The 57,136-nt window shown below is 72.8% G+C and carries 46 protein-coding genes (1 of these 46 running past the window's edge); 25 read left to right on the forward strand and 21 right to left on the reverse strand.

Features of this window, described 5'->3' with window-relative positions; all coding sequences use genetic code 11:
- Positions 1–434, reverse strand: the 5' end (the start) of a protein-coding gene (locus ACFYT9_RS00800; RefSeq protein ID WP_389160071.1) for a hypothetical protein. It extends 1,057 nt beyond the left edge of the window; only the first 434 of its 1,491 coding nucleotides appear in the window; the start codon lies at positions 432–434; its stop codon lies off the left edge, out of view.
- A 194-nt stretch (positions 435–628) separates the two neighbouring features.
- On the opposite strand from ACFYT9_RS00800, the gene ACFYT9_RS00805 reads away from it, so the two are divergent.
- The 6 genes from ACFYT9_RS00805 to ACFYT9_RS00830 all read left to right on the forward strand — a co-directional run bounded on the left by ACFYT9_RS00805 (position 629) and on the right by ACFYT9_RS00830 (position 7,750).
- Complete coding sequence (locus tag ACFYT9_RS00805; RefSeq protein WP_389160072.1) at positions 629–1,684, forward strand: ABC transporter substrate-binding protein; 1,056 nt, start codon at positions 629–631, stop codon at positions 1,682–1,684.
- Positions 1,685–1,688: 4 nt separating this feature from the next.
- Positions 1,689–2,609: a siderophore-interacting protein gene (locus tag ACFYT9_RS00810; protein WP_389160074.1), complete on the forward strand. Its 921-nt coding sequence runs from the start codon at positions 1,689–1,691 to the stop codon at positions 2,607–2,609.
- Between the two features lie 138 nt (positions 2,610–2,747).
- Positions 2,748–4,187: a pyridoxal phosphate-dependent decarboxylase family protein gene (locus ACFYT9_RS00815; protein WP_387271713.1), complete on the forward strand. Its 1,440-nt coding sequence runs from the start codon at positions 2,748–2,750 to the stop codon at positions 4,185–4,187.
- Positions 4,174–5,457 carry a lysine N(6)-hydroxylase/L-ornithine N(5)-oxygenase family protein gene (locus tag ACFYT9_RS00820; RefSeq protein ID WP_389160076.1) on the forward strand — a complete coding sequence of 428 codons (1,284 nt, stop codon included), beginning with the start codon at positions 4,174–4,176 and terminating at the stop codon, positions 5,455–5,457. Before ACFYT9_RS00815 ends, ACFYT9_RS00820 begins: the two co-directional genes overlap by 14 nt.
- The gene (locus ACFYT9_RS00825) at positions 5,454–5,984 is read left to right on the forward strand and encodes a GNAT family N-acetyltransferase (protein WP_376599372.1); all 531 of its coding nucleotides are present in this window, start codon (positions 5,454–5,456) and stop codon (positions 5,982–5,984) included. Before ACFYT9_RS00820 ends, ACFYT9_RS00825 begins: the two co-directional genes overlap by 4 nt.
- Positions 5,981–7,750: an IucA/IucC family protein gene (locus tag ACFYT9_RS00830; protein ID WP_389160078.1), complete on the forward strand. Its 1,770-nt coding sequence runs from the start codon at positions 5,981–5,983 to the stop codon at positions 7,748–7,750. Before ACFYT9_RS00825 ends, ACFYT9_RS00830 begins: the two co-directional genes overlap by 4 nt.
- Before the next feature lie 110 nt (positions 7,751–7,860).
- Here ACFYT9_RS00830 and ACFYT9_RS00835 read toward each other — a convergent pair whose 3' ends face one another.
- The 4 genes from ACFYT9_RS00835 to ACFYT9_RS00850 are packed head-to-tail and all read right to left on the reverse strand — an operon-like array spanning position 7,861 to position 13,521.
- Positions 7,861–9,021 (reverse strand): acyl-CoA dehydrogenase family protein, encoded by a 1,161-nt coding sequence (locus ACFYT9_RS00835; RefSeq protein ID WP_387271707.1) that lies wholly within the window; start codon positions 9,019–9,021, stop codon positions 7,861–7,863.
- A gap of 8 nt (positions 9,022–9,029) precedes the next feature.
- Positions 9,030–9,971 carry a hydroxymethylglutaryl-CoA lyase gene (locus ACFYT9_RS00840; RefSeq protein ID WP_389160080.1) on the reverse strand — a complete coding sequence of 314 codons (942 nt, stop codon included), beginning with the start codon at positions 9,969–9,971 and terminating at the stop codon, positions 9,030–9,032.
- A complete protein-coding gene (locus tag ACFYT9_RS00845; protein WP_389160600.1) occupies positions 9,968–11,893 on the reverse strand; it encodes a biotin carboxylase N-terminal domain-containing protein in 1,926 nt (641 codons plus the stop codon). The genes ACFYT9_RS00840 and ACFYT9_RS00845 overlap by 4 nt, the downstream gene beginning before the upstream one ends.
- A 20-nt stretch (positions 11,894–11,913) precedes the next feature.
- Positions 11,914–13,521: a carboxyl transferase domain-containing protein gene (locus ACFYT9_RS00850; protein ID WP_387271703.1), complete on the reverse strand. Its 1,608-nt coding sequence runs from the start codon at positions 13,519–13,521 to the stop codon at positions 11,914–11,916.
- Between the two features lie 87 nt (positions 13,522–13,608).
- Here ACFYT9_RS00850 and ACFYT9_RS00855 point away from each other — a divergent pair, with 87 nt between their 5' ends.
- Both ACFYT9_RS00855 and ACFYT9_RS00860 read left to right on the forward strand, forming a co-directional pair.
- A complete protein-coding gene (locus ACFYT9_RS00855; RefSeq protein ID WP_387271701.1) occupies positions 13,609–14,208 on the forward strand; it encodes a TetR/AcrR family transcriptional regulator in 600 nt (199 codons plus the stop codon).
- Between the two features lie 136 nt (positions 14,209–14,344).
- Positions 14,345–15,127, forward strand: coding sequence for a phosphatase (locus tag ACFYT9_RS00860; protein WP_376601649.1), 783 nt, complete (start codon positions 14,345–14,347; stop codon positions 15,125–15,127).
- On the opposite strand, the gene ACFYT9_RS00865 is transcribed toward ACFYT9_RS00860, so the two are convergent.
- From ACFYT9_RS00865 to ACFYT9_RS00880, 4 genes are all read right to left on the reverse strand, one after another.
- Positions 15,116–16,066: a cation diffusion facilitator family transporter gene (locus ACFYT9_RS00865; RefSeq protein WP_389160083.1), complete on the reverse strand. Its 951-nt coding sequence runs from the start codon at positions 16,064–16,066 to the stop codon at positions 15,116–15,118. The genes ACFYT9_RS00860 and ACFYT9_RS00865 overlap by 12 nt on opposite strands.
- Before the next feature lie 21 nt (positions 16,067–16,087).
- On the reverse strand, positions 16,088–16,960 hold the full coding sequence (locus ACFYT9_RS00870) for an acyl-CoA thioesterase (RefSeq protein WP_387271697.1): 873 nt from the start codon (positions 16,958–16,960) through the stop codon (positions 16,088–16,090).
- Positions 16,961–18,118 carry an acyl-CoA dehydrogenase family protein gene (locus ACFYT9_RS00875; RefSeq protein WP_376250650.1) on the reverse strand — a complete coding sequence of 386 codons (1,158 nt, stop codon included), beginning with the start codon at positions 18,116–18,118 and terminating at the stop codon, positions 16,961–16,963.
- 76 nt (positions 18,119–18,194) lie between these two features.
- Entirely contained in the window at positions 18,195–19,517 is a 1,323-nt protein-coding gene (locus ACFYT9_RS00880; protein ID WP_389160085.1) for a helix-turn-helix domain-containing protein, read from the reverse strand.
- Between the two features lie 164 nt (positions 19,518–19,681).
- On the opposite strand from ACFYT9_RS00880, the gene ACFYT9_RS00885 reads away from it, so the two are divergent.
- Complete coding sequence (locus tag ACFYT9_RS00885) at positions 19,682–20,287, forward strand: hypothetical protein (RefSeq protein WP_389160086.1); 606 nt, start codon at positions 19,682–19,684, stop codon at positions 20,285–20,287.
- 8 nt (positions 20,288–20,295) lie between these two features.
- Here the strand turns inward: ACFYT9_RS00885 and ACFYT9_RS00890 are convergent, their stop codons facing one another.
- On the reverse strand, positions 20,296–21,738 hold the full coding sequence (locus ACFYT9_RS00890; RefSeq protein ID WP_389160088.1) for a PucR family transcriptional regulator ligand-binding domain-containing protein: 1,443 nt from the start codon (positions 21,736–21,738) through the stop codon (positions 20,296–20,298).
- A gap of 162 nt (positions 21,739–21,900) precedes the next feature.
- Here ACFYT9_RS00890 and ACFYT9_RS00895 point away from each other — a divergent pair, with 162 nt between their 5' ends.
- The 3 genes from ACFYT9_RS00895 (at position 21,901) to ACFYT9_RS00905 (ending at position 26,330) form a co-directional block, all read left to right on the forward strand.
- Entirely contained in the window at positions 21,901–23,397 is a 1,497-nt protein-coding gene (locus tag ACFYT9_RS00895) for a sodium:solute symporter (protein WP_389160090.1), read from the forward strand.
- A gap of 71 nt (positions 23,398–23,468) precedes the next feature.
- A complete protein-coding gene (speB, locus tag ACFYT9_RS00900) occupies positions 23,469–24,434 on the forward strand; it encodes an agmatinase (protein WP_189847489.1) in 966 nt (321 codons plus the stop codon).
- A 213-nt stretch (positions 24,435–24,647) separates the two neighbouring features.
- Positions 24,648–26,330, forward strand: coding sequence for a thiamine pyrophosphate-binding protein (locus ACFYT9_RS00905; protein WP_389160092.1), 1,683 nt, complete (start codon positions 24,648–24,650; stop codon positions 26,328–26,330).
- A gap of 23 nt (positions 26,331–26,353) precedes the next feature.
- Here ACFYT9_RS00905 and ACFYT9_RS00910 read toward each other — a convergent pair whose 3' ends face one another.
- Complete coding sequence (locus ACFYT9_RS00910; protein WP_389160094.1) at positions 26,354–26,725, reverse strand: hypothetical protein; 372 nt, start codon at positions 26,723–26,725, stop codon at positions 26,354–26,356.
- Positions 26,726–26,882: 157 nt separating this feature from the next.
- Here ACFYT9_RS00910 and ACFYT9_RS00915 point away from each other — a divergent pair, with 157 nt between their 5' ends.
- The 4 genes from ACFYT9_RS00915 (at position 26,883) to ACFYT9_RS00930 (ending at position 33,307) form a co-directional block, all read left to right on the forward strand.
- Positions 26,883–30,617, forward strand: a complete 3,735-nt coding sequence (locus tag ACFYT9_RS00915; RefSeq protein WP_389160096.1) for an ABC transporter ATP-binding protein — start codon at positions 26,883–26,885, stop codon at positions 30,615–30,617.
- Between the two features lie 49 nt (positions 30,618–30,666).
- Positions 30,667–31,104: a hypothetical protein gene (locus ACFYT9_RS00920; RefSeq protein WP_387271680.1), complete on the forward strand. Its 438-nt coding sequence runs from the start codon at positions 30,667–30,669 to the stop codon at positions 31,102–31,104.
- A gap of 278 nt (positions 31,105–31,382) precedes the next feature.
- Positions 31,383–31,772, forward strand: coding sequence for a hypothetical protein (locus tag ACFYT9_RS00925; protein WP_387271678.1), 390 nt, complete (start codon positions 31,383–31,385; stop codon positions 31,770–31,772).
- 86 nt (positions 31,773–31,858) lie between these two features.
- Entirely contained in the window at positions 31,859–33,307 is a 1,449-nt protein-coding gene (locus tag ACFYT9_RS00930; RefSeq protein WP_387271676.1) for an aminopeptidase, read from the forward strand.
- Between the two features lie 44 nt (positions 33,308–33,351).
- On the opposite strand, the gene ACFYT9_RS00935 is transcribed toward ACFYT9_RS00930, so the two are convergent.
- Complete coding sequence (locus ACFYT9_RS00935) at positions 33,352–35,184, reverse strand: glycoside hydrolase family 3 protein (RefSeq protein WP_389160099.1); 1,833 nt, start codon at positions 35,182–35,184, stop codon at positions 33,352–33,354.
- A gap of 206 nt (positions 35,185–35,390) precedes the next feature.
- On the reverse strand, positions 35,391–36,302 hold the full coding sequence (locus ACFYT9_RS00940) for a LysR family transcriptional regulator (RefSeq protein ID WP_389160602.1): 912 nt from the start codon (positions 36,300–36,302) through the stop codon (positions 35,391–35,393).
- 137 nt (positions 36,303–36,439) lie between these two features.
- On the opposite strand from ACFYT9_RS00940, the gene ACFYT9_RS00945 reads away from it, so the two are divergent.
- Complete coding sequence (locus ACFYT9_RS00945; protein WP_389160100.1) at positions 36,440–37,498, forward strand: EamA family transporter; 1,059 nt, start codon at positions 36,440–36,442, stop codon at positions 37,496–37,498.
- A complete protein-coding gene (locus ACFYT9_RS00950) occupies positions 37,495–38,061 on the forward strand; it encodes an AAA family ATPase (protein ID WP_389160102.1) in 567 nt (188 codons plus the stop codon). Before ACFYT9_RS00945 ends, ACFYT9_RS00950 begins: the two co-directional genes overlap by 4 nt.
- A 162-nt stretch (positions 38,062–38,223) precedes the next feature.
- On the opposite strand, the gene ACFYT9_RS00955 is transcribed toward ACFYT9_RS00950, so the two are convergent.
- Entirely contained in the window at positions 38,224–39,270 is a 1,047-nt protein-coding gene (locus tag ACFYT9_RS00955) for a LacI family DNA-binding transcriptional regulator (RefSeq protein ID WP_376602453.1), read from the reverse strand.
- A 152-nt stretch (positions 39,271–39,422) separates the two neighbouring features.
- Here ACFYT9_RS00955 and ACFYT9_RS00960 point away from each other — a divergent pair, with 152 nt between their 5' ends.
- The 3 genes from ACFYT9_RS00960 to ACFYT9_RS00970 are packed head-to-tail and all read left to right on the forward strand — an operon-like array spanning position 39,423 to position 42,525.
- Positions 39,423–40,574 (forward strand): Gfo/Idh/MocA family protein, encoded by a 1,152-nt coding sequence (locus ACFYT9_RS00960; protein ID WP_389160104.1) that lies wholly within the window; start codon positions 39,423–39,425, stop codon positions 40,572–40,574.
- A complete protein-coding gene (locus ACFYT9_RS00965; protein WP_389160106.1) occupies positions 40,571–41,725 on the forward strand; it encodes a dihydrodipicolinate synthase family protein in 1,155 nt (384 codons plus the stop codon). Before ACFYT9_RS00960 ends, ACFYT9_RS00965 begins: the two co-directional genes overlap by 4 nt.
- A 26-nt stretch (positions 41,726–41,751) precedes the next feature.
- Entirely contained in the window at positions 41,752–42,525 is a 774-nt protein-coding gene (locus tag ACFYT9_RS00970) for a sugar phosphate isomerase/epimerase family protein (protein WP_389160603.1), read from the forward strand.
- Positions 42,526–42,912: 387 nt separating this feature from the next.
- Here the strand turns inward: ACFYT9_RS00970 and ACFYT9_RS00975 are convergent, their stop codons facing one another.
- Together ACFYT9_RS00975 and ACFYT9_RS00980 are read right to left on the reverse strand one after the other, a co-directional pair.
- Entirely contained in the window at positions 42,913–43,380 is a 468-nt protein-coding gene (locus ACFYT9_RS00975) for a DUF937 domain-containing protein (protein ID WP_389160108.1), read from the reverse strand.
- Positions 43,381–43,598: 218 nt separating this feature from the next.
- Entirely contained in the window at positions 43,599–44,348 is a 750-nt protein-coding gene (locus ACFYT9_RS00980; RefSeq protein WP_389160110.1) for a hypothetical protein, read from the reverse strand.
- A gap of 109 nt (positions 44,349–44,457) precedes the next feature.
- Between ACFYT9_RS00980 and ACFYT9_RS00985 the strand changes: the two genes are divergently transcribed.
- Together ACFYT9_RS00985 and ACFYT9_RS00990 are read left to right on the forward strand one after the other, a co-directional pair.
- A complete protein-coding gene (locus ACFYT9_RS00985; RefSeq protein WP_389160112.1) occupies positions 44,458–46,707 on the forward strand; it encodes an ATP-dependent RecD-like DNA helicase in 2,250 nt (749 codons plus the stop codon).
- Between the two features lie 178 nt (positions 46,708–46,885).
- Positions 46,886–48,175, forward strand: coding sequence for a citrate synthase (locus tag ACFYT9_RS00990; protein ID WP_360317718.1), 1,290 nt, complete (start codon positions 46,886–46,888; stop codon positions 48,173–48,175).
- 450 nt (positions 48,176–48,625) lie between these two features.
- Here ACFYT9_RS00990 and ACFYT9_RS00995 read toward each other — a convergent pair whose 3' ends face one another.
- The 3 genes from ACFYT9_RS00995 to ACFYT9_RS01005 form a co-directional block, all read right to left on the reverse strand.
- On the reverse strand, positions 48,626–50,830 hold the full coding sequence (locus ACFYT9_RS00995) for a heavy metal translocating P-type ATPase (protein WP_389160114.1): 2,205 nt from the start codon (positions 50,828–50,830) through the stop codon (positions 48,626–48,628).
- 73 nt (positions 50,831–50,903) lie between these two features.
- Entirely contained in the window at positions 50,904–51,128 is a 225-nt protein-coding gene (locus ACFYT9_RS01000; RefSeq protein ID WP_376602482.1) for a heavy-metal-associated domain-containing protein, read from the reverse strand.
- Between the two features lie 46 nt (positions 51,129–51,174).
- The gene (locus tag ACFYT9_RS01005) at positions 51,175–52,122 is read right to left on the reverse strand and encodes a PrsW family intramembrane metalloprotease (RefSeq protein ID WP_389160116.1); all 948 of its coding nucleotides are present in this window, start codon (positions 52,120–52,122) and stop codon (positions 51,175–51,177) included.
- Between the two features lie 64 nt (positions 52,123–52,186).
- Here ACFYT9_RS01005 and ACFYT9_RS01010 point away from each other — a divergent pair, with 64 nt between their 5' ends.
- Positions 52,187–53,395, forward strand: a complete 1,209-nt coding sequence (locus tag ACFYT9_RS01010; protein WP_389160118.1) for a cation:proton antiporter — start codon at positions 52,187–52,189, stop codon at positions 53,393–53,395.
- On the opposite strand, the gene ACFYT9_RS01015 is transcribed toward ACFYT9_RS01010, so the two are convergent.
- Positions 53,373–54,071, reverse strand: a complete 699-nt coding sequence (locus tag ACFYT9_RS01015) for a TetR/AcrR family transcriptional regulator (protein WP_389160119.1) — start codon at positions 54,069–54,071, stop codon at positions 53,373–53,375. The two genes, ACFYT9_RS01010 and ACFYT9_RS01015, sit on opposite strands and share 23 nt — an antisense overlap.
- Positions 54,072–54,236: 165 nt before the next feature.
- On the opposite strand from ACFYT9_RS01015, the gene ACFYT9_RS01020 reads away from it, so the two are divergent.
- Positions 54,237–56,495, forward strand: a complete 2,259-nt coding sequence (locus ACFYT9_RS01020) for an MMPL family transporter (protein ID WP_389160121.1) — start codon at positions 54,237–54,239, stop codon at positions 56,493–56,495.
- A gap of 267 nt (positions 56,496–56,762) precedes the next feature.
- Here ACFYT9_RS01020 and ACFYT9_RS01025 read toward each other — a convergent pair whose 3' ends face one another.
- Positions 56,763–56,960, reverse strand: a complete 198-nt coding sequence (locus ACFYT9_RS01025; RefSeq protein WP_376602477.1) for a helix-turn-helix transcriptional regulator — start codon at positions 56,958–56,960, stop codon at positions 56,763–56,765.
- Positions 56,961–57,136: the final 176 nt, after the last annotated feature.

Consider the following 57,136-nt stretch of genomic DNA (forward strand, 5'->3'; position numbering starts at 1 on the left):
CACCACAGGTTGGGCATCACGCGCGGGCCGTAGAAGACGGTGACCCACAGCCCGGCGAAGAGGGCGCCCGCGACGGCGAGCACCCGGACGGGCAGCAGCGGCCGCCACACCCACAGCGCGCCGAGGAGCGCCGCCCCGGAGAGCAGCGCCAGATAGACGCGGATCGCGGTGGTGGAGGCGGTGAACGCGGCGACGGGCGCGACGAGATAGGTGACGCCCCGGGCCCGGGGAGCGCTGAAGAACGCGGGCGGGGCGTTGCCGCCGACCTGGCTGACGTACACGGCCTCGTCCCAGCCGAGCCCCGTCCCCGGAACGGCGAGGGCGAGCTGGGCGAGGGTGAAGACGGCCGCGACGGCGGCCAGGAGCCACCCGCCGCTCCGCGCCCGAGCGGGGGCCGGGGGGTGCGGACCGGTTCTCGCCTCGGAGGTGGTCACCCCGTCAACCCTGAGGCGGGCGACGGGCGGGCGCGCGGCGGCGCGCCGCGCCCGCGGGGTGTCGCACCTCGTCAGGAGTAGCGCGCGTCACACCGTGCGGACGGGGTCGGCCGCTGTGGAGCGGAACAAGGTTAGGCTAACCTACCTTCGACTTGCCCCGGCCGAACCCGGCTCGTACCGAAAGCGACTTCGCCATGCCCAGCAACGCCCGAGCCACCTCCCTCACCCGCCGCGGCATCCTCGCCGCGGGCGGCGCCCTCGGGCTCGGCGCCGTGCTCGCCGCCTGCGGCGACGGCGACAAGACGAAGGACTCCGGTGCTTCCTCCTCCGCTTCCGCCAAGTCCGGCTCCTGGGAGTTCAAGGACGACCGCGGCCAGACCGTGAAGACCAAGACGGTCCCGAAGAACATCGTCGCCTTCACCGGCATGGCCGCCGCCCTCAAGGACTTCGGCGTCGAGGTCGCCGGCGTCTTCGGCCCGACCTACGTCGAGGACCCGAAGACCAAGGAGCGCAAGCCCGACGTCCAGGCCGGCGACCTCGACATCGCCAAGGTGAAGGTCATCGGCAACGTCTGGGGCGAGTTCAACATCGAGGAGTACCTCAAGCTCCAGCCCGAGGTCCTCATCACCGACATGTGGGAGAAGGACGCCCTCTGGTACGTGCCGGAGGAGCAGAAGGCCAAGATCCTCAAGATCGCCCCCAGTGTCGCCCTGTGGGCCTCCGGCAAGTCGATGCCGTCCGTCCTCCAGCGCCACGCCGACCTGGCCGCCTCGCTCGGCGCCGACGTGAACAGCGAGCAGGTCAAGAAGGACAAGGCCCGCTTCGAGGCCGCCGCCGAGCGGCTGCGCAAGGTCGCCCAGAGCAAGAAGGACATCAAGATCCTCATCGGCTCCGGCGCCCCGGACACCTTCTACGTCTCCACCCCGGTCCGCCCGACCGACACGCTCTACTTCCAGGAGCTGGGCCTCAACATCGTCGTCCCCGGGAAGCTCGACCCCTCGGGCTGGTTCGAGCTCCTCAGCTGGGAGAACGTCGACGCCTACAAGGCCGACGTGATCCTGCTCGACAACCGCACCGGCACCCTCCAGCCGGAGCAGCTGAAGGCCAAGCCGACCTGGGCCGCGCTGCCCGCCGTCAAGGCCGGCCAGGTCTTCCCGCGCGTGACCGAGCCCGTCTACTCCTACGCCAAGTGCGCCCCGCTCCTGGAGGACCTGGCGACCGCCCTGGAGAACGCGAAGAAGGTGTCCTGACCCGATGACGAACGCCGAGACCGCCCCGTTCCAGTTCTTCTCCCTCCAGGTCGACCGGACGCGGCGGCTCGGCCCGTCGCTGGTCCGCGTCACCTTCACGGGGGACGACCTCAAGGGCTTCGCCGCCGGCGGGCGCGACCAGTCGCTCTCGCTCTTCCTGCCGCACCCCGGCCAGGACGCCCCGGTCCTCCCGCCGCTCGACGACCCGGACATGTACGCGATCCTCGGCGCCTGGCGGGCTATGCCCGACGACGTCCGGGCCGTGATGCGCTCGTACACCGTCCGGGAGCAGCGCACGGAGCCGGTGGACGAGATGGACATCGACTTCGCCGTCCACGAGGACGGCGGGCCCGCCTGCCGCTGGGCGCAGCACGCGAAGCCCGGTGACCGGGTGGTCGTGCTCGGCCCGGCGGTCGCCGACAACACCGCCGTCCGCTTCCGGCTGCCGGAGGGCGCCGACTCGGTGTTGATCTGGGCGGACGAGACGGCGCTGCCCGCCGCGTCCGCGATCCTGGAGTGGCTGCCGGCGAGGACCCGTGCCCGGGTCTTCCTCGAAGTGCCGTACTCCGGCGACCGGATGGAGCTCGCGACGGAGGCGGACGCCTCCGTGACCTGGCTGATCCGGGAGGAGGGCGCGCCGACCGGCCTGGAGGCGATCGCGGGGGCGGAGCTGCCCGGGGAGTCGCCGTACGTGTGGATCGCGGGCGAGTCCGGCGCGGTGAAGGCGCTGCGGCGGCACTTCGTGCGCGAGCGCGGTCTCGACCGGCGCCGGGTGACGTTCGTCGGCTACTGGCGCAAGGGCCTCTCGGAGGACGCCCTGCGCGAGGTGCCCGACGAGACGACGCAGGACGCGGCGCAGGACGAGACGGCGCAGCACGTGGCGCAGGGCGAGACGGCGCAGGACGCGGCGAACGTCCAGTCGTAGTAGTCCATTTCACACCGACGGCCCCCCGACCTTCACAGGGCGGGGGGCCGTTGGCGTGAAACATTAGGTTAGGCTAACCTCACTTCCGCAATTCCTGGTTGCGCACCCCCGCGTCCTCATCCCCGAAAGGGCCCCCACATGCGTTCGCACCTGCTCAACGACACGACGGCGGAGAGCTACCGACGCTCCGTCACCGAAGGAGTCGAGCGGGTGGCGAGGAAACTCGCCACGACCCGCGGCCCGTTCACCGGCGTCACCCCCGCCGAACTGGCCCCGGTCATCGACGCCGTGGACCTCGACCGCCCCCTCGGCGACGCCACCGCCGCGCTCGACGAGCTGGAGGACGTCTACCTCCGCGACGCGGTCTACTTCCACCACCCGCGCTACCTCGGCCACCTCAACTGCCCGGTCGTCATCCCCGCCGTCCTCGGCGAGGCCGTCCTCTCGGCGGTCAACTCCTCGCTCGACACCTGGGACCAGTCCGCCGGCGGCACCCTCATCGAGCGCAAGCTCATCGACTGGACCACCGCCCGCATCGGCCTCGGCCCCCTCGCCGACGGCGTCTTCACCAGCGGCGGCTCCCAGTCCAACCTCCAGGCGCTGCTGCTCGCCCGCGAGGAGGCCGGCACCGCCGACCTGTCGAAGCTCCGGATCTTCTCCTCCGAGTGCAGCCACTTCTCCGTCCAGAAGTCGGCCGGCCTCCTCGGACTCGGCCGCGAGGCGGTCGTCTCGATCCCGGTCGACAAGAACAAGCGCATGCAGTCCGTCGTCCTCGCCGCCGAGCTGGAGGCCTGCCGCGCCGAGGGCCTCGTCCCGATGGCGATCGTCGCCACCGCCGGCACCACCGACTTCGGCTCGATCGACCCGCTGCCCGAGATCGCCGCCCTCGCCGCCGAGTACGGCGCCTGGATGCACGTCGACGCGGCCTACGGCTGCGGCCTGCTCGCCTCCCTGAAGCGCCGCCACCTCCTCGACGGCATCGAGCACGCCGACTCGGTCACCGTCGACTACCACAAGTCCTTCTTCCAGCCGGTCAGTTCCTCCGCCCTGCTGGTCCGCGACCGGGCCACCCTCCGCCACGCCACCTACCACGCGGACTACCTCAACCCCGCGCGTACCGTCGCCGAGCGGATCCCCAACCAGGTGGACAAGTCGCTCCAGACCACCCGCCGCTTCGACGCCCTCAAGCTCTGGATGACCCTGCGGGTGATGGGCGCCGACGGCATCGGCGAGCTCTTCGACGAGGTCTGCGACCTGGCCTCCGCGGGATTCGACCTGATCGCCGCCGACCCCCGCTACGACGTGGTCGTCGAGCCGCAGCTCTCCACCCTCGTCTACCGCTACATCCCCGAGGCCGTCACCTCCCCCGAGGAGATCGACCGGGCCAACCTCCACGCCCGCAAGGCCCTCTTCGCCTCGGGCGAGGCCGTCGTCGCCGGCACCAAGGTCGACGGCCGCCAGTACCTCAAGTTCACCTTGCTCAACCCCGAGACCACGGTGTCCGACATCGCCGCCGTCCTCGATCTGATAGCCGGCCACGCCGAGCAGTACCTGGGAGAGAACCTTGTCCACGCCTGAGATCGCTGAGATCCACGACTTCATCGGGATCGGGCTCGGTCCGTTCAACCTCGGACTCGCCTGCCTGACCGAACCCATCGAGGAACTGAACGGCCTCTTCCTGGAGTCCAAGCCGGACTTCGAGTGGCACTCGGGCATGTTCCTCGAAGGCGCCCACCTCCAGACGCCGTTCATGTCGGACCTGGTCACCCTCGCCGACCCGACCTCGCCGTACTCCTTCCTCAGCTACCTGAAGGAGAAGGGCCGGCTGTACTCGTTCTACATCCGCGAGAACTTCTACCCGCTGCGCGCCGAGTACAACGACTACTGCCGGTGGGCCGCCGACAAGCTCACCTCGATCCGCTTCTCCACCACCGTCGCCTCCGTCTCCCACGACGAGGCCGAGGGCCTGTACCTCGTCACCACCACGACCGGCGAGACCCTCCGCTCCCGCCGGATCGTCCTCGGCACCGGCACCCCGCCGTATGTCCCCGACTCCTGCGCGGAGCTCGGCGGCGACCTGATCCACAACTCGCGCTACGTGCAGAACAAGGAAGCACTCCAGCGCAAGAAGTCGATCACGATCGTCGGCAGCGGCCAGTCCGCCGCCGAGATCTACCACGACCTCCTCTCGGAGATCGACGTCCACGGCTACAAGCTCAACTGGGTGACCCGCTCCCCGCGCTTCTTCCCGCTGGAGTACACCAAGCTCACCCTGGAGATGACCTCCCCCGAGTACGTGGACTACTTCCACGCGCTCCCCGAGAAGACCCGCTACCGCCTGGAGTCCCAGCAGAAGGGCCTCTTCAAGGGCATCAACGGCGAGCTCATCGACGCCATCTTCGACCTGCTCTACCAGAAGAACTTCGCCGGCCCGGTCCCCACCCGCCTGCTCACCAACTCCGCGCTGCACAGCGCCTCGTACGACGAGGCGAGCGGCACCTACACCCTCGGCTTCCGCCAGGAGGAGCAGGAGAAGGAGTACGAGATCGAGACCGAGGGCCTGATCCTCGCGACCGGCTACAAGTACGCCGTCCCCGCCTTCCTGGAGCCGCTCCGCGACCGCCTGCGCTTCGACGGGCAGGGCCGCTTCGACCTGGCCCGCAACTACGCGGTCGACACCACGGGCCGCGAGGTCTTCCTCCAGAACGCCGGTGTCCACACCCACTCGATCACCTCGCCCGACCTGGGCATGGGGGCGTACCGCAACGCCTACATCATCGGGGCGATGCTGGGGTCCGAGTACTACCCCGTCGAGAAGACCATCGCGTTCCAGGAGTTCGCCGTATGACCGTCCGCTTCCGCCCGCTCGACCCCGTCCAGGACGCGGAGCTGCTCCACGCCTGGGTCACCCACCCCAAGGCCGCGTTCTGGATGATGCAGGACGCGACCGTCGAGGACGTCGAGCGCGAGTACACGGCCTTCGCCGCCAACCCCCACCACCAGGCGTTCATCGGTCTGGTGGACGGGATACCCGCGATCCTCATGGAGCGGTACGACCCGGCCCACCTGGAGCTCGTCGGCCTGTACGACCCGCTCCCCGGCGACGTCGGCATGCACTTCCTCGTCGCCCCCACCGACACCCCGGTGCACGGCTTCACCCGCAAGGTGATCACCGAGGTCATGCGCGAGCTGTTCGCCGACCCGGCGACCGCCCGCGTGGTCGTCGAGCCCGACGTCGCCAACAAGGCCGTCCACGCCCTCAACGAGGCCGTCGGCTTCGTCCCCGAGCGCGAGATCAGGAAGCCCGAGAAGATGGCGCTGCTCAGCTTCTGCACCCGGCAGCAGTTCGAGTCCGCCGTGGGAGCCGCCGTATGAACCCCGTCGCCCACCTCACGCCCGACCTCTGGGCCGACGCCAACCGCGCGCTGATCCGCAAGGGCCTCGCCGAGTTCGCCCACGAGCGGCTGCTCAACCCGCAGGAGCTGGGCGAGTCCCGCTACCGGGTGCTCAGCGACGACGGCGCCACCGAGTACCGCTTCACCGCGGACCGCTTCGCCCTCGACCACTGGCAGGTCTACCCCGAGTCCATCAGCCGCCACCGCGGCGACGAGCAGCTGCCGCTCGACGCCCTCCAGTTCATCACCGAACTGCGCGGCGCGCTCGGCCTCAGCGACGAGATCCTGCCGGTCTACCTGGAGGAGATCTCCTCCACCCTGGCCGGCACCGCCTACAAGGCGACCAAGCCGCGGGTGACCGCAGCCGAGCTGGCCCGCGCGGACTTCCAGGCGATCGAGACCGGGATGACCGAGGGCCACCCCTGCTTCGTCGCCAACAACGGGCGCCTCGGCTTCGGCGTCGACGAGTACCGCGCCTACGCCCCCGAGGCGGCCGCCCCGATCCACCTGGTGTGGCTGGCCGCCCGCCGCGACCGGGCCGCCTTCACCGCCGGCGCGGGCATCGAGTACGACGCCTTCATCCGCGCCGAGCTCGGTGACGCGGCCGTCGACCGCTTCGCCGGCGTCCTCGCCGACCTCGGCCTGGACCTCGCCGACTACCTCCTCATGCCCGCCCACCCCTGGCAGTGGTGGAACAAGCTGTCGGTGACCTTCGCCGCCGAGGTGGCACAGCGGCGCCTGGTGTACCTGGGCGAGGGCGACGACGCCTACCTGGCGCAGCAGTCGATCCGTACCTTCTTCAACACCGCCGACCCGGCCAAGCACTACGTGAAGACCGCCCTGTCGGTCCTCAACATGGGCTTCATGCGCGGCCTCTCGGCGGCCTACATGGAGGCCACGCCGGCCATCAACGACTGGCTGGCGCAGCTGATCGACGCGGACGACGTCCTGAAGGCGGCCCGCTTCTCGATCATCCGCGAGCGGGCGGCGGTCGGCTACCGGCACCTGGAGTACGAGGCCGCGACGGACCGCTACTCGCCGTACCGCAAGATGCTGGCGGCGCTCTGGCGCGAGTCGCCGGTGGAGCGGCTCGCCGAGGGCGAGCGGCTCGCGACGATGGCCTCGCTCGTCCACGTCGACCACGCGGGCGCGTCCTTCGCCGGCGCGCTGATCAGGGAGTCGGGCCTGGCGCCCGAGGCGTGGCTGCGCGGCTACCTCGACGCGTACCTGCTGCCGGTCCTGCACTGCTTCTACGCCTACGACCTGGTCTACATGCCGCACGGCGAGAACGTGATCCTGGTCCTGGACGAGCGGGGCGCGGTCGACCGGGCGATCTTCAAGGACATCGCCGAGGAGATCTGCGTGATGGACCCGGACGCGGTCCTCCCGCCGGCGGTGGAGCGGATCCGCGCCGACGTCCCCGAGGACATGAAGCTGCTCTCGGTCTTCACCGACGTCTTCGACTGCTTCCTGCGCTTCATGGGGGCGACCCTGGCGGCGGAGGGCACGGTCGGCGAGGACGTCTTCTGGCGGACGGTCGCCGAGTGCGTGAAGGGCTACCAGGACTCCAAGCCGGAGCTGGCGGACCGCTTCGCGCAGTACGACATGTTCGCGGAGACCTTCGCGCTCTCCGCGCTCAACCGCCTCCAGCTGCGCAACAACAAGCAGATGGTGGACCTGGCGGACCCGTCGGCGGCGCTCCAGCTCGTCGGCGACCTGGTGAACCCGATCGCGCGGTTCGCCTGACCCGGACCGGTGCGAGCCCCGGCGGAGTACGGTCCTCCGCCGGGGCTCGCATCTTTATGACGGGCGGTCGGTCAGCCGCCGGGGCCCGCATCTTTATGACGGGCGGTCGGTCAGCCGCCGAGGCCCAGCTCGCGGGCGATCAGCATGCGCTGGACCTCGCTGGTGCCCTCGCCGATCTCCAGGATCTTCGAGTCGCGCCACATGCGGGCCACCGGGTACTCGTTCATGAAGCCGTAGCCGCCGTGGACCTGGGTGGCCTCGCGGGCGTTGTCGACGGCGACCGTGGAGGAGTACAGCTTGGCGATCGCCGCCTCCTTCTTGAAGGGCTCGCCCTGGACCAGGCGGGAGGCGGCGTCGCGCCAGCCGATGCGAGCCATGTGGGCCCGCGTCTCCATGTCGGCGATCTTGAACTGGATGGCCTGGTTGTCGGCGATCGGCCGGCCGAAGGCGTGACGTTCCCGCGCGTACTTCACGGACTCGTCGACACAGCCCTGCGCGAGGCCCGTGGCGAGTGCCGCGATGGCGACGCGGCCCTCGTCCAGGATGCGGAGGAACTGGGCGTAGCCGCGGCCCTCCTCGCCGAGCAGGTTCTCCACCGGCACCCGGACGTCGTCGAAGGAGAGCTCGCGGGTGTCCGAGGCGTTCCAGCCGACCTTCGAGTAGGGCGCGGCGACGGTGAATCCGGGGGTGCCGGACGGGACGATGATCGAGGAGATCAGCGGGCGGCCGTCCGGCTTGCGGCCGGTGACCGCGGTGACCGTCACCAGACCCGTGATGTCCGTGCCGGAGTTGGTGATGAAGCACTTCGAGCCGTTGACGACCCAGTGGTCGCCGTCCCGGACGGCGGTCGTGCGGGTGCCGCCCGCGTCCGAGCCCGCGCCCGGCTCGGTCAGGCCGAAGGCGCCCAGCACCTCGCCGGAGCACAGCTTCGGCAGCCACTGGCGCTTCTGCTCCTCGGTGCCGAAGCGGTAGACCGGCATGGCGCCGAGCGAGACGCCCGCCTCCAGCGTGATGGCCACCGAGGAGTCGACCCGGGCCAGCTCCTCCAGGGCGATGCCGAGGGCGAGGTAGTCGCCGCCCATGCCGCCGTACTCCTCGGGGAAGGGCAGGCCGAACAGGCCCATGCGGCCCATCTCGGCGACGATCTCGTACGGGAACTCGTGCCGCTCGTAGTAGTCGCCGATCTTCGGCGCCACCACGTCGTGGGCGAACTGCTCGACGGTGCGGCGCAGTTCCTCGTGCTCGTCGGTGAGCCGGTGGTCGAGGGACATGGGTTTCGTCACTCCTTGTGGGAGAGGGCGCGGACGGTACGGGAGGGGCTCGGCCGCCCCAGTTGTTCGGCCATCCACACGCTCGTGGCGGTGAGGGCGGCCAGGTCGACCCCGGTCTCGATGCCGAGGCCGTCGAGCATCCACACCAGGTCCTCGGTGGCGAGGTTGCCGGTGGCGGACTTGGCGTACGGGCAGCCGCCGAGGCCGCCCGCGGAGGCGTCCACCGTGGTCACGCCCTGCCGCAGCGCGGCGAGCGTGTTGGCGAGCGCCTGCCCGTAGGTGTCGTGGAAGTGCACGGCGATCCGGGAGACCGGCACGCCGGCCGCGGTCAGCTCGCCGAGGAGCGTCCGCACGTGCCCCGGGGTGGCCACGCCGATGGTGTCGCCGAGGCTCAGCTCCTCGCAGCCCATGTCGGCCAGCGCCTTGGTGACGCGGACGGTCTGCTCGACGGGGACCGCGCCCTCCCAGGGGTCGCCGAAGCACATCGAGAGGTAGCCGCGGACCTTCAGGCCCGCCTCCGTCGCCCGCACGACGACCGGCTCGAACATGGCGAGGGCCTCGTCGACGGTCCGGTTGAGGTTGGCCTTGGCGAACGACTCGGTGGCGGAGGCGAAGACGGCGACCTCGCGGGCGCCGAGGGCGAGCGCCCGGTCGAGCCCGCGCTCGTTCGGCACGAGGACGGGCAGGCGGACGGGGACGTCCCGGACGAGCGGGAAGAGCGCCTCGGCGTCGGCCAGCTGGGGCACCCACCTGGGGTGCACGAAGCTGGTCGCCTCGACGGTGGAGAGCCCGGCGGCGGCGAGCCGGCGGATGAACTCCGCCTTCACCTCGGTCGGGACGGCCGTCCTCTCGTTCTGCAGCCCGTCCCGGGGCCCGACCTCGTGGATCCGGACCCGGGCGGGCAGCTCCGGGTCGGGGAAGGCCATGGGGAGCGTGGCGGGGAGCGTCATTCCGGGTCCTCCTCGCGGGGGGTGACCACGGCCAGGACCTGGTCCATGGCGACGGTGGTGCCGGGCGTGACGTCCAGCTCGGTGACGGTGCCGGCGTGCGGGGCGGAGATGACGTGCTCCATCTTCATCGCCTCCACCACCAGCAGGCTCTGACCCGCCTCCACCTCGTCCCCGACCGCCACCTTCACGACGGTGACGGTGCCGGGCATCGGCGCGGCGAGCGTGTCCGCGCCGCCGTGCCGGGCCCCGGAGAGCGCCGCGGCGACCGGGTCGTGGTCCATGACGTGCCAGGAGGCGCCGTCCCGGCCGAGCCAGGCGCCGGCCCGGTGGAAGGTGTGGGTGACGCCGTCGACGGTGACGGTGACCGAACGGTCCGTCACACGGGCGCCGCCGGGCGCCCCGACCGTGACGGCTTCGAGCCCCGGCGCCCGGAGCGGGAAGGCGAGCGGCTTCGGCGTACCGCCGAGGCGCCAGCCGCTCGGCACGTCGAACGGGTCCGTCCAGCCGGCCCGCGGCTCGGGGGCCAGCGCGGCCCGGCGCACGGCGGCCGCCGCCGCGTACACCTCCTCCGGCACCGACCCGTCGACCAGCGACTCCGCGTCCCGCTCCACCAGGCCCGTGTCCATGGCGCCCGACACCACGTCCGGGTGGGCGAGCAGGTTCCGCAGGAAGCCCGCGTTGGTGGGGACGCCGAGGGTGACGAGGTCGGCGAGGGCGGCGCGGAGCTTGCGGAGCGCGGTGGGCCGGTCGGCCGCGTGGACGATGACCTTCGACAGCATCGGGTCGTAGAGCGAGGAGACCTCGGTGCCTTCGAGGAGGCCGGAGTCGGTGCGCACGCCGTCCCCGGACGGCTCGTTCAGCGCCAGCACCGTGCCGCCCGACGGCAGGAAGCCGCGGGCCGGGTCCTCGGCGCAGATCCGCGCCTCGACCGCCCAGCCGTCGAGCCGGACGTCCTCCTGGCCGAAGGCCAGCGGTTCGCCGGCCGCGACCCGCAGCTGCCACTCCACCAGGTCCAGGCCCGTGACGAGCTCGGTCACCGGGTGCTCGACCTGGAGACGGGTGTTCATCTCCATGAAGTAGTACTGGGAGGGGTCGCCGCCCGGCACGATGAACTCGACCGTGCCCGCGCCGACATAGCCGCAGGACCGGGCCGCCTCCACGGCCGCCGCGCCCATCGCCGCCCGGGTCGCCTCGTCCAGGAGGACGCTCGGCGCCTCCTCGATGATCTTCTGGTGGCGGCGCTGGAGCGAGCACTCGCGCTCGCCCAGGTGCACCACGTTCCCGTGGGTGTCGGCCAGGACCTGGATCTCGATGTGCCGGGGCCGGTCGATCCACCGCTCCACGAGCAGGGTGTCGTCCCCGAAGGAGGCCCGCGCCTCCCGGCGGGCCGCCGCGATCTCCTCCTCCAGGACCGCCAGGTCCCGGACGAGCCGCATGCCCTTGCCGCCGCCGCCCGCGCTGGGCTTCAGCAGCACCGGCGCGCCCATCTCCCGCGCGGCCTCGGCCACCCGGGGGTCGGCGTCTCCGGGGACGACCGGCACGCCGGCCTTCCTCACGGTGTCCTTCGCCCGGATCTTGTCGCCCATCAGGGCGATCGCCTCGGCGGACGGCCCGATGAAGACGAGCCCCGCCTCCGCGCAGGCGCGGGCGAAGGCCGCGTTCTCCGCGAGGAAGCCGTAGCCGGGGTGGACGGCCTGCGCGCCGGTGCGGCGGGCCGCGTCCAGGAGCGCGGGGACGGAGAGGTACGACTCCGAGGCCGGCGCGGGCCCGATGCGTACCGCCGTGTCCGCCTCCCGCACGTGCCGGGCGTCGGCGTCGGCGTCGCTGTACACGGCCACCGAGCGGACGCCGAGCGCCCGCAGGGTGCGGATGACGCGGACCGCGATCTCGCCCCGGTTGGCGACGAGGACGGTGTCGAACATCTGCTGCATCGTCGTGGTCCTCACATCCGGAAGACGCCGAACTGGGGGTCACCCAGGGGCGCGTTGGCACAGGCGGTCAGCGCGAGACCCAGCACCTGGCGGGTCTCCAGCGGGTCGATCACGCCGTCGTCCCAGAGGCGGGCGGTCGCGTAGTAGGCGCTGCCCTGGGTCTCGTACTGCTCGCGGATCGGCGCCTTGAACGCCTCTTCCTCGTCGGCGCTCCAGGCGTCCCCGAGCTGGTCGCGCTTGACGGTGGCGAGGACCGAGGCGGCCTGCTCGCCGCCCATGACGGAGATCTTGGCGTTCGGCCACATCCACAGGAAGCGGGGGGAGTAGGCCCGGCCGCACATCGAGTAGTTGCCCGCGCCGAAGGAGCCGCCGACGACGACCGTCAGCTTCGGCACGCGCGTGGTGGCGACCGCCGTGACCATCTTGGCGCCGTGCTTGGCGATGCCGCCGTGCTCGTACGCCTTGCCGACCATGAAGCCGGTGATGTTCTGGAGGAAGACCAGCGGGATCCCGCGCTGGTCGCACAGCTCGATGAAGTGCGCGCCCTTCTGGGCGGACTCGGCGAACAGGATGCCGTTGTTGGCGACGATGCCGACCGGGTGGCCGTGGATCCGGGCGAAGCCGGTGATCAGGGTCTGCCCGTACTCGGACTTGAACTCCTGGAAGCGGGAGCCGTCCACCACCCGGGCGATCACCTCGCGCACGTCGTACGGGGTGCGGGAGTCCACCGGCACGGCGCCGTACAGGCCGTACGGGTCGACCTTCGGCTCCTCGGCCGGCTCGACCGACCAGGGGAGCGGGCCCCGCTCGGGGAGGGTCGCCACGATGTTCCGCACGATCCGCAGCGCGTGCGCGTCGTCCTCCGCGAGGTGGTCGGTGACGCCGGAGACGCGGGAGTGGACCTCGCCGCCGCCCAGCTCCTCCGCCGTGACGACCTCGCCGGTCGCCGCCTTCACCAGCGGCGGCCCGCCGAGGAAGATCGTCCCCTGGTTCCGGACGATCACCGCCTCGTCGCTCATCGCCGGCACGTACGCGCCGCCGGCCGTGCAGGAGCCCATGACGGCCGCGATCTGCGGGATGCCGGCGCCGGACATCCGGGCCTGGTTGTAGAAGATCCGGCCGAAGTGCTCGCGGTCCGGGAAGACCTCGTCCTGCATCGGCAGGAACGCGCCGCCCGAGTCGACCAGGTAGAGGCAGGGGAGACGATTCTCCAGCGCCACCTCCTGGGCCCGCAGGTGCTTCTTCACCGTCATCGGGTAGTAGGTGCCGCCCTTGACGGTGGCGTCGTTGGCGACGATCACGCACTCGCGGCCGCTCACCCGCCCGATGCCCGCGACGACGCCAGCGGCCGGGGCCTGGCCGCCGTACATGCCGTGCGCGGCGAGCGGCGCCAGCTCCAGGAACGGCGAGCCCGGGTCGAGGAGGGTGTCCACCCGGTCGCGCGGCAGCAGCTTCCCGCGCGCGGTGTGCCGGGCCCGGGACTTCTCACCGCCTCCGAGCGCGGCCTCGGCGAGCTTGGCGCGCAGGGTCGCGGCCAGCTCGTGGTGCGCCGCCTCGTTGGCCCGCCAGGCCGGCGAGGCGGGGTCCGCCGCACTCGACAGCACAGGTGCCTGCTGCATCGACCGATCTCCCTTGTTCGGTTAATGAGCGTTAACGTACGCGTCCCAGGTTAACGACCGCTAACCGGGTTGTCTAGAATCGAATCCATGACCACGAGCCCGACCCGGATGGACGCGCCCACCCGCCGCGAGCAGATCCTCAAAGAGGCCGCCCGCCTCTTCGCCGAGCGCGGGTTCCACGGCGTGGGCGTCGACGAGATAGGAGCCGCCGTCGGCATCAGCGGCCCCGGGCTCTACCGCCACTTCCCCGGCAAGGACGCGATGCTCGCGGAGCTGCTGGTCGGGATCAGCGAACGGCTGCTCGACGGCGGCCGGCTGCGGGCGACCGAGTCGGACGGCGACCCGGCGGCCCTGCTCGCCTCCCTCATCGACGGTCACATCGACTTCGCCCTCGACGACCGGCCGCTCATCACCCTCCACGACCGGGAGCTCGACCGGCTCAAGGACGAGGACCGCAAGCGGGTCCGGCAGCTCCAGCGGCAGTACGTCGAGCTGTGGGTGGACGTCGTCCGCGCCCTCCACCCGGCGGCGGGCGAGCCGGAGGTCCGGGCGGCGGTCCACGCGGTCTTCGGCCTGCTCAACTCCACCCCCCACCTGCGCACCCCGCTCTCCCGCGAAGCCCTGGAGCGGCTCCTGAGGAACCTGGCCCACGGCGCGCTGCGCGCACTGGACACCCCGGCCCCCTGAGGCGCCGCCCCCGGCTCTCCGAGGCGCCGCCCCGGCGGGACGGCGCAGGCCCGGCGGCGGCGCGGGCCCCTGCGCGGACGTGGCGCGTCCTGAGACACCGCCCCGGTGGGCGCGGGGGCGCGGCAGAATGAGGCGCATGCCGATACTCAGCCGTGACGCCCTCGTCGAGCACCTCCTCCGCAGCCGGATCGCGGGGGACGTCGCCACGCCCCGTGAGAACAACCTGGCCCACTACCGGAAGCTCGCCAACGGCGACCGGCACTACTGGCTCGGCCTGGAGCTCGGCGACCGGTGGACGGACGAGCAGGACGTGCTCGCGGTGATGGCGGAGCGCTGCGGCGTCGTCGACGACCCCGCGCACCGGGCCGGGCAGGACACCATCGACCCCGAGCTGACCGTGGACGCCCTGGACCGGATGGCGGCCCGGCTCAAGGAGGCCGCCGCGGGCCGGCAGCGGGTGCTGTTCGCGACCGGGCACCCGGGCGCGCTGATCGACGCGCACAGCCGGGTCGCCGCCGCGCTGCGGGCGCAGGGCTGCGACATCGTGCGGATCCCGGGCGGGCTGACCGCCGACGAGGGGTACGTGGTGCAGTTCGCCGACGTCGCCGTCTTCGAGCGCGGCGCCAGCCTCTGGCACACCCACTCGCCCGAGCCGATGAACGCGATCCTCGACGGCCTCGCCCTGCTCGGCGAGGCCGCGCCGGACCTCGTCGTCGCCGACCACGGCTGGGCCGGCCGCGCCGCGCAGCGCGGGATCGACTCCGTCGGCTACGCGGACTGCAACGACCCGGCGCTCTTCCTCGCCGAGGCCGAGGGCACGATGAAGGTGACCGTTCCGCTCGACGACCACGTCATCGACCCCCGCTTCTACGAGCCGCTGACCGCGTACGTGCTCAACGCGGCCGGTCTACTGGGCTGATCCGGCCGGTCCCGGCGTCGGGTCCAGATAGACCCGGCGCACCGAGGGGAAGCGGGCCCGCAGCCGGGCCTCCGCCTGTTCGCAGGCCCGCTCGACCTCGGCGGCCGTCGCCACGTCCCGGAAGTCGACCTTCGCGGCGATCAGCACCTCGCCGGGCCCCTGGATCAGGGTGATCAGGTCCAGGACGTCCACCACGTGCGTCACGCCGAGCAGCTCCTCGCGCACCTCGGCGCGCATGGGGCGCGGCAGCGGGCGGCCGATGAGGAGCTGGGCGTTGGCGTGGCCCAGCGTCCAGGCCACGTACACGAGGAGGCAGCCGATCAGGATCGAGGCGACGCCGTCCCAGACGCCGGAGCCGGTGATCTGGCCGCCGAGGAGGCCGCCCGCGGCGAGCATCAGGCCGGCGAGCGCGGCCGCGTCCTCCAGGACGACCGCCTTCACGGTGGTGTCCGGCGTCTGCCGCAGGTATTCGGCGAACGGCGCCCGCATCCGTTCCGCCTCCGCCTTGACCTGCTTGACGCCGGTCCGCAGGGAGAAGCTCTCCAGGACGAAGGCGACGGCGAGGACGATGTAGGAGACGAGGGGGTCGCCGAGCTCCTCGCCGTGGGTGAGGGTGTGGATGCCGTCGTAGAACGAGAAGACCGCGCCGCCGACGAAGGTGGCGACGGCGGCGAGCATCGCCCAGACGTACCGCTCGCCCGCGTGCCCGACGGGATGGTCCTCGTCGGCGGGCTTCTCGCTCCGCTTGAGCGCGGTGAGCAGCATGACCTCGGTGACCGTGTCGGCGACCGAGTGGGCGGCCTCCGACATCATCGCGCTCGATCCGCTGATGACGCCGGCGACGGCCTTGGCGACCGCGATCCCCAGGTTCGCGCCCGCCGCCACGAGCACCGTGAAGGTGCTTTCGCTGTTGTCGGCCCTGACATCCGCATCCGTCATGACATCGGACGGTATGTCCGGTCAGTGGCGCGGGACGCGAACGACACCCTCCTGGATGACGGAGATCGCCAGCCGCCCGTCCCGGGTCCAGATCTTCGCCTGGCCGAGGCCGCGCCCGCCGGAGGAGGACGGCGACTCCTGGTCGTAGAGGAGCCATTCGTCGGCCCGGAAGGGCCGGTGGAACCACATGGCGTGGTCGAGGGAGGCGCCGACCACGTCGCCGACGGCCCAGCCGCCGCGCCCGTGGGCGAGCAGCACCGAGTCGAGGAGCGTCATGTCGGAGACGTAGGTGGCGAGGACGACATGGAGCAGGGGGTCGTCGGCGAGCTTGCCGTTGGTGCGGAACCAGACCTGCGAGCGCGGCTCGCGCGGCTCGCCGACGGAGCCCCAGGGCGGGACGTCGGCGTACCGCAGGTCGACGGCGGCGCGGGCCTCGACGAGCCGCCGGGCCACGCCCTCCGGCAGGTGGCGGGGCAGCATCTCCTCGGCGGTCGGCAGCGACTCCGGGTCGGGCGCGGCCGGCATGGCGTCCTGGTGGTCGAGCCCCTCCTCGTACGCCTGGAAGGAGGCGGAGAGGTGGAAGATCGGCTGCCCGTGCTGGATCGCGACGACCCGCCGGGTGGTGAAGGAGCGGCCGTCGCGGATGCGGTCGACCTCGTAGACGATCGGCGCGCCCGGGTCGCCCGGCACGAGGAAGTACGCGTGCAGGGAGTGGGCGAGACGGTCCGGGGGGACGGTCCGGCCCGCGGCCACCAGCGCCTGGGCGGCCACCTGGCCGCCGAAGACGCGGGGGACGATCGCGGACCTGGACCGTCCCCGGAAGATGTCCTGCTCGATCCGCTCCAGGTCGAGCAGAGCGAGCAGGTCATCCAGTGCGGAAGGCGCTTCGGGCACTTACAGGCCCATGCTCTTCGCGATGATCGACTTCATGATCTCGCTGGTGCCGCCGTAGATGCGGTTGACGCGGTTGTCGGCGTACAGGCGGGCGATCGGGTACTCGTTCATGTAGCCGTAGCCGCCGTGCAGCTGGAGGCAGCGGTCGATGACGCGGTGGGCGACCTCGGTGCAGAAGAGCTTGGCGGAGGCGGCCTCGGCCGGGGTCAGCTCGCCCGCGTCCAGGGCCTCTAGGGCGCGGTCGGCGACGGCCTCGGCGGCGTCGACCTCGGCCTGGCAGGCGGCCAGCTCGAACTTGGTGTTCTGGAAGTGGGCGACCGGCTTGCCGAAGACGACGCGGTCCTGCACGTACTGCTGGGCGAAGCGGACCGCGGCCTTGGCCTGGGCGTAGGCGCCGAAGGCGATGCCCCAGCGCTCGGAGGCGAGGTTGTGGCCGAGGTAGGAGAAGCCCTTGCCCTCCTCGCCGAGCAGGTCCTCGACGGGGACCTTGACGTCGACGAAGGCCAGCTCGGCGGTGTCGGAGGTCTTCAGGCCGAGCTTGTCGAGCTTGCGGCCGATGGAGTAGCCCTCGGACTTGGTGTCGACGGCGAAGAGCGAGATGCCGAAGCGGCGGTCCTCCGCGGAGGGGGCGGAGGTGCGGGCGCAGACGATCACGCGGTCGGCGTGGACGCCGCCGGTGATGAAGGTCTTGGCGCCGTTGAGGACGTAGTGGGTGCCGTCCTCGGAGAGCTTGGCGGTGGTCTTCATGCCCGCGACGTCGGAGCCGGTGCCCGGCTCGGTCATCGCGAGGGCCCACATCTCCTCGCCGGAGACGAACTTCGGCAGGTAGCGCTTCTTCTGGTCGCCGGTGGCGAGCATCTTGATGTACGGCAGGGCGAGCAGCACGTGCACGCCGGAGCCGCCGAACTGCACACCGGCGCGGGAGGTCTCCTCGTAGAGGACGGCCTCGAACTTGTGGGTGTCGAGGCCGGCGCCGCCGAACTCCTCCGGCACGTTGATGCCGAAGATGCCCAGCTCGCCGAGCTTGTAGTAGAAGTCGCGCGGCGCCTGGCCGGCGGCGAACCACTCGTCGTAGACGGGGACGACCTCGGCCTCGATGAAGGCCCGGATGGTCTCCCGGAACGCCTCGTGGTCCTCGTTGAATACGGTACGGCGCACGGTGCGACTCCTCCGGTGTGCGGGCCCAGTTGGCTAAGCGCTTGCTCAGTCTGTCGTCAACGAAGTTACCCAGCGGTCACCCGCCCTGTCCAGACTCCCCGCCTGTGATCCAGGCCCGCTCCACGGAGTCGTACCCGTACAGGGGCCGTCCCTTCGCCCCGCTCGTCCGAAAGGGGCGGCCGTCCTCGTCCCCGATCCGGACCGTCCCGCGCCGTCCCTCCGAGCTCCATTCCAGCTCCAGGTACCAGCGGCAGTCGCAGGTCGCCGTCGCCGCCGAGACCAGCAGCTCCTCCGGCTCGGTGAGGCTGACCGCGTAGGGGAAGGAGACCGCCGGGAGCGTCCGGCCCTCCTGACCGGAGGCGTCGTACCCGTCGAGCGCCCGGGCCACCGGCCGCGGCCGGTCCAGGTCCACCTCGAAGCGGCGCGGCGTCACCGCCCCGCCGCATCCGTCGTCCATCCGGTACCCCGCCCACGGCAGCGGCGCGTCCCGCTCCACCACCCGCACGTGCAGCGCCTGGAGCACCACGGCCGCCGCGCCCTTCCCCTGCACCGACACCCGCACCAGCGTCTCCCCGCCGTGCACGGCCCCCCGCGCCGTCGCCCAGCTCCGGGCGTCGGCCGCCTCGGGCGGGGGAGGGGGCGTCCGCTCCATGAGGTAGGTGTGCCCGCACCCGTTCTTCCACAGGTGCGAGGAGACGGTCCACGTCAGCGGCGGGGGCACCGGCGGCTCGGCGGCCCGCTCCCGGGCCTTCCCGGGCAGGAGTACGGCTCCGAGCGTCATCGCCCCCACGACCGCGAGCGCCCCGCCGACCACGGCCGGCCACCCCCACCGCCGCCGCCGCCGCTCGGACGGGAGGCCCGGCACGCGCGCGTGCACGGGTGCCAGCTCGGGCCCGTGCGCGGCCTCCCGCCCGGACACGGCCTCCGGGACGGACACAGACTCCGGGACGGGCGCGGGCTCCGAACCGGACACGGCCTCCCGGGCGGGCGCGGGACCGGACCGCGCTTCGGGCTCCGGTGTGGTCCTCGGGGCCGGGCTGGAGTCCGGGCGAGGGGCCGGCGCGGGTTCCCGCGCGGCCGCCGGCGCGGGCCCGGGGTCCCGTCCCGGCGCCGGCGTCGAGACCGGGGCGGCCTCCGGCGCCGGAGGGCGGCGGGTGCGGTCCGCGCGGGTCCAGGCGGCCTCCAGGGACCGCCGCTCCTCCTCGTCCGCCCCGCAGAGCGAGGCGAGGCGGTCGACCACGCCGAACTCCTCCGGGACGGTCGCGCCGGAGCAGTAGCGGTGGAGGGTGGACGCGCTGACGTTCAGGCGCCGGCCCAGCGCCTCGTAACTCCGCCCGTCCCGCGCCTTCAGCGCGCGCACGAACCGTGCGAACTCCTCGACAGCGGCGTCCTTCGGCATTCCATCCCCCTCGACCCTGCGTCCCACGCCTTCACGTCCTTGCACGTCAGCGGGGGTGGAATGGTTCCGGGACGGGGGACGGGCGCGTCACCGTTGCATGCGGCGGGCGGTGGCCCGAGGCTGATGGAGCACTGACCGAACGACCCGACGGGGGATCCACCACCATGAACAAGTTCCGTGCCGCACTCGCCGCCACCGCCACCGCCGCCCTGGGCCTCGCCGCACTCGCCGCCGGCCCGGCGCAGGCCGCCGCCCAGCCCGCCTTCCTCGCCGCCTCCCAGCTGCCGAAGTCGTCCACGCCGTGGACCGCCACCCAGATCTTCAACGGCGTCCCGGAGAACGGCGGCGCCCTCTGCGCCCCGTACAAGATCCCGGCGCAGAACTCCCGCTACCGCGAGTTCAGCACCGAGCTCGACACCAACGGCGTCCAGATCACCAACGTCGCCCGCACCGAGGCCGACGCCGTGAAGCTGGTCGACACCCTCCGCAAGTCCCTCGCCGGCTGCGGCTCCCTCCTGGAGAAGCAGAACCCGGGCCTGAAGGCCGTCAGCGCCTTCCACGGCAAGCTCGCCGTCGAGGAGGGCGCCTGGGTCTACAGCCTGGACACCGCCGACCCGCAGATCGGCAGCACCGACATCCACCTCTTCTCGGTGGGCCGCGACGGCAAGACCGTCACCTTCGTCCGCTGGGGCCAGATGGGCGACTTCAAGGACGCCCCGCTGACCGCCTTCCGCACCACGACGAAGACCGCCGTCAACAAGCTGTACTGACCCGGTCCTCACCGCAGCGCGAACCACAGCTCCATCCGCGCGTCCGCGTCGTCCAGGTCGCGGTCGAGGAGGACCGCGCAGCGGGCGATCCGCTGCCGGACCGTGTTGCGGTGGACGCCCAGCGCGGCGGCCGTGCGGTCCCAGCTGCCGTGCAGGGACAGCCAGGTGCGCAGCGTCTCCGCCTGCGGCTCGCTGAGGGGAGCGAGCAGCACGCGCGCGTGGGCGGCGGCCTCCTCCGGGTCCACCAGACCCGCCAGGCCGTTCGCCCGGTGCCGTACCAGCGGGGTCCGGGTCGCCTCCGCGCGGCGCAGCGCCCGCGCGGCCTGGGCGTCCGCCGCCGGGAGGGCGTCCGGGGCGGCGGGGGCGCTCACGCCGAGCGTCCAGCCCGGCTGGACGGTCGCCGCCGCCCCCGGCGGCAGCAGGAGCCGTACCGTCGGGCCGGCCTCCACCAGGTCCGTGCCCAGCGCCGCCGCCAGGCCGGCCGCCGCGAACGGGGTGCCGTCGCCGCCCCGGGCGTGCGCCACCGTCCACGGGCCGGGGGAGAGCGCGGCGGCCGTCTCCGCCGCCGGGGCGCCGAGCAGCAGCCGCGTCAGGGCCGCGTCCCGCCCCGACACCTCGGTGGCCCGGTGCGGGGCCGTGAGCAGGGACAGCAGTACCACCGCCACCCCGGCGACCGTGTGGTCGCCGGGGTCGCGGCGTTCCGTCGCCACCCCCAGGGTCAGCCCGTCGCCGCCGCCGAGCGCGTACGCCGCGAGCTTCAGTCCGCCGCCCTCCCCGCTCGCCGACGCCGGGCCGCCCGGCCGGGGCCCGACCACCCCGGCGAGCTCCGCCAGCGCCCGCGCCGCCTCGGGACCGAGCTCCCGGCCGGCCGCCGCCGACTCCGAGCCGTCCGCGCCGAACAGCACCGCCCGGCCGCCCAGCCGGGAGGCCAGGGCGCCCAGCACCGCCGGGACCGGCGCCGGCCGGGCCGCGGCCGTGGCGAGCGACTGCTGGGCCTCCGTCACCCGGCGCAGCTCGTGCAGCCGCGCCTCCGCCATCAGCCGCCACAGCGCCCGCGCCACCGCCGTGAAGGGCGTCCGGGGCGGCACCTCGATCAGCGGCAGCCCGTGCCGGGCGCACGCCTCGACCAGCTCCGCCGGCACCGTGTCGTAGACGGGCGTCACGCCGAAGCCGAGCGCCGCCGCCCCCGCCTCCACCACCCGCTCCACGTACCGCGCCGGATCCGTCAGCTGCACGCCCGCCGTCATCAGCAGCTCACCGCCGAGCAGGTACGGGTACGGGTCGGCCATCTCCGAGGTGTGCACCCAGTGCAGCGCCACGTCCTGCGGACCGGCGAGCAGCCGCAGCCCCAGCTCCCGGCGGGCGAGCAGCGCCGCCAGGGTGACCCGGGGGACGGGCGGGGTGGCGGCGGGCTCGCGTGTCGCACTCATGGTCATGGATCCTTCGTACATCCCCCGCCCCTACAGTGGAGGAAACGTACACTTCATCGTCGCTTTCCGGCCACCTACTGTCGAGGGATCCAGGAGCCGCGGGTACGGGCGGATGTCCCCGCGACCAGCTCCCGGTCACATTCCCCGCACGACACGCCACCGAGGTGCGCGAAGGAGGGCCCCATGGCCGTCGACTACACAGTGATCGTCCTGTATCTGGCCGGCATGCTCGCGATGGGCTGGTGGGGCATGCGCCGCGCCAAGTCCAAGAGCGAGTTCCTGGTCGCGGGACGGCGCCTCGGACCGTGGATGTACTCCGGCACCATGGCCGCGATCGTCCTCGGCGGCGCCTCCACCATCGGCGGCGTCGGCCTCGGCTACAAGTACGGGCTCTCCGGCGCCTGGATGGTCGTCACGATCGGCCTCGGCCTGCTCGCCCTGAGCGTCTTCTTCTCCGCCCGCATCGCCCGGCTGAAGGTCTACACCGTCTCCGAGATGCTGGACCTCCGCTACGGCGGCCGCGCGGGCATGATCTCCGGCCTCGTCATGTGGGCGTACACCCTCATGCTCGCCGTCACCTCGACGATCGCCTACGCCACCATCTTCGACGTCCTCTTCGACCTGCCCCGCACGCTTGCGATCGTCCTCGGCGGCACCATCGTCGTCGCCTACTCGACGCTCGGCGGCATGTGGTCGATCACCATCACCGACATGGTGCAGTTCGTCGTCAAGACCATCGGCGTGCTGCTCCTGCTGCTGCCGATCGCCGTCGTCAAGGCCGGCGGTTTCGCCGAGATGAAGGCCCAGCTGCCCACCGCGTACTTCGAGCCCCTCGGCATCGGCGGCGAGACGATCTTCACCTACGTGCTGATCTACACCTTCGGCATGCTCATCGGGCAGGACATCTGGCAGCGGGTCTTCACCGCCCGCACCGACAAGACCGCCAAGTGGGGCGGCACCGTCGCCGGCACCTACTGCCTGGTGTACGCGATCGCCGGCGCCGTCATCGGCACCGCCGCCAAGGTCATGTACCCGAACCTGCCCTCCGCCGACGACGCCTTCGCCACCATCGTCAAGGACGAGCTGCCCATGGGCGTCCGCGGCCTGGTCCTCGCCGCCGCGCTCGCCGCCGTCATGTCGACCTCCTCCGGCGCCCTCATCGCCTGCGCCACCGTCGCCAACAACGACATCTGGTCCCGGCTGCGCGGCCTCACCAAGACGCCCGAGCAGCAGGACGACCATGACGAGGTGAAGGGCAACCGCGTCTTCATCCTCATCATGGGCGTCGGCGTCATCCTGATCGCGATCGCCCTCAACGACGTCGTCCAGGCCCTCACCGTCGCCTACAACCTCCTCGTCGGCGGCCTCCTCGTGCCGATCCTCGGCGGACTGCTGTGGAAGCGCGGCACCGTCCAGGGCGCCCTCGCGGCCATCGCCGCCGGCGGCGTCACCGTCGTCGCCCTGATGGCGGCGTACGGGATCCTCGCGAACCAGCCCATCTACTACGGCCTGCTCGCCTCCCTCGCCGCCTACGTGATCGTCTCCCTGGCCACCCGGCCCACCGACGCGGCGATCCTCGCCAACTGGCGGGCCCGCCTGGCCGGCCAGGGCGGCGAGGCCCCCGAGAAGCCCGGCGGGAGCTCCGCCGGCACCACCGAGCCGGTCACGGCCGGCGCCTGACGCTTCCGGGCGGCCATGACCGGGCCGCCCGGCACACCCCACCCCACCGTCCCACCAGGAGGACACCGACCATGAGCAGCGACCAGAACACCCCGCGCGGCCCGATCGACTCGTCCCGCGTCCCGCGGTACGCCGGTCCCGCGACGTTCGCCCGCCTGCCGCGGCTCGACGAGGTCGGCACCGCCGACATCGCCGTGGTCGGCGTCCCCTTCGACTCCGGCGTCTCCTACCGCCCCGGCGCCCGCTTCGGCGGCAACGCGATCCGCGAGGCCTCCCGCCTGCTCCGCCCGTACAACCCGGCGCAGGACGCCTCCCCCTTCGCCCTCGCGCAGGTCGCCGACGGCGGCGACATCGCCGTCAACCCGTTCAACATCAACGAGGCCGTCGAGACCATCGAGGCCGCCGCCGACGAGCTCCTCGGCACCGGCGCCCGCATGATGACCCTCGGCGGCGACCACACCATCGCCCTCCCGCTGCTCCGCTCGGTCGCCAAGAAGCACGGCCCCGTCGCCCTGCTCCACTTCGACGCCCACCTGGACACCTGGGACACCTACTTCGGCGCCGAGTACACCCACGGCACCCCGTTCCGCCGCGCCGTCGAGGAGGGCATCCTCGACACCGAGGCCCTCTCCCACGTCGGTACCCGCGGCCCGCTCTACGGCAAGCAGGACCTCACCGACGACGAGAAGATGGGCTTCGGCATCGTCACCTCCGCGGACATCTACCGCCGTGGCGCCGACGAGGTCGCCGACCAGCTGCGCCAGCGCATCGGCGACCGCCCGCTCTACATCTCCATCGACATCGACTGCCTCGACCCGGCCCACGCCCCCGGCACCGGCACCCCCGAGGCGGGCGGCATGACCTCCCGCGAGCTCCTGGAGATCCTCCGCGGCCTCTCCTCCTGCAACCTGGTCTCCGCCGACGTCGTCGAGGTCGCCCCGGCCTACGACCACGCCGAGATCACCGCGGTCGCCGCCTCCCACACGGCCTACGAACTGACCACGATCATGAGCCGCCAGATCGCGGCGAGCCGATAATTCCCGGGGGTGGCCCGCCCCCCCCGGCCGGGGCCCCCCCCCCCCCCCCCCCCCCCCCCCCCCCCGGGCGCCCCCCACCCCCCCCCCCCCCCACCCCCAGCACGAACTTGCCCCCCCAGCGGGGGGCGCGCCTATATGCCCGGGGGGGGCCCGCCCCGCCGGGGCGGGCCACCCCTCGCGCACGAACGACCACGACGCCCAGGGGACCCCGACATGACCCACGACCACGACCTGGTCCTGCGACCGACCGCCGCCCAGACCGAGGCCGCGCTGAACCCGCCCGCCGGGCGGACCGGCGGCGACCTCGTCATCGAGACCCTCACCGGCCTCGGCGCCACGACGGTCTTCGGTCTCCCCGGCCAGCACGCCCTCGGCATGTTCGACGCCCTGCGCCGCTCCTCGCTGACCTACGTCGGCCTCCGCGTCGAGAACAACGCGGGCTTCGCCGCCGACGCCTACGGCCGCGTCACCGGCGAGGCCGCCCCGCTGCTGCTCTCCACCGGACCCGGCGCCCTCATGTCGCTCGCCGCGCTCCAGGAGGCCGCCGCCGCCTCCGCTCCGGTCCTCGCCATCGGCAGCCAGATCCCCGCCGCCGGACTCGGCGGCGGCCGGCACGGCTACCTCCACGAGCTCCGCGACCAGCAGGCCAGCTTCCGGGACGTCGTGAAGTCCGTCCACACGGTCCGTACGCACTCCCAGATCCCGTCCGCGATCGCCGCGGCCTGGGAGTCGGCGCTCACCGCCCCGTACGGCCCGGTCTGGGTCGAGATCCCGCAGGACGTGCTCCTCGCGGAGACCACCCTGCCGGTGGTCACGGCCATGGACGCCACCCCCGAGGACGTCGTCCCGCGCCCCGAGCTGACCGCCGTCGCCGCGCACCTGCTGACGACCGCCGAGCGCCCGGCGATCATCGCCGGCGGCGGCGTCGTCCGCTCCGACGCCTCCGGCAAGCTCCTCGCGCTCGCCGAGCGCCTCGACGCGCCGGTGGTCACCACCTTCGGCGGCAAGGGCGCCTTCCCGTGGGAGCACCCGCTCTCCCTCCAGTCCTGGCTGGAGGACCGGCACACCACCGACTTCCTGGAGGACGCCGACGTCCTCCTCGTCGTCGGCTCGGGCCTCGGCGAGCTGTCCTCGAACTACCACACCTTCGCCCCGCGCGGCCGGGTGATCCAGATCGAGGCGGACGCGGGCAAGCTGGAGTCCAACCACCCGGCGCTCGGCATCCACGCCGACGCGCGCCTCGCCCTCCAGGCGCTCCTGGAGACGGCCGGGGAGCGCACCGACGCCACCGCCCCCGCCCGGGTCCGTACGGTCCTGGACAAGGTCGCCGACCGGCTGGCCGCGCAGGACCTGGACCTGGAGCGGCGGATCGTCGCCTCGGTCCGCGAGGCGCTGCCGTCCCGGGCGCCGAGCTTCTGGGACATGACGATCCTCGCCTACTGGGCGTGGTCCGCCTTCGACGCCCGGCACCCCAACACGATGCACTCCGCGCAGGGCGCCGGCGGCCTCGGCTACGGCTTCCCGGCCGCGCTCGGCGCGGCCGCCGCCGACCCGACGACCCCGGTCCTCGCGGTCTCCGGCGACGGCGGCGCGATGTACTCGATCGCGGAGCTGGCGACGGCCAGGCAGTACGGCTTCGACGTCACCTGGCTGATCGTCGACGACGGCGGCTACGGCATCCTGCGCGAGTACATGACGGACGCCTTCGGCGAGGCCACCGGCACGGAGCTGGCCCGCCCCGACTTCGTCGCCCTCGCCGAGTCCTTCGGAGTCCCCGCCGTCCGCACCACCCCCGACGCCCTGACCGCCGACCTCTCCAAGGCCCTGGCCACCCCCGGCCCCTCGGTCGTCGTCCTCCCGGCCCTCCTGAAGATGTTCGAACCGACCCACCTCTGAGCCGGCAGGCCTCCGGCCGGGTCTCAGCCGGTCAGGGACTCCCACGCCTTGCGGTACGCGGCGAACCGGTCCTCGTAGCCCTGGGCGAACACCGCCGCCTGCGGGGTCACGTTGTTCTTGGACTCGCGGCGCGGGGGGATCGACCTCGCTATGTCGTCCATGATCACGGCGGCCGCGTCGGCGGCCGCCCCACCCCGCTCCCGCGCCGCGAGCAACTGGTGCCCGACATCCCGCAGCAGCCCCCGGCAGACGTTGTACGGGTTGTCCGCCGCCGCCGTCACCAGCGTCGCCGGCACCGACGCGATCCGCCCCGTCCCCGCGAGCGACCGCATCGCGACCAGCGCCCCGTACAGCTGCCCCCAGCGGTACGGCATCCCGTCCTCGACCCGCCCCACGGGCGTCCCCTTCCTGTCGCGCGGCCACGTCCCACCGGTTCCTACCCCGGAGGGGGTGGTCCTAGGACTTCCGTCCCGTCTTTGTTGCGGCGGGATGAAATGGCACGTCGGGCACGTTGTGGCCTTCCGGTAGACCAGGACGGACGGGAGGCGCCACGTGGCGGTGGTGGGGCAGCAACGGCAACAGGGGTGGGCGCGGCGGCTGTGGTCGTACGCCTGGCGGTACAAGACGGACGTCGTGCTGGCGCTCGGCTCGTCGCTCGCCGGCATGGCGCTGCTCGCGCTGGTGCCGCTCATCACCAAGGTGATCATCGACGACGTGATCGGCACCGGTTCGCGGTCGCTCACCGTCTGGACCGGGCTGCTGCTCGGCGCCGCCGTGCTCGTCTACGTCCTGACCTACATCCGCCGCTACTACGGCGGCCGGCTCGCGCTCGACGTGCAGCGGGACCTCCGCGACGACATGTACGGGACGATCCTGCGGCTCGACGGGCGGCGGCAGGACGAGCTGTCCACCGGGCAGGTCGTCGGGCGCGCCACCAGCGACCTCCAGCTCATCCAGGGCCTGCTCTTCATGCTCCCGATGACGATCGGGAACATCCTCCTCTTCGTCATCTCGCTGGCCGTCATGGCCTGGCTGTCGATCCCGCTGACCCTCGTCGCCCTCGCCGTCGCCCCCGCCCTGTGGTGGATCGCCAAGCGGAGCCGGACCCGGCTCCACCCGGCCACCTGGGCCGCCCAGCAGGAGGCCGCGGGGGTCGCCGGCGTCGTCGACGGCGCCGTCACCGGCGTCCGGGTCGTGAAGGGCTTCGGCCAGGAGGACCAGGAGACCGGGAAGATCCGGGACGCGGGGCGGAAGCTGTTCGCCGCGCGGCTGCGGACGATCCGGCTGAACTCCCGCTACACCCCCGCCCTCCAGGCCGTCCCCGCCCTCGGCCAGGTCGCCGTCCTCGCGCTCGGCGGCTGGCTCGCCTACAAGGGCCAGATCACCCTCGGCACCTTCGTCGCCTTCTCCGCCTACCTGGCCTCCCTGGTCGGCCCGGTCCGGATGCTCGCCATGGTCCTCACCGTCGGCCAGCAGGCACGCGCGGGCGTGGACCGGGTCGTCGAGCTGATCGACACCGAGCCGGCCCTCGCGGACGGCACCAAGGAACTGCCGGCCGACGCCCCCGCCACCGTCGAGTTCGACGGCGTCACCTTCGCGTACGGCGACGGCAAGCGTGTCCTCGACGGCTTCTCGCTGGAGCTGCGGGCCGGCGAGACCGTCGCCCTCGTCGGCTCCTCCGGCTCGGGCAAGTCCACCGTCTCGCTCCTCCTGCCCCGCTTCTACGACGTGGACCGGGGCGCCGTCCTCGTCGGCGGCCACGACGTGCGCGAGCTGACCCTGGAGTCGCTGCGGGCCGCCATCGGCCTCGTCCCGGAGGACTCCTTCCTCTTCTCCGACACCGTCCGCGCCAACATCGCGTACGGCGTCCCCGACGCCACCGACGAGCAGATCGAGGCCGCCGCCCGGGCCGCCCGCGCCGACGGCTTCATCGCCGAGCTGCCCGAGGGCTACGCCACCAAGGTCGGCGAGCACGGCCTCACCCTCTCCGGCGGCCAGCGCCAGCGCGTCGCGCTGGCCCGCGCGATCCTCACCGACCCCCGCCTCCTCGTCCTCGACGACGCCACCTCCGCCGTGGACGCCAAGGTCGAGCACGAGATCCACGAGGCCCTGAAGGCCGTCATGGCGGGCCGGACCACCCTGCTCATCGCCCACCGCCGCTCCACCCTCGGCCTCGCCGACCGGATCGCCGTCCTCGACGGCGGCCGGCTGGCCGACCTCGGCACCCACGCGGAGCTGGAGAAGCGCTCCGCGCTCTACCGCCGTCTCCTCACCGACCCCGACGAGCTCGGCGGCGTCTCGCCCGGACACGTCCTGAAGACCGGCCCCGCCCCCCGGGAGGACGACCCGCTGCGGGCCGAGCTGGACGCCGAGTTCGACGCCGAGCGGGGCATCACCCCCGCCCTGTGGGTACGGGACGAGACCGCCGACCGCACGGCCGAGGCGGCCGGAGCCACCCCCGAGCTGCTCGCCGCCGTCGCCGCCCTCCCGCCCGCCGCCGACACCCCCGAGGTGGACGAGTCCCGCGCCGTGGAGCCGGAGACCGGCTACGGGCTCCGCCGGCTGCTGCGCGGCTTCGGCGCGCCCCTCCTCATCAGCCTCGGCCTGGTCGCCCTCGACGCGGGCGCCGGGCTGCTCCTGCCGGTGCTCATCCGGCACGGCATCGACGAGGGCGTGAACCGGCTGGCGATCGGCGCCGTCTGGGCCGCCTCCGCGCTCGCCCTGGTCACCGTCCTCGTCCAGTGGGTCGCGCAGACCGCCGAGACCCGGATGACCGGCCGCACCGGCGAGCGGGTCCTCTACGCGCTCCGCCTGAAGATCTTCGCCCAGCTCCAGAGGCTCGGCCTGGACTACTACGAGCGCGAGCTCACCGGCCGGATCATGACCCGGATGACGACGGACGTCGACGCGATGTCCACCTTCCTCCAGACCGGCCTGGTCACCGCCTTCGTCTCGGTCGTCACCTTCTTCGGGATCATGGTGGCGCTGGTGGTCCTCGACCTCCAGCTGGCCCTGGTCGTCTTCGCGACCCTGCCGGTCCTCGCCGTCGCCACCTACTACTTCCGCCGCTCCAGCGTGAAGGCGTACGAGCTGGCCCGCGAGCGGATCAGCGTCGTCAACGCCGACCTCCAGGAGTCCGTCGCCGGCCTGCGGATCGTGCAGGCGTTCGGGCGGGAGCGGGCGGGCGCCGCGCGGTTCGCGGAGCGCGGCGAGGCCTACCGGGACGCGCGCGTGCGCGGCCAGTGGCTGATCTCGGTCTACTTCCCCTTCGTCACCCTGCTCTCCTCGGGAGCCGCCGCGGCCGTCATGATCGTCGGCGCCAACCGGATCGAGGCCGGCACCCTCACCACCGGCGCCCTCGTCGCCTACCTCCTCTACATCGACCTCTTCTTCGCCCCCGTCCAGCAGCTCTCCCAGGTCTTCGACGGCTACCAGCAGGCCGCCGTCTCCCTCGGCCGCATGCGGGAACTCCTCCAGGAGCCGACCTCCACGGCCCCGGCCGAGGAACCCCGCGAGGTGCTGTCGCTGAGCGGCGAGATCGCCTTCGAGTCCGTCTCCTTCGCGTACGGCACAGAGGAGGCCGCGCTGACCGGGATCGACCTGCGGATCCCCGCCGGGCAGACGGTCGCGTTCGTCGGCGAGACCGGCGCCGGCAAGTCCACCCTGGTCAAGCTGGTCGCCCGGTTCTACGACCCGACCTCGGGCCGGGTCACCGCGGACGGCGCCGACCTGCGCGACCTGGACCTCACCTCGTACCGGCACCGGCTCGGCGTCGTCCCCCAGGAGGCGTACCTCTTCGCCGGGACGGTCCGGGACGCCATCGCCTACGGGCGGCCCGGCGCCACCGACGCCGAGGTGGAGGCGGCGGCCCGCGCGGCCGGCGCGCACGACATGATCGCCACCCTCGACGGCGGCTACCTCCACGAGGTCGCCGAGCGCGGCCGGAACCTCTCGGCCGGCCAGCGGCAGCTCATCGCCCTCGCCCGGGCCGAGCTGGTCGACCCGGACGTCCTCCTCCTCGACGAGGCCACCGCCGCCCTGGACCTGGCCACCGAGGCCCAGGTGAACGCCGCCACCGAGCGGCTCTCCGGCCGCCGTACGACGCTGATCGTCGCCCACCGGCTCACCACGGCCGCCCGCGCCGACCGGGTGGTCGTCATGGACCACGGCCGGGTCGCCGAGGACGGCAGCCACGACGAGCTCCTCGCCCGGGACGGCCGGTACGCGGCCCTGTGGCGCACCTTCATCGGCGAGGCGGAGCCGGAGGAGGAACCGGCCGCGATCTGAGTACGGGGGCTCATGACGGGGCCGGGGCGGCCGGGGTTGGATCGGTGTCATGAACGACACCGGCGGCCCGAACGCCCCCGCCCCGGCCCCCGCGCCCGCCACCGAGCGCCCGGACGCGCCCCCCGTCCCCGACGCTCCCGCCCCGGACACGGCCCCGGTGCCCGCCGCGACCCCCTACCTGGAAGCCCGGGCGCTGCGCCGCGCCGCGCTCTGGGCCGGGCTGCTGTTCCTGCCCGCGACGCTCCTCGGCGTGATGCTCGTCCTCTCCACCGAGGCGGGCACGGCGTGCGTGATGCGCGGGACCTGCCGGGAGATCCCCGGCTGGCTGTACGCGACCACCCTGGCCGTCGCGGGCGGCGCCTGGCTGCGGGCGCTCACCGTCCCGGACGGGGCCCCGCCCACCCGGGCCCGCCGGGCCGCCCTGTGGACGCTGATCGCCGCGGAGTCGATCTTCCTCTGCCTGGTCATGGGCTACTTCCTGCCGTGACCGCGACCGCCGGGGGCAACCGTACGGACGTCCCGGGCGTCGTAAGCCTGTACGGGCGAACGGACGGCGGGGGAGGAGCGGGCATGTCCGGAGACACAGGGGACCGACGGCGGGCGGCACACGCACAGGCGCCCCTCGGCAGACCCCGCGCCGCCGCGCCCGCGCCCACCGCTGTACCCGCGCCCACCGTTGTACCCACGCCCGTACCCGCCGCCCGCGCGTCCCGGAGAGGCCTCCGGGGTCCGCTCGCCGCGCTCCGGCGGAGCCTCGCGCACGCCGTGGCACGCGCGCGCGTGCACCCCGTCGCGTACGGTCTCGTCCTCGTCCTCGCCGCCGGTCTCCTGACGCTCGCCGGGCCCGGCGCGGGCACCGCCGACGCCGTATCCGTCTGCCACGGACGGCCCGCCCGCACGGTCGCCTTCGCCACCGGCGAGCTCCGCCTCTACCGCACCCGCCACTACGCCTGCGCGCTCGTCCTCGCCAAGCGGCCCGGCGCGCCGCGCCCCATGAAGGTCACCCTCCAGCCGCGCGGCGGCCGGGCCGCGGTCGTCACCGGACGCTGGGGCCGGCAGGCCGGTCCGGTCACCGTGCACGCGCTCAACCGCTGCGTCCGCGCCACCGCGACCGTCTCCGGGCGCTCCACCGCCACCGGCTGGATCCTGTGCTGATGCAGAGGTAAGGCTCAACCGGGTCTGGCGGCCCGGACGTTCACCCCGCTAGGTTCACGGCACCGTTGTGAATCATGGGAGGGTGCATGCGTAAGTCGCTGAGACTGATGCTGTCGCTTTCGGTGCTCATAGGCATCGTGGGCTCCACCGGCGTGGCCACCGCCACCGCCGCCGGTACGGAGTCCGCCGGCACCGTCGCCGACGCGCCGGGCTCGGACATCAAGGACCGCCTCCTGGCGATCCCCGGGATGAGCCTGATCGAGGAGAAGCCGTACGCCGGCTACCGCTTCCTCGTCCTGAACTACGAGCAGCCGATCGACCACAAGCGGCCCTGGGCCGGAACGTTCCAGCAGCGGATCTCGGTGCTCCACAAGGGCACCGACCGCCCCACCGTCTTCCGCACCAGCGGCTACGGCCTGAGCACCACCCCGAGCCGGGCGGAGCCGACCCGGATCATCGACGGCAACCAGATCTCCATGGAGTACCGCTTCTTCACGCCGTCCCGTCCGGCGCCCGCCGACTGGTCCAAGCTCGACATCTGGCAGGCCGCCACCGACCAGCACCGGATCTTCACCGCCCTGAAGAAGGTCTACGGCGAGAACTGGCTCTCCACCGGCGGCTCCAAGGGCGGCATGACCGCCACCTACTACGAGCGCTTCTACCCGCGCGACATGGACGGCGTCGTCGCCTACGTGGCCCCCAACGACGTCGTGAACAAGGAGGACTCGGCCTACGACCGGTTCTTCGCGAACGTCGGCACCAAGGAGTGCCGCGACCGCCTGAACACCATGCAGCGCGAGGCCCTGCTGCGCCGCGGCCCGCTCCAGGAGAAGTTCAAGGCGTGGGTCGCGACCGAGGGCGCCACCTTCAACACGGTCGGCTCGCTCGACAAGGCGTGGGAGGCGACCGTCCTCGACTTCGTCTGGGGCTTCTGGCAGTACTACGGCGAGGACGTCTGCGACACGATCCCGGACGCGAGGACCGCGAGCGACGACACCGTCTACGAGACGATCGACGCCTACGCCGGCTGGGGCGCCTACACCGACCAGGGCCTGGAGTACTACACGCCGTACTACTACCAGGCGGCCACCGAGCTCGGCTCGCCCAGCATCAAGCAGCCCCACCTGCGCGGCCTGACCCGCTACGGCTACCAGCCCGCCTCGAACTTCGTGCCCCGCGAGATCCCCATGAGGTTCAAGCCGTGGGTCATGCGGGACGTCGACGACTGGGTCCGGAAGAACGCGAACCGGATGCTCTTCGTCAACGGCGAGAACGACCCGTGGAGTGCCGAGCCCTTCCGCCTCGGCAAGGGCGCCCGGGACAGCTACGTCTTCACCGCGCCGGGTGCCAACCACGGCGCGAACGTCGCCGGACTCGCCGACGCCGAGCGCGAGAAGGCCACCGCCCGCATCCTCGCCTGGGCCGGCGTGGACGCCCCGGCGGTCGAGGCGGCCCGGCCGCTGGCGCGCTTCGACGCCCGCCTGGACAAGCCGGTGGACGAGGACGTGACGAGGGAGCACGGCCTGCGGCCGTAGCCCCCGGTGGGGTGCGGCCCCGCGAGGGAGCCGCACCCCGCCCGTCAGTAGGAGAGGCCGAACCCGACCGGGTAGAGCGTCTCCGCCGGGTCGTCGGCGCTCCGCACCGGCACGGGCAGCCGCCCGCGCGGCTTCGCCCGCCCGGCCAGCACCCATACGGCGGCGCGGAGTTCCACGTCGGTCCAGGAGTAGGCGGCGAGGGTGGCCCGCTGCCCGGAGATCCGGGCCACGTCGTACGGGTTGCGGATCGCGACCGTCACCACCGGCACCCCGGTCGCCACCAGCCGCGCCACGAGCGTCCGCTGCGGGCTGGTCGCGGTGACGTTGTACGTGCCCACGACGACCACGTCCTGTCCGGCCGCGGCCGCCACCGCCTCCTCGATCCGGTCCGCCGTCGGGGTGATCCCGGTGGACAGCACGGTGGGCGTGAAACCCAGTTCGCGCAGGGCCCCGCCGAGGGTGGTGGTCGGCGGTCCCGTCGTACCGGACGGGGAGGCGGGGTCGGCGCCGACGACCAGGACCCTCCCGTGCGTGGCCGCGCGCAGCGGCAGGAAGCCGTCCTCGTTGACCAGCAGGGTGGTGGTCCGCTCGGCGATCCGGTCGGCCTCGGCGAGGTGCCGGGCGGTGCCGACGGTCGCGGCCACCTCCCGCCGGCTCGTGTACGGGTCCGTGAGGAGGCCCCGCCGGGCCTTCAGGCGAAGGATCCGCAGAACCGATTCGTCGAGCCGCTCCTCGGTCAGCTCCCCGCCGCGCACGGCCGCGAGCACCGCGTTCCAGGCCACGTCGAGCTTCGGCGGGTTGAGCAGCTGGTCCACCCCGGCCTTCAGGGCGAGCACCGGCACCCGGTCGTCGCCGTACTTGGTGCGGACGCCCTGCATGTCGAGGGCGTCGGTGACCACGACCCCGTCGTAGCCGAGCTGCTCGCGGAGCACACCGGTGAGGATCGGGTGCGAGAGCGTCGCCGGGTCCTCCGACGGGTCGAGCGCCGGGACGACGAGGTGGGCGGTCATGATGGAGTCGATGCCGGCGGCGATCGCGGCGCGGAACGGCGGGGCGTCGAGCTCGGCCCACTGCTCGCGGGTGTGGGTGATGACCGGCAGGCCGTAGTGGCTGTCCACGGCGGTGTCGCCGTGGCCGGGGAAGTGCTTGGCGGTGGCGGCGACCCCGGCCCCCTGGTAGCCGCGGATCTGGGCGGTGACCAGGGCGGAGACCGCGCGCGGGTCGGAGCCGAGGGAGCGGACGCCGATGACCGGGTTGGCCGGGTTGACGTTGACGTCGGCGACGGGGGCGTAGTTCTGCCGGATGCCCATGGCGGCGAGTTCGGCGCCGGCGATCCCGGCCGCCCTGCGGGTGTCCGCCGGGGAGCCGCCCGCTCCGAGCGCCATCGCGCCGGGCAGCAGCGTGGCGGGCTCGCCGACCCGGCAGACGACGCCGTGCTCCTGGTCGGTGGAGATGAGCACGGGGACCCGGGTGGACCCGGACAGCGCGGCGGTCTGGATGCCGTTGGAGAGTGCCGCGATCTGTTGCGGGTCGCGGGTGTTGTGGGCCCAGGCGAAGTAGATGACCCCGCCGACGTGGTAGCGCTCGATCAGCTCGGCGGCCGTGCGGACCCCGAGCTCCCGGAGGTTGGCGTCCACGTCGGCCTGGTCGGGGGCGGTGGCCGAGTGTCCGTACACCCGGGAGACGAAGACCTGGCCGACCTTCTCCTCCAGCGACATCCGGTCGACGATCCGGCGGAGCCACCGCTCGGTCCTGGCGTCGGGGGCGTGGGCGGCGGAGTGTGCGGCGGCGGGGGTGACGGCCCCGGTGGCGGCCGCGGCGGCCGCGGCGGCGGTGACGGCGAGCAGGGTGCGGCGGGTGGGGGCGGGGTGGGGCACTGGTGCTCCTTCCGGCCGTGCAGGGTGACAGCGAGGGGCGGCAGCGAGGGGTGAAAGAAACTGCCAAGATGAACGGATAGTCTGAAAGTAACTACCAGGTCAAGGATTCACGCACGAATCGCCGAAGAAGAGGGAGCCGGGAAGAGGGGCGAAGGGGAGGAGGGGAAGCGGGGCGAAGGGTGAAGGGGAGGGGGTGCCGCCCCGGCTCAGGCCGCCGACGCGATCGACGGCCACAGCTCCTGGAGCGTACGGACCGTCTCCCGGATCGCCGGGCGGCGCGCCGCGCCCGTCCGCCACAGTGCGTGCAGTCGGCGCGTCGGCGCCGGGTCGAGCCGCAGCGGCGCCACCTCCGGCGGCAGCCCGCCGCGCCCGAGCCGGGGGACGAGCGCGATGCCGAGGCCGGCCGCGACCAGCGCGACCTGCGTGTGGTTCTCCTCCGCCTGATGGACGATCAGCGGCTCCACCCCGGTCGCCCGCAGTGTCCGCTCCAGCCAGTCGTGGCACACCGTCCCCGGCGGCTGCGAGATCCACCGCTCGTCCGCGAGCTCCTCCCGCCGCACCGACCGCCGGCCCGCCAGCGGATGGTCCCGGTGCACCAGGATGTCGCAGCCGTCGTCGCCGATCACCGCCTGCTCCACCCCGGGCGGCGCCGGCAGCGGGGCGATGTCCCAGTCGTGGGCCACCGCCAGGTCGAGCACCCCGCGGGCCACGAGGTCCACCGAGAGGTGCGGGTCCACCTCGGTCAGCCGGGCGTCCAGGCCGGGATGGCGGACGGTCAGGTCCGCGAGCACCCGGGGCATCAGACCGCGCGCCGCGCTCGGGAAGCAGCCGATCGACAGCCGCCCGGCCGGCAGCCCCCGCCGCTCCTCCAGGCGCACCTCCGCCTCCTCCACCAGTGCCAGCAACTCGCGCGCGGTGGAAGCGAGTTGACGCGCCTCGTCGGTGAGGCGGACGCCCCGGCCGCTCCGTTCGAGCAGGGTCGTACGGGTCTCCCGCTCCAGCTTCGCGATCTGCTGCGACACCGCCGACGGGGTGTAGCCGAGCGCCGCCGCGGCCGCGCCCACGCTGCCGTGGACGGAGACGGCGTGCAGGGCGCGCAGACGGCCGAGATCGAGCACGGGAACCTCCGGCGGACGGTACGGGCCGGCCGCCTCGACGGACTGCCCGATGGACCTGTGGATGTAGCAGTGCTTCATCCAACCATGAAGAGACCTGTGCTGGTGCTACACGGTCCCGGGCGGTCATGCTCGCCTGCATGCGCCCCGCACACATCGCCCTCGCCGCGCTCGTCGCCGCGGTCTGGGGGGTCAACTTCGTCGTCATCGAGATCGGCCTCGACCACTTCCCGCCGCTGCTCTTCTCCGCGCTCCGCTTCCTCGTCGCCGCCCTGCCCGCGGTCTTCCTCGTCGGCCGCCCGAAGGTCGCCTGGAAGTGGATCATCGCTGTCGGACTCGCCCTGGGCGTCGCCAAGTTCGGCCTCCTCTTCCTCGGCATGGACCTCGGAGCCCCCGCCGGGCTCTCCTCCCTCGTGCTCCAGGTGCAGGCCGTCTTCACCGCCCTCCTCGCCTTCGCCGTCCTCGGCGAGCGCCCCGCCCGGCGAGCCGTCCTCGGCATGGCGGTCGCCCTCGCGGGCATCGGCGTCGCCGCCGTCGACGAGGGCACCTCGGGGCCGGTCACCGGCTTCGTCCTGGTCATCGCCGCGGCCGCCGCCTGGGGTGTCTCCAACGTCTGCACCCGCAGGGCCGCCCCGCCCGACGCGCTCAACTGGATGGTCTGGGTCAGCACCGTCCCCGTCCTGCCGCTGCTCGGCCTCTCCCTCCTCGTGGAGGGCCCCGAGCGGGACCTGGCCGCGCTGCGCGCCCTGGACTGGACCGGCGTGGGCGTCATCGTCTACGTCGCCTGGGTCGCCACCGTCTTCGGCTTCGGCGCCTGGGGCTGGCTGCTCCGCCGCCACCCCGCCTCCTCCGTCGCCCCCTTCTCGCTCCTCGTCCCCGTCTTCGGCATGTCCTCCGCCGCGCTCTTCCTCGGCGAGTCGGTGAGCCCGCTGCGCTGGGTGGCGGCGGCGCTGCTCGTCGGCGGCGTGGCGCTGACCTCCCTGGCGGCGCGGAAGCCGGCGCCTCCGGAGCCGGACCCGAAACCGCTGGTGCGCCGGGCGCCCGCCCCCGTATCGTCCGTGGCTCCGCCTGTGGCTCCGTCCGCAGCTCAGCCCATGGCTTCGTCCGCGGCTCAGCCCGCGACTTCGTGCGCGGTTTCGCCTGCGGCTCAGCCCCTGGCTCAGCCCGTTGCTCCGCCCCGCGAGGAAAGGCCCGTATGACCTTCGAGCACCTCACCGTCGACACCGCCGTCCCCGCGCCCGGCGCGCTGCTCCTCGCCGGCATCCCCGGCAGCGGCAAGTCGACGGTGTCGGCCGCGCTCGCCGCCCGGTTCGCGCGCGCCGCGCACATCGAGGTCGACCACCTCCAGGAGCTGATCGTCAGCGGCGGCCGATGGCCGACCCCGGAGGGCGACCCGGAGGCGGACCGCCAGATCCTGCTGCGCGCCCGGGGCGCCTGCCTCCTCGCGGGCAGCTTCGCCGCCGCCGGCTTCCTGCCGGTCCTGGACGACGTGGTGGTACGCCGCTCCCACCTGGACTTCTACCGGAGCGCGTTGGCGGCGGTCCCGCTCCACGTGGTGATTCTCGCCCCCGGCCCGGAGCGGGCCCGGGAGCGCAACGACGCCCGCCACAAGCGCCTCACCACCGACTGGTCCTTCCTGGACGAGGCCATGCGGGCCGAACTCTCCGGCCAGGGCGTCTGGATCGACAACGCCGACCGGACGGTCGAGGAGACCGTCGACGCGGTCCTCGCGGCGACGGGCCTGGATCCCGCCGCCGGATAGCTCGGTCCCCGGCGCGCGGGAACCCGTCGGTCTTCACGACGATCTCGCGGCCTTCGAGGGGGAGGGCCTGATCCTCGCCGAAGGGGATCTTCTCCTGCTCGGTGCAGGTGCAGGTGCCGGTGCGGGTGGGGTTGGTGGACGCTCGTCGCCACGCCAGCCGGATCACCCCCGCGGCGCCGCCGTCGAGTCCCGTACGACCAGCTCGCCCGGGACCGCCTCCGTGCCGTCCGCCGGAGCCTCCTCCGTGCCCATCGCCAGCCGCCCGGCGCGCACCCCCGACTCGTGGAGCGGGAGGCGTACGGTCGTCAGAGCCGGCACCGCGTCGACCGAGAACGGGAGGTCGTCGAAGCCGGCCACCGAGACGTCGCCGGGGATCGAAAGGCCCCGTTCCCGCAGGGCGGCGCAGACGCCCAGCGCCACCGTGTCGTTGGCGGCGACGATCGCCGTGAGCTCCGGGTCGCGGGCCAGGAGCTCCGCGACGGCCGCGTGGCCGGCGGCCCGGTCGTACGGGCCGTGGACGGTCGGCCCCTCGGCGACGCCCGCCGCCGCGAGGGCCTCCCGGTGGCCCTCCAGGCGGTGCCGGGTGGTGGTGCGGTCGGCGGGGCCCGCGACGTAACCGATCCGGGTGTGACCGAGGTCGAGCAGGTGGCCGGTGAGCCGGCGGCCCCCGGCGCGGTTGTCGAAGACCAGCGCGGCGGTGTGCGCGTCCCCGGGCACCGGCGGCCGCCCGCACAGCACGACCCGCGTCCCCGCCTCGGCCATCCGGGACAGCTTGGCGGCGGTCGCCGCCAGGTGCTCCGGGTCCTCCAGCGAGCCGCCCATGAGGATCACGGCGGCGGCGCGCTGCCGCTGGAGCAGCGTGAGATAGGTCAGCTCGCGCTCGGGGGAGCCGCCGGTGTTGCAGACGACGGCCAGCTTCTCGCCGCCCGCCCGGCCCGACCCGCCCTCGCCGATCGCGCTCTGCGCCGCGCTCGCCATGATCCCGAAGAAGGGGTCGGCGATGTCGTTGACCAGCACCCCGACCAGATCCGAGGTGGCGGCGGCGAGCGAGCTGGCGGGCCCGTTGAGGACGTAGTCCAGCTCCTCGACCGCCTTCAGGACCCGTTCCCGCGTCGACGCGGCCACCGGGTAGTTGCCGTTCAGGACCCGGGAGACGGTCGCGGGGGAGACCCGGGCGCGGGCGGCCACGTCCGACAGCGTGACGGTCATCGCGTGCGTACCTCCAGGGCCTTGTCCGGCGTGATGTCGGCAGGCTAGCGTCATCCGTGACAGAAAGCGCTTTCTATCGTCGCGCCGAAAGCGCTTTCTGTCGTCTTTCCACGCCAGAACGCGGGCGCAGGCCCGTCGGGGAGGAACATTTCATGACACGCAGGACAGTCCGCATCGCCATGAACGGCGTCACCGGACGCATGGGCTACCGCCAGCACCTCGTCCGCTCGATCCTCGCCCTCCGCGAGCAGGGCGGCCTCGACCTCGGCGACGGCCAGGTCATCTGGCCCGAGCCGGTGCTGGTCGGCCGCCGTGAGCACGCCCTGCGCGCCCTCGCCGAGAAGCACGGCCTCACCGAGTGGTCCACCGACCTCGACGCCGTCCTCGCCGACGACACCGTCGACGTCTACTTCGACGCCCAGGTCACCTCCGCCCGCGCCGACGCCCTCACCAGGGCGATCGAGGCCGGCAAGCACATCTACACCGAGAAGCCCACCGCCGCCGACTTCGCGGGCGCCCTCGACCTCGCCCGGCTCGCCGCAGGCAAGGGGGTCAAGCACGGCGTCGTCCAGGACAAGCTCTTCCTCCCCGGCCTGCTGAAGCTCAAGCGGCTCATCGACGGCGGCTTCTTCGGCGAGATCCTGTCCGTGCGCGGCGAGTTCGGCTACTGGGTCTTCGAGGGCGACTGGCAGGAGGCCCAGCGCCCCAGCTGGAACTACCGCTCCGAGGACGGCGGCGGCATCGTCGTCGACATGTTCCCGCACTGGGAGTACGTGCTCCACGAGCTCTTCGGCCGGGTCACCGCCGTCTCCGCCGAGATCGCCACCCACGTCCCCCGCCGCTGGGACGAGGAGGGCAAGCCGTACGACGCCACCGCCGACGACGCCGCCTACGGCACCTTCCACCTGGAGGGCGGCGCCATCGCCCAGATCAACTCCTCCTGGGCGGTCCGCGTCAACCGCGACGAGCTCGTCGAGTTCCAGGTCGACGGCACCGAGGGCTCCGCCGTCGCCGGGCTGCGCAACTGCCGCGTCCAGCACCGCGGGCTCACCCCCAAGCCGGTCTGGAACCCCGACATCCCCGCCACCTACTCCTTCCGCGACCAGTGGCAGGAGGTCCCCGACAACGCCGAGTTCGACAACGGCTTCAAGGCCCAGTGGGAGCGCTTCCTCCGCCACGTCGTCCTCGACGAGCCCTACCACTGGGACCTGCTCGCCGGCGCCCGCGGCGTCCAGCTCGCCGAGCTCGGCCTGAGGTCCGCCGCCGAGGGACGCCGCCTCGACGTCCCGGAGGTCTCGCTGTGACCCTCCACCTCCCCCTCCCGGGCGGCGGCACGCGCGCGTACGAGCCCCGCGCCGAACCGCTCGCGCCCGGCGCGGCCGGCCCGCTCACCTCCCGTACGGTCTTCTCCGCCGCCCACGTCGTCGCCGACCCGTACGCCGACACCACCCCCGACGGCCCCGCCGCCGTCGACTGGGACGCCACCCTCGCCTTCCGCCGCCACCTGTGGTCCCACGGCCTCGGCGTCGCGGAGGCCATGGACACCGCCCAGCGCGGCATGGGCCTCGACTGGGCGGGCGCGGCCGAACTGATCCGCCGCAGCGCCGCCGAGGCCAGGGCCACCGGCGGCCTGATCGCCTGCGGAGTCGGCACCGACCAGCTCACCGGCCCCGCCTCCCTGCCGGAGATCCGGGCCGCGTACGAGGAGCAGCTCGCCGTCGTCGAGGAGTCCGGCGCCCAGGCGATCCTCATGGCCTCCCGCGCGCTGGCCGCCGCGGCCGCCGGCCCGGAGGACTACCTCGACCTCTACGGCCACCTGCTGCGCCAGGCCGCCGAGCCGGTGATCCTCCACTGGCTCGGCCCGATGTTCGACCCGGCCCTTGAGGGCTACTGGGGCTCCGCCGACCTCGACGCGGCCACCGAGACCTTCCTGGAGGTCATCGCCGCCCACCCCGACAAGGTCGACGGCGTCAAGATCTCCCTCCTCGACGCGGGCCGCGAGGTCGCGCTCCGCCGCCGCCTCCCCGAGGGCGTCCGCTGCTACACCGGCGACGACTTCCACTACCCGGAGCTGATCGCGGGCGACGACCAGGGGTTCAGCCACGCCCTGCTCGGCATCTTCGACCCGCTCGGCCCGCTGGCGGCGGAGGCGGTCAGGACCCTCGACACCGGCGACACGGCGGGCTTCCGCAAGCTCCTCGACCCGACCGTCGCCCTCTCGCGGCACCTCTTCGAGCCGCCGACCCGCTACTACAAGACGGGTGTCGTCCTCCTCGCCTGGCTCGCGGGCCACCAGGAGCACTTCACCATGGTCGGCGGGCTCCACTCGGCCCGCTCCCTGCCGCACCTGGCCCGCGCCTACGAGCTCGCCGACGGCCTCGGCCTCTTCCCGGACCCTGCACGCGCCGAGGCCCGGATGCGCGCCCTCCTCACCGTCCACGGAGTCCCGCAGTGAACCTCGACCGCCTCAGCGTCAACCAGATGACGGTGAAACAGCTCCCGCTGCCCGCCCTCGTGGAGGAGTGCGTCCGGCTCGGCGTCACCGGCGTCGGCCTGTGGCGCGACCCGGTGAAGGAGTACGGGACCGAGGCGGCGGCCGCGCTGGTGCGGGACGCCGGGCTCGCCGTGACCACCCTCTGCCGCGGCGGCTTCTTCACCAGCGACGGCTGGGAGGCCGACAACCGGGCCGCCATCGACGAGGCGGTGGCGCTCGGCACCGACACCCTCGTCCTGGTCTCCGGCGGACTGCCCGCCGGCAGCCGCGACCTGCCCGGGGCACGCGCGCGCATAGCGGACGCGATCGGCACGCTCGCCCCCTACGCGGGCGCGCGCGGGGTCCGCCTCGCCATCGAGCCCCTCCACCCCATGTACGCCTCCGACCGCTGCGCGATCTCCACCCTGGACCAGGCCCTGGACATCGCGGAGCGCTTCCCGGCCGAGCAGGTCGGCGTCACCGTCGACACCTACCACCTCTGGTGGGACGAGCGCGCCCCGGCGGCGGTGGAGCGCGCGGGCGCGGCGGGCCGCATCCACTCCTTCCAGCTCGCCGACTGGACCACCCCCCTCCCGGAGGGCGTCCTCGACGGGCGCGGCCAGCTGGGCACCGGCGCGATCGACCTCGCCTGGTGGGCCGCGTTGCTGGAACGCGTCGGCTACACCGGACCGGTGGAGGTCGAGCTCTTCAACGCCGGACTGTGGGCGCGGGACGGGGTCGAGGTGCTGGAGGAGACCGTGGACGCGTTTTTGAAGGTCTGAGCCGCGGCCCGGATCATGGGTCCCGGATCCCGGATGCATGAGGTCGGATCCCGGATGCATGAGGTCGGATCCCGGATCCCGGATCCCGGATCCATGACGTCAGATCCTGGATCTTGGATCCAGGAGGTCGGATCCAGGATCCGCAAGCCTGGATCCGACCTCATGGATCCAAGATCCATACGCCAGGATCGTGGATCCAGGATCGTGGATCCAGGATCCTCCCGACTGGATCCGACATGTTGGATCCAAGATCCACACACGCTTGGACCCAAGATCCAAGATCCAAGATCCAAGATCCAAGATCCAAGATCCTGGATCCATTGGGCCACGCCCCCGCGTGCGCGGCGGGGGCTCTCCCGGCCCGGCCCCGTGTGCGGCGGGGCCGGGCTACTTCTTCCCGCCGCCCAGCAGGTCGCCCAGACCCCCGCCGCCCTTCCGGGCCGTGGCGCGCCGGGTCAGGACCGCGAGGACCACGGGGACCAGGAGGTCCACCGCGCGGTTCACGGTGGCCGGGGGGAGGCCGGTGCGCTTGGCGACGGCGTTGGCGGCGGGTCTCGCCAGCTTGGCGAGGACGCCGGCCATCAGGCCGCCCGCCGCGAGGCCTCCGAAGGAGGCGACGCCCTGGAGCGGCGGCTCCTCGGAGGTGACCTCGTCGACGGCGGCCTTGACCTCGTCCGCGCTGCCGGGTTCCGCCGCCGCCTGCCGCAGCTCGCCCGACAGCTCCGCGACCGAGCCGTCGACGAGCGCACGCGCGCCGGCCGTGTCGGTGCCGGCGAGCGCGGCGATCTCCGCCAGGCGGTCCTCGCCGAGTTCGGCCAGGACCTCGTCCTGGAAAGAGTGACTGCTCTCGCTCATGTCCGAAACGCTACGTTTCATCGTCCTGTTCGGCACCCCGGGGCGGGAGTTGTCCACAGGCCCGCCCGCCCTGTCGGTGGGCTTCGCTACCGTCGGGCCATGTCCAACGAGGGTCAGTCGCACCGCCCCGACGTGCTGGAGGGGGTGCTGGAGAGGATCCCACCTCACCAAACCCAAGCGACCTGCGTCACCAGACCCTGGATTGCCGGGGTCTGGGCCTACTGGGTGCCCGCCCAGTCGGCGCTGACCTGGTCGGCGACGGAGAATTCGATGTCGCAGTCCGGGCAGGTCGCGCTCCCGAACACGAAGGTCAGCAGGTGTGCGACCTCGTGGTGACCGTCGGCGCGTGCGATGTCGTGGAGACGCCGACCGAGTCCTGCCAGACCTGCGGGGCTCGTCGGCCGAAGCGGCCGGGTCTCGATGTTGTCGTCCGACAGTGCGTAGTCCTCGCTGGTGCAGAAGAACCCGCGTTCACCCAGAACGATGAACAGGTCGGTTTCGCAGCCGGGACACGAGATCTGGTACTCCTCGTTCCCGAGCCCCCAAGCCAGGTCCTCGCTCCACCCCACGACGCCCTCGAAGCCGAGCATGGACTCCAGGAGATCGACGTACTCGGTGCGGTGGGTCGCGGTCCGGAGATGGCGGTTCACCGATGCCAGCAGGGTCGCGATGTCCGCCGAGTACTGAGTGCGGACATCGCCGGCTCCGTGCGACTGCTCGGCGCCGGCCATGATGGTGCCCGCCAGGTTCAGGGCGTTCACGGCCTGACCTCGGTCTTCACTGTCAGCCATCTCGGCCAGCCAGGGCAGCGCCGCGAAGCTGGCCGAGTAGACGCTGCCCTGATGGCAGAGTGCGGACCACAGGTCGCTCCAGAGCTCCGGCTTGGACTCGGACGCGATGCGTGCCAGCAGGGCGGGAATGTCTTCGGCGGAGCCGTAGGCGTGGCTGAGCTGCGGCCAATCTGTCATACCGGGGATCCCATCACACCTGTGGTTACGAGAAACGAGGAGACGGCCGCTCTGTCGGTGGCGGGCGATAGCCTCCCGGACATCGGAGACGCAGGAAGCCAGGTGGGGCATGCCCGGTAGCGGAGTTGAGTCGGAGCAAGGCAGCCGCCAGGGTGTTTGTGAAGTGACCGGTGTCCTGGAGAGGATCACGTACGCCAACGAGGAGAGCGGCTACACGGTCGCCCGGGTCGACACCGGCCGCGGCGTCGGCGACCTGCTCACCGTCGTCGGCGCCCTGCTCGGCGCCCAGCCGGGGGAGTCGCTGCGGATGGAGGGGCGCTGGGGCTCCCACCCGCAGTACGGCCGGCAGTTCCTGGTGGACAACTACACGACCGTGCTGCCCGCCACCGTCCAGGGCATCCGCCGCTATCTCGGCTCCGGACTGATCAAGGGCATCGGTCCGGTCTTCGCCGACCGCATCACGACCCACTTCGGCCTGGCGACCCTCGACGTCCTGGAGGAGGATCCCGGCCGCCTCATCGAGGTCCCCGGCCTCGGCCCCAAGCGGACCAGGAACATCGTGGGTGCCTGGGAGGAGCAGAAGGCGATCAAGGAGGTGATGGTCTTCCTCCAGACCGTCGGCGTCTCCACCTCCATCGCCGTCCGCATCTACAAGCAGTACGGCGACGACTCCATCACCGTCGTGCGCGACCGGCCCTACCGCCTTGCCGCCGACGTGTGGGGCATCGGCTTCCTCACCGCCGACCGGATCGCGCAGGCCGTCGGCATCCCGCACGACAGCCCCGACCGGGTGAAGGCCGGCCTCCAGTACGCCCTCTCGCAGTCGAGCGACCAGGGGCACTGCTTCCTCCCGGAGGAGCGGCTGATCGCCGACTCCGTGAAGCTGCTCCAGGTGGACACCGGGCTCGTCATCGAATGCCTCGCCGAGCTGGCCCAGGACCCCGAAGGGGTGGTCCGGGAGACGGTCCCCGGCCCGGAGGGCGAGCCGGTCACGGCCGTCTATCTGATCCCCTTCCACCGGGCCGAGCTCTCGCTCGCCGGGCAGCTGCGGCGCCTGCTGCGCGCCCCGGACGACCGGATGCCCGCCTTCCGGGACGTGGCCTGGGACAAGGCGCTGGCATGGCTCGCGGACCGCACGGGGGCCACCCTGGCGCCCGAGCAGGAGCAGGCCGTCCGGCTCGCCCTGACGGAGAAGGTCGCGGTGCTCACCGGCGGCCCCGGCTGCGGCAAGTCGTTCACCGTCCGCTCCGTCGTGGAGCTGGCCCGCGCGAAGAAGGCCAAGGTGGTCCTGGCGGCGCCGACCGGCCGCGCGGCCAAACGGCTGGCGGAGCTGACCGGTGCCGAGGCGTCCACCGTCCACCGGCTCCTGGAGCTGCGTCCGGGCGGGGACGCGGCGTACGACCGGGACCGGCCGCTCGACGCCGACCTCGTGGTCGTCGACGAGGCGTCGATGCTGGACCTGCTGCTCGCGAACAAGCTGGTCAAGGCGGTCGCCCCAGGGGCCCACCTGCTCCTGGTGGGGGACGTCGACCAGCTGCCCTCGGTCGGCGCCGGCGAGGTCCTGGGCGACCTCCTTGCCCCCGGCAGCCCGGTCCCCGCGGTCCGGCTCACCCGGATCTTCCGCCAGGCCCAGGAGTCCGGCGTGGTCACCAACGCGCACCTGATCAACGCGGGCACCCCGCCCAGGACCCAGGGTCTGCCGGACTTCTTCCTCTTCGCGGAGGAGGAGACGGAGGACGCGGCCAGGGTCGCCGTCGAGGTCGCCGCCCGGCGTATCCCGGCCAGATTCGGCCTGGATCCGCGCCGGGACGTGCAGGTCCTCGCGCCCATGCACCGCGGTCCGGCCGGCGCGGGCGCGCTGAACGGGCTGCTCCAGCAGGCGATCACCCCGGCCCGCCCGGACCTCCCGGAGAAGCGGTTCGGAGGCCGGGTCTTCCGCGTGGGGGACAAGGTCACCCAGATCAGGAACAACTACGAGAAGGGGGCGAACGGGGTCTTCAACGGTACGGTCGGGGTGGTGACCGCGCTGGACCCCGTGGAGCAGCGCCTCACCGTGCGGACGGACGAGGACGAGGAGGTGCCGTACAGCTTCGACGAGCTGGACGAGCTGTCCCACGCGTACGCGGTGACCATCCACCGTTCGCAGGGCAGCGAATATCCGGCCGTGGTGATCCCGGTCACGATGAGCGCGTGGATGATGCTCCAGCGGAACCTGCTCTACACGGCCGTGACCCGGGCGCGGAAGCTCGTCGTGCTGGTCGGTTCGCGCCGCGCGATCGCCCAGGCGGTCCGTACGGTCTCGGCGGGCCGGCGCTTTACCGCACTGGCTCACCGGCTCACAGGGGGTGCCCCCGTGTGAAAGATCACGGAGGACTACCGCAACCGGGGCGAAGGGGGCAGGATGAGCAGGTTGGCGGCACTGAGTGCCGCCGATTGGCCCAATGGCGACCCCGAGTGCACTCTCCTGAGCCAAGTGGGGGATGGTAGAGACAGTCAGGGCACCTCGAAGAAGAGGCACTACGTCGGTGAGGGATGACGTGAGCGACAACTCTGTAGTACTGCGGTACGCGGACGGTGAATACACCTACCCGGTGGTCGAGAGCACCGTCGGTGACCAGGGCTTCGACATCGGGAAGCTGCGGGCCCAGACCGGTCTGGTCACCCTGGACAGCGGATACGGCAACACCGCCGCCTACAAATCCGCCATCACCTACCTCGATGGTGAGCAGGGCATCCTGCGGTACCGCGGCTACCCCATCGAGCAGCTGGCCGAGCAGTCCACCTTCCTGGAGGTGGCCTACCTGCTGATCAACGGTGAGCTGCCGAAGGGCGAGGAGCTCGCCACCTTCCAGAACGAGATCACCCAGCACACGCTGGTCCACGAGGACGTCAAGAACTTCTTCCGCGGCTTCCCGCGGGACGCCCACCCGATGGCGATGCTGTCCTCGGTGGTCTCCGCGCTGTCCACCTTCTACCAGGACAGCCACAACCCGTTCGACGAGACGCAGCGCCACCTGTCGACGATCCGGCTGCTCGCGAAGCTGCCGACGATCGCCGCGTACGCGTACAAGAAGTCGATCGGTCACCCGTTCGTCTACCCGCGCAACGACCTCGGCTACGTCGAGAACTTCCTGCGGATGACGTTCTCGGTCCCGGCCCAGGAGTACGAGCTCGACCCGGTCGTCGTCTCGGCGCTCGACAAGCTCCTCATCCTGCACGCGGACCACGAGCAGAACTGTTCGACCTCCACCGTGCGTCTGGTCGGCTCCTCGCAGGCGAACATGTTCGCCTCGATCTCCGCCGGCATCTCCGCCCTGTGGGGCCCGCTGCACGGCGGCGCCAACCAGTCGGTCCTGGAGATGCTGGAGGGCATCCAGGCCAACGGCGGCGACGTCGACTCCTTCATCCGCAAGGTGAAGAACAAGGAGGACGGCGTCCGCCTGATGGGCTTCGGCCACCGGGTGTACAAGTCCTTCGACCCGCGCGCCAAGATCATCAAGGCGGCGGCGCACGACGTCCTCTCGGCCCTCGGCAAGTCCGACGAGCTGCTGGACATCGCGCTCAAGCTGGAGGAGCACGCGCTCTCCGACGAGTACTTCGTCTCGCGCAACCTCTACCCGAACGTGGACTTCTACACGGGCCTCATCTACCGCGCGATGGGCTTCCCGACCGAGATGTTCACCGTGCTCTTCGCGCTCGGCCGGCTTCCCGGCTGGATCGCCCAGTGGCACGAGATGATCAAGGAGCCCGGCTCCCGCATCGGCCGCCCGCGCCAGATCTACACCGGTGAGGTCCTCCGCGACTTCGTCCCGGTCGAGGAGCGCTGAGCCGACCCCGCACAGGTCGACTGAAGCGTCGCGAAGGGCCCTCCGGCGGAAAGCCGGGGGGCTTTTCCGCGTTCCGGGGCTGTGTTCCCGGGCCGGGGCCGGGCCGCGCCCCCGGAAGGGCAGACAGAAGCGCCCCGCTCTCCGATCCCCCCACGGGTCGGCGAGCGGGGCGCTTCCCATATCCCCGGTGCGGATTCCCCCCACGGGATCCGGGCCGGGCGTCCGGTGCGCGGTCTGCCGGGGTACGTACGGGAGGGCCGCTCAAGCTCCCCGTGCACGTGCCCCGGCCGCGCTTGCCTGTCGGGACGTCCCCCAAGACCTCCCGACGAACGTCCCCCAAGACGTTCTGGCATCGCCCACTTAGACTCGCGAACAGCCCAGATGGTTACCCCCCAATATCTGTGATCTAGGTCTCTTTGTGAAGGACTTGTGCGTCACGTGTAGGTGAAATCAACGGAACCGGCGCAGTCGCAGGCTGTTCGTCACGACGAAGACGGACGAGAAGGCCATGGCCAGGCCCGCGATCATCGGGTTGAGCAGACCGGCCGCGGCGAGCGGCAGCGCGGCCACGTTGTAGCCGAAGGCCCACGCCAGGTTCCCCTTGATCGTCGCCAGGGTCCGGCGGGAGAGCCGGATCGCGTCGGCGGCGACGCGCAGGTCGCCCCGGACGAGGGTGAGGTCGCTCGCCTCGATGGCCGCGTCCGTCCCGGTGCCCATGGCGAGCCCCAGGTCGGCGGTGGCGAGCGCCGCCGCGTCGTTGACGCCGTCGCCGACCATGGCGACCGTACGGCCCTCCTCCTGGAGCCGCCGGACGACCCCGGCCTTCTCCTCCGGCAGCACCTCGGCGATCACCTCGTCGACGCCGACCTCGGCGGCGACGGCCTCGGCGACGGCCCGGTGGTCGCCGGTGAGCAGCACCGGCCGCAGTCCGAGGGCGCGGAGCCGGGCCACGGCCTCCGCGCTGGTGTCCTTGACCGCGTCGGCGACGGTGAGGGTGCCGCGCAGGGCCCCGTCCCAGGCGACGAGGACGGCCCCGGCCTCCGTGCCGGCCGGGACCGGGACGGACGCGTCGGCGAGCAGGGCGGCCCGGCCGGCGAGCACGGACCGGCCGTCGACGGTGCCGCGGACGCCGAGTCCGGGGACGTTCTCGAAGCTGTCGGGGACCGGCAGTTCGGCCGTGGGGAGCCCGAGCCGCTCGGCGGCCCCGGCGGCCACGGCGCGGGCCACCGGGTGCTCGGAGGCGTGCTCCAGGGCTCCGGCGAGCCGCAGCAGCTCCTTCTCGTCGGTGTCGCCGACGGGGTGGACGCCGGTGAGGGTCATCCGGCCGGTGGTGACGGTGCCGGTCTTGTCGAGGACGACGGTGTCGACGCGGCGGGTGGACTCCAGGACCTCGGGGCCCTTGATGAGGATGCCGAGCTGGGCGCCGCGCCCGGTGCCGACGAGCAGCGCGGTCGGGGTGGCGAGGCCGAGGGCGCACGGGCAGGCGATGATCAGCACGGCGACGGCGGCGGTGAACGCGGCGGTGGCGCCCGCGCCGGAGCCGAGCCAGAAGCCGAGGGTGGCGAGGGCGATGACCAGGACGACGGGGACGAAGACGGCGGAGACCCGGTCGGCGAGCCGCTGCACCTCGGCCTTGCCGCTCTGCGCCTCCTCGACGAGCTTCGCCATCCGGGCGAGCCGGGTGTCGGCGCCGACCCGGCCGGCCCGGACGACGAGCCGGCCGGAGACGTTGACGCAGCCGCCGGTGACGGCGGAGCCGGGGGCGACGTCGACGGGCAGGGACTCGCCGGTGAGCAGGGAGGCGTCGACGGCCGAGGCGCCCTCGTCGACGGTGCCGTCGGTGGCGATCTTCTCCCCGGGGCGTACGACGAAGAGCTCGCCGGTCCGCAGTTCGGCGACCGGCACCCGTACCTCACGGCCCTCGCGCAGCACGGCGACGTCCTTGGCGCCGAGCTCCATCAGGGCGCGCAGGGCGGCGCCGGCCTTCCGCTTGGCGCGGGCCTCCAGATAGCGGCCGAGCAGGATGAAGGTGACGACGCCGGCGGCGACCTCCAGGTAGAGGGCGCCGGAGGCGTCGGCGCGGTCGACGGTGAGGTCGAAGCCGTGGCGCATCCCGGGCATGCCGGCGTCGCCGAGGAAGAGCGCCCACAGGGACCAGCCGTAGGCGGCGAGGGTGCCGACCGAGACGAGGGTGTCCATGGTGGCGGCGCCGTGCCGCAGGTTGGTCCAGGCGGCGCGGTGGAAGGGCAGGCCGCCCCAGACGACGACGGGGGAGGCGAGGGTGAGGGAGAGCCACTGCCAGTTGTCGAACTGGAGGGCGGGGACCATGGCGAGCAGGACGACGGGCGCGGCGAGGAGGGCGGAGACGGTCAGCCTCCGGCGCAGCGCGTCGAGCTCGGGGTCGGTCTCCGGCTCCTCCGCCGCCTCGGGCTCCGGCGGGGCGGGTTCCTCGGCGGTGTAGCCGGTCTTCACCACGGTGGCGATGAGCGCGTCGACGCCGACCTCGGGGGCGTGCTCGACGTGCGCCTTCTCGGTCGCGTAGTTGACGGTCGCGGTGACGCCGTCCATCCGGTTGAGCTTCTTCTCGATGCGGGCCGCGCAGGAGGCGCAGGTCATCCCGCCGATGGTCAGCTCGGTGACGTGGGTGCTGGGCATGTGCGGTTCCAAAGGGGAGCGGGGCCGTACCAGCCAACGGTACGGCCCCGCGGTGCCCGTGCGGCGCGGCGGTTCAGGCCAGCTCGTAACCGGCCTCGTCGACGGCGGCGGCCACGGCCTCGCGGTCGAGCGGGGCGGCGGAGACCACGGTGACCTCGCCGGTCTTGGCGACGGCGGTGACCGAGGAGACGCCGGGGAGAGCGGAGATCTCGCCGGAGACGGCGCCCTCGCAGTGGCCGCAGGTCATGCCCTTGACCTGGTACACGGTGGTGAGTTCGGTCTGCGTCTCGGCGGCCATGGGGTTCTCCTCTTCGATTCGAGCCTTACCCTTCCAGCTTATACCCCTAGGGGGTATGGATGCCACTCCTGTCCGGTTCGCGCCGCGCCAGCGATCTCAGCCACGTCAGTCCCACCAGTGTCACCAGTACCAGACCGCCCACCGAGAAGAGGGTGAAGAGGTGCTCCTGCTCGGACGTGGGCTCCGGGATGTACCCCTGGGCGAAGAGCGAGCGGTCGAGGTCCGTGGTGGTCAGCCGGAGCACCAGCCAGAGCGCGATGCCGTGCATCGAGTCCCAGAGCGCGTGCAGCACCGCCACGCCCAGGTAGGTGCCGACGACCGCCCCGGTGAGCCGGAACCGCCCGTCGGGGCGGCGGAAGGCGAAGAGCACCGCGCCCGCGATCGCCGTCCACAGGCCGTGCCCGAAGGGGGCGAGGATCCCGCGCAGGATCTCGGTCTCCAGCAGCGAGCGCAGGTCGATGCCGTCCAGGGTGACGGCCGCGTTGAAGGCGTACCCCGCGCTCTCGAAGGCCGCGAAGCCGAAGCCGACCGTCCCGCCGAGCACCAGGCCGGCGCGCCGGCCGCGCAGGTACGGGCGGTGCCGGACCACGAACATCAGGGCGGCCAGCTTCACCGCCTCCTCGATCAGTCCGACCCCGAGGAACATCCACAGCGAGGGGTGGAGCAGGTAGTACTCCATGACCGAGGCGCCGAGGACGCCCAGGATGCCGCCGGTGACGAAGCAGCCGAGGATCACCGGCAGTCCGAGGTCGCGGCCGTGCCGCTCGTACGCCCACAGCACGAAGACGCCCGGGACCAGGAAGCTGCCCAGCAGGATCAGGGTGGGCAGCAGGGTGGTGTTGGCGGTGGCGTACGTGACCACCGCGGTCAGCGCCCACAGCGCGAGGCCGCCCCACAGGCAGCGCTTCCACAGGCCGGGACGCGGCCCCGGAGGCTCCGGGGGAGCCGGGGGCGGTGGGGGAGGGGTCGGGGCAGTGGGCCGGTACTCGTGCATCCGCGGGCCTCCAAGTCCCTCCGCCGACAGGGCATCTGACCGGAGCTTATGGTAGATACCCGATATGTCGCATTCGGGGAGCACGCTCGTCCTGATCATGGTGGTCGCCGTCCTCGCGCCCCTGCTGGCGTACGGGGTGGGGCGCCGCGTCCCCGTCCCGCTCGCCGTCTTCGAGATCCTCCTCGGCATCCTCGTCGGCCCCGACGTGCTCGGCTGGGCCCACTCCGGCGAGCTGATCGACGGCCTCTCGGAGCTCGGCCTCGCCATGCTGATCTTCCTGGCCGGGTACGAGATCGAGTTCGGCAAGGTCCGCGGCGACACGCTCAGGCGCTCGGTCTGGGCCTGGCTGGTCGCGCTCGCCCTCGGGCTCACCGCCGGCATCCTGCTCGGCGGCGGCTACTCCACCGGGGTCTTCATCGGCGTGGCCCTCACCAGCACCGCCCTCGGCACCGTCCTGCCCGTGCTGCGCGACTCCGGCGGGCTGCGCGGGCGCTTCGGCTCGGTCGTGATGGCCTTCGGCGCGGTCGGCGAGTTCGGGCCGATCATCGCCATGGCGCTGCTGCTCAGCGGGCGGAGCGCCGCCCAGTCCACGGCGCTCCTCCTGGTCTTCGCCGCGCTCACCGCCGCCGCCGTCTTCTGGGCCCTGCGGCCCCGCCCGCCGTGGTTCGCCGCCGTCGTCGCCAAGACCCTCCACACCAGCGGCCAGTTCGCGGTCCGCTTCGTCTTCCTGCTGCTCGCCGTGATGCTCGGGGCGTCGACGGCGCTCGGCCTCGACGTCCTGCTGGGGGCCTTCGCCGCGGGGCTCATCACCCGGCTGGTGCTGACCGGGGCGGCGCCCGAGGCCGGCCCGGAGATCCTGGGGAAGGTCGAAGCGGTCGGCTTCGGCTTCCTCGTGCCGGTCTTCTTCGTCGTCACCGGCATCGAGTTCGACCTGGACTCGCTGCTCTCGGGCGGCCGGACGCTGCTCCTCCTGCCGGTCTTCCTGCTGCTCTTCCTGGTGGTGCGCGGCGGGCCGCTGTGGTTCCTGGCCCCGCGCGACCTCGACCGGAAGGACCGCGGCGCACTGGTCCTCTACGGCTCCACCGCGCTGCCGCTCGTCGTCGCCATCACCACCATCGGCCTGGACGACGAGGCCCTGTCGGCGGGCGAGGCGGCGGCGCTGGTGGGCGCCGGGATGGTCTCCGTGCTGGTCTTCCCGCTGCTCGCGATGCGGATGCGGGCGGGGCGGGACCAGGGGGCCGCGGAGGCGGTCAGCGAGTCGGAGGCGTGGTGACGGCCCGGCCGCCGGTCGCCACCCGACCTCCGGTCTCCGTCCCGCCTCCGGTCCCCACCCCGTCGACGACCGGGGAGAGGTAGCGGAGCATCACCGTCTTGAGCTCGGCGACGGCCGCGTCCCGCACGGGCCCCTCGGGTGCGGCGACGATCAGCGCGAGCCCGCCCTTGAAGACGGCGAAGGCCATGTCGGCGATCCGGTCCAGCCGGTCCTCGGGGAGCGGGGGCGTGGCCCGGTTCCCGATCGTCTCGCGGACCTGGTGCAGCAGGGAGGCGTGCAGCTCGTCGTGCTCCTCGGCGATCCTGCCGGGCACCTCGGAGCCGTGCATCAGGGCGAGGAAGGCCGGGTTGAGGCAGTTGAACTCGATCATCGGGTCGAGCACCGCGTCGATCAGCTCCGGCAGCGGCAGGGCCATGTTGGCCGGGGTGAAGACCTGGCCGTGGGCCTCGCGCATCTGCTGGATGAGCCGGCCGCCGAGCTCGACGGCGATCGCCTCCTTGTTCGGGAAGTACTGGTAGAGCGTGCCCGGGGAGACCTTGGCCTCGCGGGCGATCGCGTTGGTGCTGGTGGCCGTGTAGCCGTTGGCGCAGAACACGGCGGCGGCCGCCTGGAGCAGCTGGGAGATGCGGCGTTCGCCGCGGGCCTGTCGGCGGCGCGGCTTCGGGTCCTCGGGCATGGCTGTCCCCAGTCCTCCTCGATACGCGTTGACAAACACGAGAGGTCGCTCGCATTCTATGAATACGCGAGTGATCGCTCGTGTTTGCCAGTCTATGGCAATGGACGGCCCTCGTGACCTGCCGGGAAGCGAGCACGAGGGCCACGGTGAAGGGGACACCGCGTCATGTCCGAAGTCAAGAAAGCGCCACCCGCACGGGGTGACAGCCCGGCCCGGGGCGGGGGATGGACGCGCTTCGTGACCGCGCGGCCGCGGCTCACCCTGCTCGTCGCCCTCGTCCTCACCGCCCTCGCGGTCCTCGCGGGCGGCGGCGTCGCCGACCGGATGGGCAGCGGCGGCTGGGAGGACCCGGCCGCCGAGTCCAGCTACGCCACGAAGGCGCTGGAGCGGGAGTTCCCCGGCTCCCAGCCCAATCTGCTGCTCCTCGTCGACGCGGGGAAGGCCGGCGTCGACGACCCCGCCGTGGCCGCGGAGGCCCGCCGGCTCACCGAGCGGCTCTCCGCCGAGCCCGGCGTCGAGGGCGTCGGCTCCTACTGGGCGGGCGGCTCGCCCGCCCTCCGTTCCGAGGACGGTACCAAGGCCGTCGTCGCCGCCCGGATCGCCGGCGAGGAGAAGGCGGCCGGCGAGCTCCTCGACCGCATCGCCCCGGAGTACCGCGGCACCCACGGACCCGTCGAGGTCACCCTCGGCGGCGGCCTCGCCGTCCGCCACGAGATGCAGACGATCATTCAGGAGGACCTGCTGCGGGCCGAGCTGATCGCCCTGCCGCTCACCCTGGTCCTGCTCGTCATGGTCTTCGGCAGCGCCGTCGCCGCCCTGCTGCCGCTCGGCGTCGGCATCGTCGCCATCCTCGGCACCAACGCCGTGCTGCGCGGCATCACCGAGTTCACCGACGTCTCCGTCTTCGCGCAGAACCTCACCACCGCGCTCGGTCTCGGCCTCGCCATCGACTACGCGCTCTTCGTCGTCCGCCGCTACCGCGAGGAGCTGGCCGCCGGGGCCGAGCCCTCCGCCGCCGTCCGCACCACCCTGCGCACCGCCGGCCGGACCGTGCTCTTCTCCGCCCTCACCGTCGCCGTCTCGCTCGCCGCCATGCTCGTCTTCCCGCAGTACTTCCTGCGGTCCTTCGCCTACGCGGGCATCGCCGTCGTCCTGCTCGCCGCGGCCGCCGCCCTCACCCTGCTCCCCGCCGCCCTCGTGCTCCTCGGCCACCGGGTCGACGCCCTCGACCTGCGCCGCCTCTTCCGGCGCCGACGCGCCCGGGCGGAGGACGCCCCGGCGGGCGGCGGCTGGTCCCGGACGGCCGGCCTGGTGATGCGCCGGGCGCCCGTCTTCGCCGTCCTCACCACCGCCGGCCTCGTCCTGCTCGGACTGCCCTTCCTCGGGGTGAAGTTCGGCACCGCCGACGACCGGCAGCTGCCTCCCACCGCCACCTCCCGGATCGTCCAGGAGGAGCTGCGCACCGGCTTCCCCGGCGACCCCGGCGGCGGCATCACCGTCCTCGCCGAGGGCCCCGCCACCCCCGCCGAGCACACCGCCTACCGCGAGCGCATCGCCGCCCTCGACGGCGTCGTCCGGGTCGACGGCCCCGTCGTCTCCGGCACCGGCGCGGACGCCACGGCCTACTACAGCGTCGTCCCGGAAGGCCCGGCCGTCGGGGACGGGGCCCAGCGCGCCGTCGGCGAACTGCGCGCCGTCGAAGCCCCCTTCAGCACCTCCGTCACCGGCCAGGCTGCCGTCCTCGTCGACTCCAAGGACGCCATAGCCGAGCGGCTCCCCTGGGCCGCGGGCATCATCGTCCTCGTCACCCTGCTGCTCGTCTTCCTGCTCACCGGCAGCGTGCTCATCCCCGTCCAGGCCGTCGTCCTCAACGCCCTCAGCCTCACCGCCATGTTCGGCGCCGTCGTCTGGGTCTTCCAGGACGGACACCTCTCCGGTTTCCTCGGCTTCACCGCCACCGGCGACATCGAGACCACCCTGCCGGTCCTCATGTTCTGCGTGGCCTTCGGCCTCTCCATGGACTACGGCGTCTTCCTGCTCTCCCGGATCAAGGAGGAGTACGACGCCACCGGCGACCACGAGGGCGCCGTCCGCTTCGGACTGGCCCGCACCGGCGGACTCATCACCGCCGCCGCCGTCATCCTCGCCGTCGTCATGGTCGCCATCGGCACCTCCCGGGTCACCAACACCAAGATGCTCGGCCTCGGCGTCGCCCTCGCCGTCGTCATGGACGCCATGGTGGTCCGCAGCCTCCTCGTCCCCTCGGTCATGAAGCTGACCGGCCGCCTCACCTGGTGGGCCCCCGGACCGCTCCGCCGCTTCCACGACCGCTTCGGCATCAGCGAGTCCGAGCCGCCCGCCACCCCCACCACCCCGTCCGCCGAGGCGGAGGAGATACGCGAGCCCGTCGCCACCCGGGGCTAGGGCGTGTTTCGAAAGTCCCGCCTGCCCCGCGACGCCTGGCACGCACGCTCGCCGCGTTGTCGGGATCGTCCGAGTACGCCCAGTACGAGGACGACCCTCCGCCTTGCGATCGCACGCACCAGACGCCGCGGGGCCCGCCCTCCGGGCGGACGGCGCTACTTTCGAAACACGCCCTAGACGCCCCTTCCCGCGAGGGCCCGGACGCGCCGCGGCGCCGCCCCACGGACTCCACCGGAGGACGGCGCCGCACGGGCCGGACGGACGGGATCAGTCGCGGCGCGCCCGGTTGCCGGGACGGCTCGCGACCCAGGCGCGGACGGTGTCCGCGTACCAGAAGGGCTTGCCCGACTCGACCCGGTCGGGCGGCGGAAGCAGCCCGTGCTTCCGGTAGGAGCGGACCGTGTCCGGCTGGACCCGGATGTGCGCGGCGATGTCCTTGTACGACCAGAGGTTCCTGTCCGTCATGTGCCTGTGCCTCCCTCACGCCCCGTGCCGCGCAGCGGTGGCGGGGGGTGCCGTTCGGGGGCGCTGCGGGCGGTGGCGTCGGTGAAATCACCCGTCCTGTGCCCGCGGAAGGACCCGCTCCGACAGCCGGGGAGCGGCTGTCGACCGGCTGTGACACGCAGCCCGCGAAACCACGA

Source organism: Streptomyces sp. NPDC004435 (genome assembly GCF_042873895.1).
GTDB lineage: Bacteria > Actinomycetota > Actinomycetes > Streptomycetales > Streptomycetaceae > Streptomyces.

Bases quoted from the DNA above. Each gene is read 5' to 3' on its own strand.
- ACFYT9_RS00805 (WP_389160072.1), top strand. From the start codon at position 629: ATGCCCAGCAACGCCCGAGCCACCTCCCTCACCCGCCGCGGCATCCTC.
- ACFYT9_RS00810 (WP_389160074.1), top strand. From the start codon at position 1,689: ATGACGAACGCCGAGACCGCCCCGTTCCAGTTCTTCTCCCTCCAGGTC.
- ACFYT9_RS00815 (WP_387271713.1), top strand. From the start codon at position 2,748: ATGCGTTCGCACCTGCTCAACGACACGACGGCGGAGAGCTACCGACGC.
- ACFYT9_RS00825 (WP_376599372.1), top strand. From the start codon at position 5,454: ATGACCGTCCGCTTCCGCCCGCTCGACCCCGTCCAGGACGCGGAGCTG.
- ACFYT9_RS00830 (WP_389160078.1), top strand. From the start codon at position 5,981: ATGAACCCCGTCGCCCACCTCACGCCCGACCTCTGGGCCGACGCCAAC.
- ACFYT9_RS00835 (WP_387271707.1), bottom strand. From the start codon at position 9,021: ATGTCCCTCGACCACCGGCTCACCGACGAGCACGAGGAACTGCGCCGC.
- ACFYT9_RS00840 (WP_389160080.1), bottom strand. From the start codon at position 9,971: ATGACGCTCCCCGCCACGCTCCCCATGGCCTTCCCCGACCCGGAGCTG.
- ACFYT9_RS00845 (WP_389160600.1), bottom strand. From the start codon at position 11,893: ATGTTCGACACCGTCCTCGTCGCCAACCGGGGCGAGATCGCGGTCCGC.
- ACFYT9_RS00850 (WP_387271703.1), bottom strand. From the start codon at position 13,521: ATGCAGCAGGCACCTGTGCTGTCGAGTGCGGCGGACCCCGCCTCGCCG.
- ACFYT9_RS00855 (WP_387271701.1), top strand. From the start codon at position 13,609: ATGACCACGAGCCCGACCCGGATGGACGCGCCCACCCGCCGCGAGCAG.
- ACFYT9_RS00860 (WP_376601649.1), top strand. From the start codon at position 14,345: ATGCCGATACTCAGCCGTGACGCCCTCGTCGAGCACCTCCTCCGCAGC.
- ACFYT9_RS00865 (WP_389160083.1), bottom strand. From the start codon at position 16,066: ATGACGGATGCGGATGTCAGGGCCGACAACAGCGAAAGCACCTTCACG.
- ACFYT9_RS00880 (WP_389160085.1), bottom strand. From the start codon at position 19,517: ATGCCGAAGGACGCCGCTGTCGAGGAGTTCGCACGGTTCGTGCGCGCG.
- ACFYT9_RS00885 (WP_389160086.1), top strand. From the start codon at position 19,682: ATGAACAAGTTCCGTGCCGCACTCGCCGCCACCGCCACCGCCGCCCTG.
- ACFYT9_RS00890 (WP_389160088.1), bottom strand. From the start codon at position 21,738: ATGTACGAAGGATCCATGACCATGAGTGCGACACGCGAGCCCGCCGCC.
- ACFYT9_RS00895 (WP_389160090.1), top strand. From the start codon at position 21,901: ATGGCCGTCGACTACACAGTGATCGTCCTGTATCTGGCCGGCATGCTC.
- speB (WP_189847489.1), top strand. From the start codon at position 23,469: ATGAGCAGCGACCAGAACACCCCGCGCGGCCCGATCGACTCGTCCCGC.
- ACFYT9_RS00905 (WP_389160092.1), top strand. From the start codon at position 24,648: ATGACCCACGACCACGACCTGGTCCTGCGACCGACCGCCGCCCAGACC.
- ACFYT9_RS00920 (WP_387271680.1), top strand. From the start codon at position 30,667: ATGAACGACACCGGCGGCCCGAACGCCCCCGCCCCGGCCCCCGCGCCC.
- ACFYT9_RS00930 (WP_387271676.1), top strand. From the start codon at position 31,859: ATGCGTAAGTCGCTGAGACTGATGCTGTCGCTTTCGGTGCTCATAGGC.
- ACFYT9_RS00945 (WP_389160100.1), top strand. From the start codon at position 36,440: ATGCGCCCCGCACACATCGCCCTCGCCGCGCTCGTCGCCGCGGTCTGG.
- ACFYT9_RS00950 (WP_389160102.1), top strand. From the start codon at position 37,495: ATGACCTTCGAGCACCTCACCGTCGACACCGCCGTCCCCGCGCCCGGC.
- ACFYT9_RS00955 (WP_376602453.1), bottom strand. From the start codon at position 39,270: ATGACCGTCACGCTGTCGGACGTGGCCGCCCGCGCCCGGGTCTCCCCC.
- ACFYT9_RS00960 (WP_389160104.1), top strand. From the start codon at position 39,423: ATGACACGCAGGACAGTCCGCATCGCCATGAACGGCGTCACCGGACGC.
- ACFYT9_RS00970 (WP_389160603.1), top strand. From the start codon at position 41,752: ATGACGGTGAAACAGCTCCCGCTGCCCGCCCTCGTGGAGGAGTGCGTC.
- ACFYT9_RS00975 (WP_389160108.1), bottom strand. From the start codon at position 43,380: ATGAGCGAGAGCAGTCACTCTTTCCAGGACGAGGTCCTGGCCGAACTC.
- ACFYT9_RS00980 (WP_389160110.1), bottom strand. From the start codon at position 44,348: ATGACAGATTGGCCGCAGCTCAGCCACGCCTACGGCTCCGCCGAAGAC.
- ACFYT9_RS00985 (WP_389160112.1), top strand. From the start codon at position 44,458: ATGCCCGGTAGCGGAGTTGAGTCGGAGCAAGGCAGCCGCCAGGGTGTT.
- ACFYT9_RS00995 (WP_389160114.1), bottom strand. From the start codon at position 50,830: ATGCCCAGCACCCACGTCACCGAGCTGACCATCGGCGGGATGACCTGC.
- ACFYT9_RS01000 (WP_376602482.1), bottom strand. From the start codon at position 51,128: ATGGCCGCCGAGACGCAGACCGAACTCACCACCGTGTACCAGGTCAAG.
- ACFYT9_RS01005 (WP_389160116.1), bottom strand. From the start codon at position 52,122: ATGCACGAGTACCGGCCCACTGCCCCGACCCCTCCCCCACCGCCCCCG.
- ACFYT9_RS01010 (WP_389160118.1), top strand. From the start codon at position 52,187: ATGTCGCATTCGGGGAGCACGCTCGTCCTGATCATGGTGGTCGCCGTC.
- ACFYT9_RS01015 (WP_389160119.1), bottom strand. From the start codon at position 54,071: ATGCCCGAGGACCCGAAGCCGCGCCGCCGACAGGCCCGCGGCGAACGC.
- ACFYT9_RS01020 (WP_389160121.1), top strand. From the start codon at position 54,237: ATGTCCGAAGTCAAGAAAGCGCCACCCGCACGGGGTGACAGCCCGGCC.
- ACFYT9_RS01025 (WP_376602477.1), bottom strand. From the start codon at position 56,960: ATGACGGACAGGAACCTCTGGTCGTACAAGGACATCGCCGCGCACATC.